General features: G+C 43.0%; 60 protein-coding genes and 9 pseudogenes. 14 read left to right on the forward strand and 55 right to left on the reverse strand.

Going from position 1 to position 57143, the window contains the following annotated elements:
* The first annotated feature begins 375 nt into the window (after positions 1-375).
* Entirely contained in the window at positions 376-1101 is a 726-nt protein-coding gene (gene sigK / locus G4O42_RS12180) for an RNA polymerase sporulation sigma factor SigK (protein ID WP_171006739.1), read from the forward strand.
* 49 nt (positions 1102-1150) lie between these two features.
* Here sigK and G4O42_RS12185 read toward each other — a convergent pair.
* The 7 genes and pseudogenes from G4O42_RS12185 to G4O42_RS12210 all read right to left on the reverse strand — a co-directional run.
* Positions 1151-1348, reverse strand: a pseudogene (locus G4O42_RS12185) (DUF2634 domain-containing protein); the annotation flags it as partial.
* Positions 1349-1448: 100 nt separating this feature from the next.
* Positions 1449-2147, reverse strand: a complete 699-nt coding sequence (locus tag G4O42_RS12190) for an aspartate/glutamate racemase family protein (protein ID WP_032873937.1) — start codon at positions 2145-2147, stop codon at positions 1449-1451.
* Positions 2148-2240: 93 nt separating this feature from the next.
* Positions 2241-2507 carry a DUF2577 family protein gene (locus G4O42_RS12195; protein WP_045555123.1) on the reverse strand — a complete coding sequence of 89 codons (267 nt, stop codon included), beginning with the start codon at positions 2505-2507 and terminating at the stop codon, positions 2241-2243.
* A 60-nt stretch (positions 2508-2567) separates the two neighbouring features.
* Positions 2568-2680: pseudogene (locus G4O42_RS12200) on the reverse strand (recombinase family protein); the annotation flags it as partial.
* Between the two features lie 49 nt (positions 2681-2729).
* A pseudogene (locus G4O42_RS20250) lies at positions 2730-2872 on the reverse strand (class II fumarate hydratase); the annotation flags it as partial.
* Positions 2862-2969, reverse strand: a complete 108-nt coding sequence (locus G4O42_RS12205; RefSeq protein WP_074534277.1) for a winged helix-turn-helix transcriptional regulator — start codon at positions 2967-2969, stop codon at positions 2862-2864. The gene G4O42_RS12205 and the pseudogene G4O42_RS20250, both read right to left, overlap by 11 nt.
* A 3-nt stretch (positions 2970-2972) precedes the next feature.
* The gene (locus G4O42_RS12210; RefSeq protein ID WP_032873933.1) at positions 2973-3824 is read right to left on the reverse strand and encodes an aldo/keto reductase; all 852 of its coding nucleotides are present in this window, start codon (positions 3822-3824) and stop codon (positions 2973-2975) included.
* Positions 3825-3995: 171 nt separating this feature from the next.
* On the opposite strand from G4O42_RS12210, the gene G4O42_RS12215 reads away from it, so the two are divergent.
* Positions 3996-4439, forward strand: coding sequence for a MerR family transcriptional regulator (locus tag G4O42_RS12215; RefSeq protein ID WP_032873931.1), 444 nt, complete (start codon positions 3996-3998; stop codon positions 4437-4439).
* A 197-nt stretch (positions 4440-4636) separates the two neighbouring features.
* Here the strand turns inward: G4O42_RS12215 and G4O42_RS12220 are convergent.
* The 7 genes and pseudogenes from G4O42_RS12220 to G4O42_RS12250 all read right to left on the reverse strand — a co-directional run.
* A pseudogene (locus G4O42_RS12220) lies at positions 4637-4834 on the reverse strand (phage major capsid protein); the annotation flags it as partial.
* A 46-nt stretch (positions 4835-4880) separates the two neighbouring features.
* Positions 4881-5459 carry a BA5345 family protein gene (locus G4O42_RS12225; RefSeq protein WP_032873928.1) on the reverse strand — a complete coding sequence of 193 codons (579 nt, stop codon included), beginning with the start codon at positions 5457-5459 and terminating at the stop codon, positions 4881-4883.
* A 95-nt stretch (positions 5460-5554) separates the two neighbouring features.
* A complete protein-coding gene (locus G4O42_RS12230; protein ID WP_032873926.1) occupies positions 5555-5839 on the reverse strand; it encodes a YjcQ family protein in 285 nt (94 codons plus the stop codon).
* 11 nt (positions 5840-5850) lie between these two features.
* Positions 5851-6333, reverse strand: coding sequence for a hypothetical protein (locus G4O42_RS12235; RefSeq protein ID WP_032873924.1), 483 nt, complete (start codon positions 6331-6333; stop codon positions 5851-5853).
* Between the two features lie 163 nt (positions 6334-6496).
* A pseudogene (locus G4O42_RS12240) lies at positions 6497-6952 on the reverse strand (sigma-70 family RNA polymerase sigma factor).
* A 93-nt stretch (positions 6953-7045) separates the two neighbouring features.
* On the reverse strand, positions 7046-8317 hold the full coding sequence (locus tag G4O42_RS12245; RefSeq protein WP_032873920.1) for a PIN-like domain-containing protein: 1272 nt from the start codon (positions 8315-8317) through the stop codon (positions 7046-7048).
* 102 nt (positions 8318-8419) lie between these two features.
* A pseudogene (locus tag G4O42_RS12250) lies at positions 8420-8590 on the reverse strand (ATP-binding protein); the annotation flags it as partial.
* Here G4O42_RS12250 and G4O42_RS12255 point away from each other — a divergent pair.
* From G4O42_RS12255 to G4O42_RS12270, 4 genes and pseudogenes are all read left to right on the forward strand, one after another.
* Positions 8566-8634: pseudogene (locus tag G4O42_RS12255) on the forward strand (ImmA/IrrE family metallo-endopeptidase); the annotation flags it as partial. The pseudogenes G4O42_RS12250 and G4O42_RS12255 overlap by 25 nt on opposite strands.
* Positions 8635-9032 (forward strand): annotated as a pseudogene (locus G4O42_RS12260) (sigma-70 family RNA polymerase sigma factor); the annotation flags it as partial.
* A 461-nt stretch (positions 9033-9493) separates the two neighbouring features.
* Positions 9494-10336 carry a sialate O-acetylesterase gene (locus G4O42_RS12265; protein ID WP_032873917.1) on the forward strand — a complete coding sequence of 281 codons (843 nt, stop codon included), beginning with the start codon at positions 9494-9496 and terminating at the stop codon, positions 10334-10336.
* Complete coding sequence (locus G4O42_RS12270) at positions 10333-10860, forward strand: PadR family transcriptional regulator (RefSeq protein WP_032873916.1); 528 nt, start codon at positions 10333-10335, stop codon at positions 10858-10860. The genes G4O42_RS12265 and G4O42_RS12270 overlap by 4 nt, the downstream gene beginning before the upstream one ends.
* 285 nt (positions 10861-11145) lie before the next feature.
* Here the strand turns inward: G4O42_RS12270 and psiE are convergent, their stop codons facing one another.
* The 3 genes from psiE to yrkP are packed head-to-tail and all read right to left on the reverse strand — an operon-like array spanning position 11146 to position 13588.
* Positions 11146-11562, reverse strand: a complete 417-nt coding sequence (gene psiE / locus G4O42_RS12275) for a phosphate-starvation-inducible protein PsiE (RefSeq protein WP_012118039.1) — start codon at positions 11560-11562, stop codon at positions 11146-11148.
* Positions 11563-11607: 45 nt separating this feature from the next.
* Positions 11608-12906, reverse strand: a complete 1299-nt coding sequence (gene yrkQ / locus G4O42_RS12280; protein ID WP_032873914.1) for a two-component system sensor histidine kinase YrkQ — start codon at positions 12904-12906, stop codon at positions 11608-11610.
* Positions 12893-13588: a two-component response regulator YrkP gene (gene yrkP / locus G4O42_RS12285; protein WP_015417875.1), complete on the reverse strand. Its 696-nt coding sequence runs from the start codon at positions 13586-13588 to the stop codon at positions 12893-12895. The genes yrkQ and yrkP overlap by 14 nt, the downstream gene beginning before the upstream one ends.
* A 266-nt stretch (positions 13589-13854) precedes the next feature.
* Between yrkP and G4O42_RS12290 the strand changes: the two genes are divergently transcribed.
* The 3 genes and pseudogenes from G4O42_RS12290 (at position 13855) to G4O42_RS12300 (ending at position 16104) form a co-directional block, all read left to right on the forward strand.
* Positions 13855-15072 carry a DUF418 domain-containing protein gene (locus G4O42_RS12290; RefSeq protein WP_032873912.1) on the forward strand — a complete coding sequence of 406 codons (1218 nt, stop codon included), beginning with the start codon at positions 13855-13857 and terminating at the stop codon, positions 15070-15072.
* A pseudogene (locus G4O42_RS12295) lies at positions 14991-15235 on the forward strand (hypothetical protein). The gene G4O42_RS12290 and the pseudogene G4O42_RS12295 overlap by 82 nt, the downstream one beginning before the upstream one ends.
* A 311-nt stretch (positions 15236-15546) precedes the next feature.
* Positions 15547-16104, forward strand: coding sequence for a GNAT family N-acetyltransferase (locus tag G4O42_RS12300; RefSeq protein ID WP_032873910.1), 558 nt, complete (start codon positions 15547-15549; stop codon positions 16102-16104).
* A gap of 468 nt (positions 16105-16572) precedes the next feature.
* On the opposite strand, the gene G4O42_RS12305 is transcribed toward G4O42_RS12300, so the two are convergent.
* From G4O42_RS12305 to G4O42_RS12345, 9 genes are all read right to left on the reverse strand, one after another.
* Complete coding sequence (locus G4O42_RS12305) at positions 16573-17109, reverse strand: ATP-binding protein (protein WP_007612719.1); 537 nt, start codon at positions 17107-17109, stop codon at positions 16573-16575.
* A 197-nt stretch (positions 17110-17306) separates the two neighbouring features.
* Positions 17307-17492: a hypothetical protein gene (locus tag G4O42_RS19990; RefSeq protein ID WP_032874143.1), complete on the reverse strand. Its 186-nt coding sequence runs from the start codon at positions 17490-17492 to the stop codon at positions 17307-17309.
* Positions 17493-17590: 98 nt separating this feature from the next.
* Positions 17591-18967 carry a Tet(L)/Tet(K)/Tet(45) family tetracycline efflux MFS transporter gene (gene tet / locus G4O42_RS12315; RefSeq protein ID WP_032873908.1) on the reverse strand — a complete coding sequence of 459 codons (1377 nt, stop codon included), beginning with the start codon at positions 18965-18967 and terminating at the stop codon, positions 17591-17593.
* Between the two features lie 33 nt (positions 18968-19000).
* The gene (locus tag G4O42_RS20255; protein ID WP_134816631.1) at positions 19001-19063 is read right to left on the reverse strand and encodes a tetracycline resistance efflux system leader peptide; all 63 of its coding nucleotides are present in this window, start codon (positions 19061-19063) and stop codon (positions 19001-19003) included.
* Positions 19064-19176: 113 nt separating this feature from the next.
* Positions 19177-19698: a streptothricin N-acetyltransferase SatA gene (gene satA, locus G4O42_RS12325; protein WP_029326061.1), complete on the reverse strand. Its 522-nt coding sequence runs from the start codon at positions 19696-19698 to the stop codon at positions 19177-19179.
* A 157-nt stretch (positions 19699-19855) separates the two neighbouring features.
* Positions 19856-20356 carry a DinB family protein gene (locus G4O42_RS12330; RefSeq protein WP_003152812.1) on the reverse strand — a complete coding sequence of 167 codons (501 nt, stop codon included), beginning with the start codon at positions 20354-20356 and terminating at the stop codon, positions 19856-19858.
* Between the two features lie 217 nt (positions 20357-20573).
* On the reverse strand, positions 20574-20852 hold the full coding sequence (locus tag G4O42_RS12335) for a DUF2651 family protein (RefSeq protein WP_307773981.1): 279 nt from the start codon (positions 20850-20852) through the stop codon (positions 20574-20576).
* A gap of 231 nt (positions 20853-21083) precedes the next feature.
* On the reverse strand, positions 21084-21887 hold the full coding sequence (locus tag G4O42_RS12340; protein ID WP_032873907.1) for an HAD-IIB family hydrolase: 804 nt from the start codon (positions 21885-21887) through the stop codon (positions 21084-21086).
* 32 nt (positions 21888-21919) lie between these two features.
* A complete protein-coding gene (locus G4O42_RS12345; protein ID WP_032873906.1) occupies positions 21920-22732 on the reverse strand; it encodes a Cof-type HAD-IIB family hydrolase in 813 nt (270 codons plus the stop codon).
* Positions 22733-22968: 236 nt separating this feature from the next.
* On the opposite strand from G4O42_RS12345, the gene G4O42_RS12350 reads away from it, so the two are divergent.
* A complete protein-coding gene (locus tag G4O42_RS12350; protein ID WP_007612737.1) occupies positions 22969-23694 on the forward strand; it encodes a MurR/RpiR family transcriptional regulator in 726 nt (241 codons plus the stop codon).
* Positions 23695-23789: 95 nt separating this feature from the next.
* On the opposite strand, the gene manA is transcribed toward G4O42_RS12350, so the two are convergent.
* From manA to G4O42_RS12380, 6 genes are all read right to left on the reverse strand, one after another.
* Entirely contained in the window at positions 23790-24737 is a 948-nt protein-coding gene (manA, locus tag G4O42_RS12355) for a mannose-6-phosphate isomerase, class I (protein ID WP_032873905.1), read from the reverse strand.
* A gap of 14 nt (positions 24738-24751) precedes the next feature.
* Positions 24752-26710 (reverse strand): fructose-specific PTS transporter subunit EIIC, encoded by a 1959-nt coding sequence (locus G4O42_RS12360; RefSeq protein ID WP_032873904.1) that lies wholly within the window; start codon positions 26708-26710, stop codon positions 24752-24754.
* Positions 26711-26862: 152 nt separating this feature from the next.
* Positions 26863-28815: a mannose transport/utilization transcriptional regulator ManR gene (gene manR, locus G4O42_RS12365; protein ID WP_032873903.1), complete on the reverse strand. Its 1953-nt coding sequence runs from the start codon at positions 28813-28815 to the stop codon at positions 26863-26865.
* 229 nt (positions 28816-29044) lie between these two features.
* On the reverse strand, positions 29045-29962 hold the full coding sequence (locus tag G4O42_RS12370; protein ID WP_032873902.1) for an MBL fold metallo-hydrolase: 918 nt from the start codon (positions 29960-29962) through the stop codon (positions 29045-29047).
* A gap of 46 nt (positions 29963-30008) precedes the next feature.
* Positions 30009-30491 (reverse strand): Cys-tRNA(Pro) deacylase, encoded by a 483-nt coding sequence (gene ybaK, locus G4O42_RS12375; protein ID WP_032873901.1) that lies wholly within the window; start codon positions 30489-30491, stop codon positions 30009-30011.
* Between the two features lie 67 nt (positions 30492-30558).
* Positions 30559-31443: a LysR family transcriptional regulator gene (locus tag G4O42_RS12380; RefSeq protein WP_032873900.1), complete on the reverse strand. Its 885-nt coding sequence runs from the start codon at positions 31441-31443 to the stop codon at positions 30559-30561.
* Between the two features lie 123 nt (positions 31444-31566).
* Here G4O42_RS12380 and G4O42_RS12385 point away from each other — a divergent pair, with 123 nt between their 5' ends.
* Positions 31567-32775, forward strand: coding sequence for an MFS transporter (locus G4O42_RS12385; RefSeq protein WP_032873899.1), 1209 nt, complete (start codon positions 31567-31569; stop codon positions 32773-32775).
* Between the two features lie 149 nt (positions 32776-32924).
* Here G4O42_RS12385 and G4O42_RS12390 read toward each other — a convergent pair whose 3' ends face one another.
* The 7 genes from G4O42_RS12390 to G4O42_RS12420 all read right to left on the reverse strand — a co-directional run bounded on the left by G4O42_RS12390 (position 32925) and on the right by G4O42_RS12420 (position 39895).
* Positions 32925-36086, reverse strand: a complete 3162-nt coding sequence (locus tag G4O42_RS12390) for a bifunctional cytochrome P450/NADPH--P450 reductase (protein ID WP_032873897.1) — start codon at positions 36084-36086, stop codon at positions 32925-32927.
* A 27-nt stretch (positions 36087-36113) separates the two neighbouring features.
* Positions 36114-36680, reverse strand: a complete 567-nt coding sequence (locus G4O42_RS12395) for a TetR/AcrR family transcriptional regulator (RefSeq protein ID WP_003152789.1) — start codon at positions 36678-36680, stop codon at positions 36114-36116.
* Positions 36681-36889: 209 nt separating this feature from the next.
* The gene (locus tag G4O42_RS12400; RefSeq protein ID WP_007408228.1) at positions 36890-37429 is read right to left on the reverse strand and encodes a class I SAM-dependent methyltransferase; all 540 of its coding nucleotides are present in this window, start codon (positions 37427-37429) and stop codon (positions 36890-36892) included.
* Between the two features lie 172 nt (positions 37430-37601).
* The gene (locus G4O42_RS12405; protein ID WP_007408227.1) at positions 37602-37757 is read right to left on the reverse strand and encodes a hypothetical protein; all 156 of its coding nucleotides are present in this window, start codon (positions 37755-37757) and stop codon (positions 37602-37604) included.
* A gap of 172 nt (positions 37758-37929) precedes the next feature.
* Entirely contained in the window at positions 37930-38070 is a 141-nt protein-coding gene (locus tag G4O42_RS12410; protein ID WP_003152787.1) for a YrzI family small protein, read from the reverse strand.
* 389 nt (positions 38071-38459) lie between these two features.
* Complete coding sequence (locus G4O42_RS12415) at positions 38460-39260, reverse strand: formate/nitrite transporter family protein (protein ID WP_007408225.1); 801 nt, start codon at positions 39258-39260, stop codon at positions 38460-38462.
* A gap of 266 nt (positions 39261-39526) precedes the next feature.
* Positions 39527-39895, reverse strand: a complete 369-nt coding sequence (locus G4O42_RS12420; protein WP_007408224.1) for a Na-translocating system protein MpsC family protein — start codon at positions 39893-39895, stop codon at positions 39527-39529.
* Between the two features lie 306 nt (positions 39896-40201).
* Between G4O42_RS12420 and fdhF the strand changes: the two genes are divergently transcribed.
* Positions 40202-43144 carry a formate dehydrogenase subunit alpha gene (gene fdhF / locus G4O42_RS12425; protein WP_087920802.1) on the forward strand — a complete coding sequence of 981 codons (2943 nt, stop codon included), beginning with the start codon at positions 40202-40204 and terminating at the stop codon, positions 43142-43144.
* A gap of 17 nt (positions 43145-43161) precedes the next feature.
* Entirely contained in the window at positions 43162-43653 is a 492-nt protein-coding gene (locus G4O42_RS12430) for a helical membrane plugin domain-containing protein (RefSeq protein ID WP_032873894.1), read from the forward strand.
* Between the two features lie 39 nt (positions 43654-43692).
* Here G4O42_RS12430 and G4O42_RS12435 read toward each other — a convergent pair whose 3' ends face one another.
* The 5 genes from G4O42_RS12435 to G4O42_RS12455 all read right to left on the reverse strand — a co-directional run bounded on the left by G4O42_RS12435 (position 43693) and on the right by G4O42_RS12455 (position 47480).
* Complete coding sequence (locus tag G4O42_RS12435; RefSeq protein ID WP_032873893.1) at positions 43693-43923, reverse strand: YrhC family protein; 231 nt, start codon at positions 43921-43923, stop codon at positions 43693-43695.
* A 72-nt stretch (positions 43924-43995) separates the two neighbouring features.
* Entirely contained in the window at positions 43996-45150 is a 1155-nt protein-coding gene (locus G4O42_RS12440) for a bifunctional cystathionine gamma-lyase/homocysteine desulfhydrase (RefSeq protein ID WP_032873892.1), read from the reverse strand.
* 1 nt (position 45151) lies between these two features.
* Positions 45152-46075 (reverse strand): O-acetylserine dependent cystathionine beta-synthase, encoded by a 924-nt coding sequence (locus G4O42_RS12445; protein ID WP_032873891.1) that lies wholly within the window; start codon positions 46073-46075, stop codon positions 45152-45154.
* A 47-nt stretch (positions 46076-46122) separates the two neighbouring features.
* Complete coding sequence (gene mtnN, locus G4O42_RS12450; protein ID WP_007612774.1) at positions 46123-46818, reverse strand: 5'-methylthioadenosine/S-adenosylhomocysteine nucleosidase; 696 nt, start codon at positions 46816-46818, stop codon at positions 46123-46125.
* 20 nt (positions 46819-46838) lie between these two features.
* Positions 46839-47480 (reverse strand): class I SAM-dependent methyltransferase, encoded by a 642-nt coding sequence (locus G4O42_RS12455; RefSeq protein ID WP_032873890.1) that lies wholly within the window; start codon positions 47478-47480, stop codon positions 46839-46841.
* A gap of 183 nt (positions 47481-47663) precedes the next feature.
* Between G4O42_RS12455 and G4O42_RS12460 the strand changes: the two genes are divergently transcribed.
* Positions 47664-47867: a YrzA family protein gene (locus G4O42_RS12460; RefSeq protein WP_003152771.1), complete on the forward strand. Its 204-nt coding sequence runs from the start codon at positions 47664-47666 to the stop codon at positions 47865-47867.
* 39 nt (positions 47868-47906) lie between these two features.
* Here the strand turns inward: G4O42_RS12460 and G4O42_RS12465 are convergent, their stop codons facing one another.
* From G4O42_RS12465 to G4O42_RS12515, 11 genes are all read right to left on the reverse strand, one after another.
* Positions 47907-48623 carry a YrrS family protein gene (locus G4O42_RS12465; RefSeq protein WP_014418462.1) on the reverse strand — a complete coding sequence of 239 codons (717 nt, stop codon included), beginning with the start codon at positions 48621-48623 and terminating at the stop codon, positions 47907-47909.
* A 63-nt stretch (positions 48624-48686) separates the two neighbouring features.
* A complete protein-coding gene (locus tag G4O42_RS12470; RefSeq protein WP_032873888.1) occupies positions 48687-50441 on the reverse strand; it encodes a peptidoglycan D,D-transpeptidase FtsI family protein in 1755 nt (584 codons plus the stop codon).
* Between the two features lie 52 nt (positions 50442-50493).
* Complete coding sequence (gene greA / locus G4O42_RS12475) at positions 50494-50967, reverse strand: transcription elongation factor GreA (RefSeq protein ID WP_003152766.1); 474 nt, start codon at positions 50965-50967, stop codon at positions 50494-50496.
* A gap of 253 nt (positions 50968-51220) precedes the next feature.
* Positions 51221-51856, reverse strand: coding sequence for a uridine kinase (gene udk, locus G4O42_RS12480; protein ID WP_003152763.1), 636 nt, complete (start codon positions 51854-51856; stop codon positions 51221-51223).
* 6 nt (positions 51857-51862) lie between these two features.
* Positions 51863-53131, reverse strand: coding sequence for a peptidase U32 family protein (locus tag G4O42_RS12485; protein WP_007612788.1), 1269 nt, complete (start codon positions 53129-53131; stop codon positions 51863-51865).
* A gap of 17 nt (positions 53132-53148) precedes the next feature.
* On the reverse strand, positions 53149-54078 hold the full coding sequence (locus G4O42_RS12490; RefSeq protein WP_032873887.1) for a peptidase U32 family protein: 930 nt from the start codon (positions 54076-54078) through the stop codon (positions 53149-53151).
* A gap of 6 nt (positions 54079-54084) precedes the next feature.
* Positions 54085-54738 (reverse strand): O-methyltransferase, encoded by a 654-nt coding sequence (locus G4O42_RS12495; protein ID WP_007612793.1) that lies wholly within the window; start codon positions 54736-54738, stop codon positions 54085-54087.
* Between the two features lie 151 nt (positions 54739-54889).
* Complete coding sequence (gene mltG, locus G4O42_RS12500; RefSeq protein ID WP_032873884.1) at positions 54890-55981, reverse strand: endolytic transglycosylase MltG; 1092 nt, start codon at positions 55979-55981, stop codon at positions 54890-54892.
* A gap of 111 nt (positions 55982-56092) precedes the next feature.
* On the reverse strand, positions 56093-56374 hold the full coding sequence (locus G4O42_RS12505; RefSeq protein WP_003152751.1) for a DUF1292 domain-containing protein: 282 nt from the start codon (positions 56372-56374) through the stop codon (positions 56093-56095).
* A 13-nt stretch (positions 56375-56387) separates the two neighbouring features.
* Positions 56388-56804: a Holliday junction resolvase RuvX gene (gene ruvX / locus G4O42_RS12510; RefSeq protein ID WP_003152750.1), complete on the reverse strand. Its 417-nt coding sequence runs from the start codon at positions 56802-56804 to the stop codon at positions 56388-56390.
* Positions 56805-56812: 8 nt separating this feature from the next.
* Positions 56813-57079 (reverse strand): IreB family regulatory phosphoprotein, encoded by a 267-nt coding sequence (locus G4O42_RS12515; RefSeq protein WP_012118070.1) that lies wholly within the window; start codon positions 57077-57079, stop codon positions 56813-56815.
* Positions 57080-57143: the final 64 nt, after the last annotated feature.

Genomic DNA, 57143 nt, shown 5'->3' on the forward strand with positions numbered 1-57143 from the left:
AATTCGGTTTGGTGCCGGCCTTGCCGGGTACAAAGCTTACTCGGTAACAGGAGTATCCGCCGCATCATCCTCGTGTTGCATGATTCCGATGCGAAGCTAAGAGGTTTGTTTCAACACATCCATTCATACTCCTTCACAGCTCCCGGAGCTCTCTGTCATGAATGATATCTGTCTACTCGTCTCTTCAGCGCTTTTCGTTTATATTGTTTTCACCCTTACTTTTTTTAACAATATACAGGCTCAATCAGCAAAAATCAAGAGGCTGTAAGAAATAAAACCCGATTTTGATTAATTTCCCTGTACAGACACAAACAGCCCTACCGACACATACAGTTACATATAGGCGATTGCCTACATAACTTTGTGGAGGTGAGGATGGTGACAGGTGTTTTTGCAGCGCTCGGGTTTATTGTGAAAGAACTTGTGTTTTTAGTATCATACGTGAAAAATAATGCCTTTCCACAACCGCTCTCAAATAATGAGGAGAAAAAATACTTAGACCTTATGGCTGAAGGAGATGAACACGCCCGCAACATGCTGATCGAACATAATCTTCGTTTAGTCGCCCATATTGTGAAAAAATTCGAAAACACGGGAGAGGACGCAGAAGATCTGATCTCCATCGGTACAATCGGGCTGATTAAAGGAATTGAAAGCTACTCAGCCGGAAAAGGCACGAAGCTTGCCACATATGCCGCACGATGTATTGAAAATGAGATTTTAATGCACCTGCGCGCATTGAAAAAAACAAAAAAAGACGTCTCCCTTCATGATCCGATCGGCCAGGATAAAGAAGGGAATGAAATAAGCCTGATCGATGTCCTCAAGTCGGAAAGCGAAGATGTGATTGACACTATTCAGCTCAACATGGAACTTGAAAAGGTCAAAAAATATATCGACATTTTAGACGACCGCGAAAAAGAAGTCATCGTCGGCCGCTTCGGGCTTGATTTAAAAAAAGAAAAAACGCAGCGCGAGATCGCAAAGGAGCTCGGCATTTCAAGGAGTTACGTGTCGCGGATTGAAAAACGCGCATTGATGAAGATGTTTCATGAGTTTTACCGGGCGGAGAAGGAGAAGCGGAAGAAGAAGGGAAAGTGAGCGAAAAGCCGGATCTGACATCCCGGCTTTTTCTATTTTATCTTTTTCAATCATGACTATAAACAGAATATGCGTAGCGCTCAGTATGAAGGGATAAATATACAAACTGCTTGATCGCTTCAAGGCCTGTGATCATTTCATTTGTGATACGGCCATTTTCAAAATCAATTTTGTAGGTTTGCGAGGTCTCTATAACTTCGCTGTCATCTTCAATATCATCAAATTCAATTTCTGAGGAAAGGGGCATGATAAGATCATTCCTATAACGTTCCTCCATTTATTGATTGAATGAACCATAATAAAAACCGCTCCTAAAGAGCGGTTTTAACATATAGGAAGTAATCATTCTAAGAAGAAATCGAAAGGGATTTATTTACTGCTTTTTGAGCATGGATTAAAGTCGTATCAAATAATGGCACTTTTGAATCCTCTGCCTTTACTAATAGGCCAATTTCAGTGCATCCAAGAATGATTCCTTCTGCTCCTTTATCCACCAAATTATTTATGATCTTCTTATAAATGTTTTTGGAAGACTGTTTAATTTCACCCAGACATAGTTCTTGATAAATAATATTATTTATTAATTCTCTTTCATCATCATCAGGAACAATGACATTAATCGCATGAGACGCAATACGTGATTTATAAAAATCTTGTTCCATCGTATATTTAGTACCTAGCAATCCTACTGAGCGAATGTCTTGTCTAATAATTTGTTCTGCAGTTGCATCGGCAATATGCAAAATAGGTATAGTGATCATTTCTTGGATATATCCAAGAACTTTATGCATAGTATTTGTACATATTACAATAAAATCTGCACCTGCTTTTTCTAATGATCTTGCAACTTGACCTAAAGCTTCACCTGCTTTATCCCAAGCTCCTATGGATTGATAATGTTCAATTTCCTTAAAATCAACACTGTATAAAAGGCATTTTGCCGAGTGAAGCCCTCCTAACTTCTTTTTTATTTCTTCATTGATAATTCGATAATACTCAGCTGAAGATTCCCAACTCATTCCGCCAATAAGACCAATAGTTTTCATAACCCACCTCGGATGAAATTTTCAAAATATTATAGTTATTCTATAGCATAGATTAGGTCTTTACAATTATTTATTTTTTCAGGATTATTATCATTAAATTTTATCGAGAATAAAAAATGATTGTCCGCCTTTTAAGGAGAAAACCATCAAATTCTCACCCATTTTCAGTTCTTCATCTTCTCCAGAGCGCAACCGTTTAGGAATAATAATCAAATCAGCAGGTATTATTAATTTGTCATTTTCATTAAGCCTTATTTCAATAGATGAAACGGAAATCACTTCAGCCGGCATAATATCCACCGGTGACTCACATTCAATAAAGTAAGAATATAGAAAAAGAGATATGACAGTTATGAAAATATCATTTTTCTCATTCGTTACTGCATTTTGGTATCAAATGACTTGACTTATAAGTCCTTAACTTGCGTCCTCTCTCAAACGATTCAACGCCGGGCGCTCTAAAAAGCTCCTCAGAAAATCCTTCACAGGCATACTTCATTCCCTGCTTTCTTTATGCAGACCTCGATCTGGCTGAAAGAAAAACTAGTTACTGATTAGTAACTAGTTTTTATCTTAAAAGATTCAAATATTAGGTTTCAGATTTTCTGGTTTAACCATCTCATCAAATTGTTCTTCCGTTAAAATGTAAGTTGCACGCAGTCTTTTTAGCATTAACCCTTCCTTATGAACAAACTTGGAATTTTCGAATAATTTTCATACCCGATAAGGTTCTAATTCTCTAAGTTTTCGTATCAATATTCTCTGTGTAATCCATGGGATTAACCTTTTAAGTTCATTAAACCTAACTGTTTTATTAGACAAAGCTTACAGATCGAATTTCATGGCGCCTATCGATTTTACAATTTCCGGATCTTGGTGCGACCCGAAAAGACTTTCTCCTTTATCAAGTGTGGAAATTTTTTCAATATCCTCTAAACTTAACTCAAAATCAAAAATGTCAAAGTTTTCGACAATCCGTTCTTTGCGCACCGATTTTGGAATCGTAACGACTTCACGCTGAACAAGCCAACGCAGCACGACCTGGGCGACGGATTTATTGTGTTTTTCCGCAATGGAAGTCAACACGCCGTTGCTGAACATGTTATTGCGTCCTTCAGCGAACGGTGCCCATGACTCGTGTTGAACTCCCTGCTCTTTCATAAAAGCAGCACTTTCTTTTTGCTGGCAGAATGGATGCGTTTCGACTTGATTGACGGCTGGCACGATTTCATTATGCATGATCAGATCCATTAGACGGTCGGGATGGAAGTTGCTGACTCCGATTGCCCTGATTTTTCCTTCGCGATACAGATCCTCCATCGCGCGCCAAGCGCCGTAGTAATCGCCGTATGGTTGGTGAATAAGGTATAAATCAAGATAATCCAGCTGCAGCTTACTCAATGATTTGGAAAAGGCTATCTTGGCGCTTTCATAGCCGGCATCCTGAATCCAGAGCTTGGTCGTAATGAATAGCTCCTCACGCGGTACGCCGCTCCGCTTGATTGCACGTCCGACTGCCTCCTCATTTAGGTAGCCGGAAGCAGTGTCAATCAAGCGATAACCGGCCATCAGTGCTTCATATACCGCGTTTTCACATTCTTGAGCATCGGGGACTTGGTATACACCGAAGCCGATAATTGGCATTTTCACTCCATTGTTTAATGTTACGGTTTGCATTGTAATTCCTCCTATTGTTCAAATGTAGAAACGACAAACGGCACGCATCCCGAAAATCGGGCACTGCAGAATGAATTCCGCTGCGGCTGGTTTGCGTTATAATAAGCTTATTACCTTCGTGTAACACGAAGGCAAGCACTTTTTTAAAAAGTTTTTAAAGGAGGGTTACCCATGCATACAGTCAAAGAAGCAGCGATGATAACCGGACTCACCGAGCATGCGGTGCGCTTTTACACAGATAAAGGCCTGGTGCCGAGCGTACAGCGCAATAAAAACAATATTCGTTTGTTCGACGAAGAATCAATCAACTGGCTGTTTGGTGTCAAATGCCTCAGGCAATCCGGGATGCCGATTGAAGTCATTAAAACGTACGTGAATCTCTGTCTTGAAGGAGATTCGACCATTCCACAACGGTACACACTCATGATGGAGCATAAAGAAGATGCGCTCGCCCAGCTCGAAGAAGCCAAACAGCACATTGCCCATTTGGAACAAAAAACCGCCCTATATCAGGCCATTTTAGAGCACCGCTCTTTTGATACAACCAATCCCGCCAACTGGGAAAAAATACAGCATATGCATAGTGACGTATTTTACTCGCCCACTGTCCGCTAGATGTGAAAGATATTTATGAGCACATCAATGGCTCTTAAACTCCTAAATTGGAATCCATATTGAGTATGCTAAGTTTGATGACATATTATGAGGGATTAAATTTGTTTATACGGCTATAGGGCTGCAAGTCCTTAAATTTTTTCTTAAGATTACTTTCCATTAATCGGAAACTTATAGAAGTCGCATCTGTATGTGACTTCTTGTTCGATGTTGTTTTCAAGTGTGGCATAGGTAATGTTAACTTCAGCAATTACTTCTTTTGTGCTTAAGTTAACTGTGCTAGTTGATGGAACAGACTTTTGATTCTTAGTTAGCGCATCTCTTAAAATCGTTGGCGTGTCTTGAACCATTCGAATAAAAGTTGAAGCTTGAGTAGGATTCATAATCCCGCCGGAAGCAGTTTACAGAGAATATAAAGAGCACCCCGTAGGATGCTAAATCTTATTTTTTAACATTTTGTCTAAAAAAACTTCCTTGAAAATAATTTAAGTTTGCAGAGTAGTATCTGAAACTTGATTCCGAAATAAACAATATTACAAGTTGTATAATTAACATCGGCGGGTAAGAAAAACAGCCATACTTATACAGTGTTGCTATCACTGTAAACAAAACGGCTAAAAAATGACTTACGAATACAGTACCCAAGGCATGAATTTTTGATAGCAGGTATCTATACCTTTCAACGATTCTTTTATCTTCTTCTAAATAATCGTTCTTATTGTTATCTTTCCAATTGTCAGGTATCGGAAAATTTTCAACCCGCTTAATTGCATTATCAAAAATCCGATTTTTATTAAATATCCAATTCGCTACAAAGTATAAATGATGAATTATATAGCCCACTACCATGCCAAATATACTCAGAGAAATGAAAACCCCTATTAATTTCCCGTGCTCAGAAAACTTTATATGAGCTGATATATAGTCAGCTTCAGTAAGTGCAAAATAGGCTCCTATCCAGAAAATTAACATCCATCCTGATATGCCCCACCTTATTAAATACTTTGTTTCAAAACTCATATAATCTCCTCCCACCTTATTATCGGTGTAAGAAAAGGACAAAGTATAATTTGCAGAATTTGTCTAACAAAAAAGCACCCCTAAGGGTGCAGATGTTATTTAATCCAATCTTTAATCTCTTTAATGGTCTTATACGCCTTCGACCATGTTCCATTTTCTTCCAAGTAGTTTTCACCTTTCTCTGTCAACTCAGGTCCTAATTTGAATAATTGGGGCCTATTATCTGAATAATGAACCCCAATTATATACCCTTCGCGTTTCAAAAAGTTCACAGCATCATTAAATTGGTCTTCAGTAACTCCAATATCGTTTTCTGACAAAGGGGTATGGCCTTCAAAAATCTCTTTTAAGATTGCATACCTTAATTTATCCTTATTCATAATTTCTCCTTTCAGCCTTTAGATCTGTCTTTCTCTTTTCTCTCTTTGATTTGTTTAAATGTTTCCAAAATTGAAATCGCTTGATTTCTATATTTTCTTTCTACTGCAATTATCCAAACAATAGCAGCAATTGTACCAGCAGCGAAAGCTAAAGCTCCCCAATGTTTTTCATAAAAATTAAAGAACATAGTGAGATACGCTGCCAATAAAGGGATAAATGCAGGCACATATTTTGAATGATCATGTACAATATCTATATGAGAAAATCTTGATATCGCAAATTCTAAACATTCAATATCTAACTCATATACAAGAGATTGAAAGTCCTTGTAATGACTCTTACTTTGACCTACCTTGAGTTTTTCAAAAAAGAAAGCGAGTAGCTCCTTTTTGGAATAAGTATAAATAACATTCTCCAGTTCTTCTAAATCCTTCTTATTATTCTTTCTATTATCGTTCTTTTTGTTCTTATTCATTTTACAAATCACCCCCATTTTTAATATCGGAAATTAATTGTTATGATTAACCATTTGCAAAATTTGTCGAACGAAACTGTTGAATAAGCACGCAATACTGTTGCTGTTTTATCACCCATTCACTATGTAAAAATTTAGTGATGACGCAGGAATAATTCGCCGCGCCGACCTGCCTCCCATTTTACACCACAGATTTTTTCAGATTCAACAAACCTCAAAATGGAAATCTTGGCATAATTGGCTGGATCAACTCGTCTTTCATTTTGCGTACAGTTTCCCGTGAAATGCCAAGGTGAAGACCTATTGCGCGGTAGCTCATACCCTCCATCTTGCAATTATAAATGACTTTATGTTGCTCTCCTTTGATCTTTTCTGCCCCCAACTCAACTGCATATACTCGTTCCTCATAGTACTTAAGACGTTTAAAAAGACGTTCCTCTCTCATATCCATTTGCCGCAATTCATCCTGACTCTTTCCAAGACTCCCTTTCGGCATAGCTGCCTCTAATCCATATTTAGCAATACCCCAATTTTTCATAGGAATTGTTGAACCGTAAAGTACTCTTTGCAACCGTTGAACCTCTTTCACCATCCAGTGATAGCTATTGATTAGATTTTCAATGTCTTTTTGCTTCATGAGTAGTCCTCCTATATAATCAAATTAAAAACGGACACCAAACAAACAGCGTAAATGCTGTAAGTTCAGTGTCCGCAGGCTTTCCGTCTAGGACTATTCCAAAATTTCCACTTGGCAATCATTAAGTTTCATATTGAAATACGTTAAAGTTAAATTTTTAAAGTATTCACTCTTACCAACTATCCATGTATCGTCCAAATACACTTTGATAGCTAGCTTACTCTCAAAGCTATAGTTAACAGATTTAGCAGATGGAATGTTTGAGTCAATTATGCGGCAACTAAACTCTTCACCAAAAGGGAAACCCTCAGTTAAATCGGTTAAAAATGAATCTGATAAGTATTTATTATGGTGAAGTAATATTATGTATTCAAATGTGTGCTCGCCATAATAAAATTGATTTAATTGGCTCAACGTACTCATATAATTCGTTCCATCCCTAACAAATAAAGGATAATCCCCACTTTCCTTGCTAACCTCTTTTACCTCAGTAATCGTGTTATCAGAGAAATTTTCACTGTAAACTTTACCGGCCTGTTTCATGAAAACTTCCGGTTTAAACATATAAAACTCTTGATTAGTTTTATTTGAAAATTCATTTAATAGCTCACTTCGCGGGCCAATTGTTTTTCCTTTTGAGTAATACCACCAATCTTCTTTATCATCATCCGTTATAAAAATAATATTTGTTTGTTTTTCTTTTGCAAAATCCATAATTTGTTGCCACAGAATGTAATCCCCATATTTCTCTAATATGATTTCGCCATTGTAAAATTTAGCTCCCTTTTTAGATGCATCCTTATATCCTGGTGGAATTTCTAGCTTATATCTTTGCTCCGCCTCTTTTGATAATTCGTCAAGCCTCTTTTTTTCGTATGGCTTTCCTACTTTATCTTCAAATATATCAGTGATTTCAGCTTTAATGTGATCATTTCTAAGTAACTTTGGATGGTCTTCTTTTTCCTGTTTTATCTCAGAAATTAAAGTATTAATCGATTCTTTAACTTGATCTATTATTGAGTCAATACTTAAAGTTACATGTTTTTTTCTGTATGTAGATAACTCTTTTTTTAGACTAGTCTCTATCTCAATTGACTTTTTACTTAAAATTGATTCAATTTTTTCATAAGATGTTTGTTGATCTAGAATTACATTTGTTCTATTTAAATGAAACTCTAAAGCTATTTGATGAGGTAGCCAAAGACGCTCTTGTGATTTTTTTAATAATGAGAGCAGCTTTTTTGAAGTTTCCTTCGAATATCTATAAAGGTTTAATAAAACATTTGCATCTAAAATAACTACTGAGTTTATCCATATATCAGAGCTCTTATTATCAAAATAAAACTCTTTGAATATTGATTTCATTTAAAACCCCTCAATCCATAATATTTCTTACTACCAAAATTATAATTGATTATACAGAGATTTACTATTGGATAATTTGCACCTTAAAATCAGGCCTATTGATTCACTAGCTTTGTCCGGCGTACAAACCTTACCTAAAAGAAAATCATCTTCCACTACCATATCGTCTGGAACCATAAGGTCTAACTGTTCATCTAAATGCCATGAAGTGTCCTTATGGACCCGATAAACGACAATTCCACGGTCCTTACAGGAAACTGACTCAACATTTATTTAATCAAACAGTTACGGGAAATCTATGCACCCCCCCTTTTGTAATTAATAATGAGATTTTAATGCATCTGCTCGCATTGAAAAAAACGAAAAAAGACGTCTCCCTTCATGATCCGATCGGCCAGGATAAAGAAGGGAATGAAATAAGCCTGATCGATGTCTTCAAGTCGGAAAGCGAGGATGTGATCGACACCATTCAGCTCAACATGGAACTTGAAAAGGTCAAAAAATATATCGATATTTTAGACGACCGCGAAAAGGAAGTCATCGTCGGCCGCTTCGGGCTTGATTTAAAAAAAGAAAAAACGCAGCGCGAGATCGCAAAGGAGCTCGGCATTTCAAGGAGTTATGTGTCGCGGATTGAAAAACGCGCATTGATGAAGATGTTTCATGAGTTTTACCGGGCGTAAAAAAGGAGAAGCGGAAGAAGAAGGGAAAGTGAGCGAAAAGCCGGATCATTTTTCTGCATTTTAGGACATTCCTCTTCAAGTATAACTTCAGGATTTAAAAGTAAAACATAACAAATGAATAGAATTGGTACAATTGTTAACCTTTTCAATAATTTTTTATTGATATTTAACCCCTTCAACACAGCCCTCCCTTTTTAACAATCCATTTCATTTGGGCTCACCCCCATCCTTGAATGTATTTTCTATGAAAAATGATTTTGAACCTCATAGGAACCCTTACATGACAAGGTTTTAGTTGTTTTTCATTGTTTATCAAGATCTAAAGCAAAAGAACTTGCTATTTCTCAAATACATCCACCAAATTTTCAATGTTAATTTGCTTTTCATACATACTAATAATAAAAGTAAAACCTTATTAAAACTTTACAAGACAAGCTGAATCGACTATAGTCTAATTAGACTAAAATATTGATGTAAAGAAGTGAAAAATTAAATGATAAAGTCTTTTTTAATGTTGGGGCAGTCGAATATGGCGGGCCGTGGATTTTTGAATGAAGTAGACCCTATCTATAATGAAAAAATAAAAATGCTGCGCAATGGACAGTGGCAGATGATGACAGAGCCGATTAATTACGACCGTCCGGTTTCCGGCGTTGGCTTGGCGGCATCTTTTGCAGATGCTTGGTCGAAAGCTTATCCCGATGAAGAAATTGGCTTGATCCCGTGTGCGGAAGGCGGCAGTTCATTGAATGACTGGCATCCGGAAGGCATCCTTTTTCAGCATGCTTTGTCCGAAGCCCGCTTCGCCCTCCAATCCAGTCAAATTTGCGGAATCCTTTGGCACCAAGGTGAGAGTGACAGTTATCGTTCGCTGCATGAAACTTATTACGAGAAATTAACTCTTATCATCGAGACGCTAAGAAACGAGTTGAAACTTGATGAGGTACCGTTGATTATTGGAGGGCTTGGTGACTTTCTTGAGAAGACTGGTTTTGGACAGCACGCGACTGAATTTCGACAAGTTAATGAACAATTGCTGCGTTTTGCTAATGAACAACAGAATTGTTATTTTGTTACTGCGGCAGGTTTGACTGCGAATCCTGATGGCATTCATTTAGACGCAGTTTCACAACGCAAATTCGGTTACCGCTATTTCGAGGCTTTTTCGAAAAAGCACCATATCCTGAAACCCATTTCGGGAGAGGAGCAATCACTGAAAGTGAATGGTGACTATTCTAAAACAGAACAGATTTACCTTCATAGTATGGATTTGGCTTCGGGTAAAATCACGTACGCGGAATTTGAGGCGCGGATGGCGAAGGTGATGAAACCGTGATTCCCTTACTTATCCTTGGCTTGCTCATCCAAAACCCCGGAGCTCACGGCTATGAAATTCTGGCCTTAATGGAAAAACGTCATTACAAATACATTGTTAACTTCACGAAAGGTTCATTTTATTACAATCTGCAGCAACTTGAAGAAAAGTGTTTGATTGAACAGATTCAGCAGAAACCCTCAACCAGCGGGCGTGAAATCCGTAACTTTAACGTCACAGATTCGGGAAGGGCAGAATTTGAAAAATTAATGATCAAATACGGCACCAAATCGGAATATGTGAACCTTCAATTTTATGGGGCGTTACTCTTTGCTGATGAATTCGACAAAAGTAAATTACTGGATCTGATCCAATCACAAATCGATCAGACTAAAACTCGAATCGAGCTCCTTGATGAATACCTGTCCACCACTCAAGAAATTCCCGGCACAATCAATTACTTTCGCCGTATGAACGAAAATTCCCGTTCACATCACTTGGTTAATTTAGAGTGGTTCGAGAAATTGAAAGCAGAAATAGAGTGAACTATTGCATAATAAAAAATGCAATGTTACATATATAAGAATATTAGTTACCTACATATAAAACCTGTGTCGCAGATATCTAGTAACACCATTGATACAGGTTTTATACTCCTTCTTTAATTAAACCAGTAATAGAGTTGTCAACACTTGCCCCAAACAAGAGCAAGTGAATCTGCTGCGTGTTCTTCTTTTTCAATCCGTATGAATAACCACTTTACACCTATTCAGTATTCAAGTAAGTCATAGGACATTTCAGTGGCGTATCGGTATAAAGTGAACTAATTATTAATGTTCAACAACAGAATTTCGTCTATTGACAATAAAGAATGCACAAATCATTGCAAGAATGGCCATCGCCCACCAGAACGTTGAGATCGCCTGATCATGATCGATGATTATCAAACGAATGACAGCCGTGATGCCAATATAAATAAAGTAGCGAAGCGGGAAATGAAAGTCTGATTTGAAGTATTTGATAATCAAAGCAATGAACTCAAAATACATGAAGAATATAAGCAGTTCCCCAAGCATCTCATAATAGCTGTCCACTTTGTTGAACAGTGACTTGTATACGAATTGAACAATGTACCATGTCTCGCTGATCAGAAGTCCGCTTAAGGCTATCGCCAGGAAGAACAGACAGACATTGAGAAGCGCTTGTAACAGGTAAGGCGCCTTTTTAAAATTGTTGGAAAATCTCATCTTGTTGTCTCCTATTTCAATATTTTCGTCGTTTTGATTCGCAGCCTACATCTTTCTGTTCCAAAATCGCAGCACGATGCAGTACTTGGAATTCTTTTGTATACTGTGAAACTGCCCCTGCATGCGGGACATCATTCGCGCAATGCTTCTTTCACCGAGTCCGTTGCTTTCCGGCGTTACATCCGCAAGTTTAATCGTATTGCTGATATGAATCTCAAATATTTCTTGATCCGATACAAACGTGATGCTGATTTCTTCTTCCGGATCTGCGTATTTAAATAAGTTTGACATCACATTATCAAATACACGACCAAGCTCCTCCAAATTCACGTTAATATAGGTTTCCGGCAGCTCGCCTGAAATATGGACCCGGAAATGCTCCTGATGAAGGATAGCAATCTGATCTGATATTAGATCGTAGATCACTTCTTTCACTGCAACGGTCTCCAGGTCGGCCCCATGTTCCTTATTCAGCAGGAAATACGCAAACAGATTGTCAGACAAGTTTTTTAATTGCAGTGCTTTACCATAAGCATTGGCTACATAACGATCTTTGCTGGCACCCGCTTTGCCTCCTTCTTTTTTGGCAAACTCCAGATTCATGATCAGCGACGTCAGCGGTGTGCGCATATCGTGCGACATTTCGGTAACCAGGCTGCGGCTCTCTGCTTGCAATTCCTCGATCGCTTTAAGTTTGTCCAAGAAAGCTTTCCGCAGATCCTCAATGCTCTTTGCAATCATCGCTAATTCATCATGCCCTTTTATCGTCATCTCGTAGTCCAGCTGGCCCCCTTCAAGAATATGAATCTCTTGGTGAAGCGTTTTAAGGTAGCGAAGACTTTGGCGAATGCCCAAGAGAACAATGATTAAAAAGATGAGGGTTGCACCGAGCAAATCCAATGTAAAGGCCAGATCATAATATCGGGATGAGTAGAAACCGTCGATAATGACTCGTCCTTCACCATCGCTGAACTTGACAGGATGTGAATGATTTTGAGCATACTGAGTCAGCTTTTCTTTTCCATAATCGGATTCGGAATAAACGGAATCATATTGCAACTCCTGATCCTTGAATATGGTGAGGTTAATGTAATTTTCTTTTTTGACCCACTCGCCAAACGCTTTTCTATCCGATGTAGACAACCCATTTTCTGAAACGTACTGACTGAATTTTTGAATGTATCTCGCTGACTCCTTGTGATAATACTCATCCGAACTCAGATATCCCTCGATCAGATCATCTGTAATCTTTTGCAGCGTCAGAAAGATCACACCGCTCACAATCGCAGCAACCATGATCAGCAAAGCCAGTTTTTTGGTTAGCGTGAATTTACGATGTGCCAAATCGATATCCTCTTCCCCATTCAGTTTTTATATAAACCGGACGTGCCGGATCATCCTCAATTTTGGAGCGCAGTTTCCGAATATGCACCATCACTGTATTGTTAGAACAGTAAAAGTAAGGCTGTCCCCACACACTCTCATATATATTTTGAGCAGAAAATATTTTGTTGCGTTTGCTCATCAGCAGTTTCAGGATACGATATTCCAGATCTGACAGCTTGATTTGCTGCTCCTCTTTCCAGACCTCATTAAATTCTTCGCTCACTCTCAGTTTGCCCCCGATAAGAAATGTTTCTTCCTGTTCCTTCTTTTCCTGATAGATTGTATATCTGCGTAATTGGGCAATCACTCTAGCGTGAAGTTCCTCTTCCGAGAAGGGTTTAGTCATATAATCATCGCCGCCGGCGAGTAATCCCTCAGTTTTATCGAGTGTACTCGATCTGGCCGTCAGAAACAGAATTGGGACGTTAGAGGTTTCCCTGATGTGCTGACAGGTTTCGATTCCCGAAATGCCTGGCATCATAATATCCAAAATAACCAAATCAAGTGAGTCATTCACAAGTTGCAATGCTCGCTTTCCATCCTTGGCTCTTAGCACCTCGTAGCCTGCTCGCATAAGGGATTCCTCCAAAAGATCACCAATATCATGATCATCCTCTACGACTAATATTCGATGGGTCATGCCTCTTTCACCTCATGATTCTTGATGTTATTTCTCGTGTGACCTTACTATATATCATTCATAAGTAACACGTACGTTATAAGATACTACGTAAATCTTAACAGTTTATGAAAGCTGATGTCCGCCACAATTTTGTCACATTTTAAAAAAAATGATGAACCTTCATAAATTGTTAAGATTCTGTCTTTATATTTATCCATTGTAAGGCTCGAGTTTTTCAGATCCGCACTGCATATTGCAATGGTAAATGGGAAAGGAGTATTGATATGATTGTACAAAAAGAAGAACGCGGGCAACCAGTGAGTCTGCGGGAACGGGTTCATTTTCTGGACATCGTACGTGGGTTTGCCTTGCTTGGCATTATTATTGTCAACTATTTTCTGATCGTAGATTCAGTAAAGGGATTCGAAATGGCCTCCGGTGACCTCCTGCACAATCTGGTTTCCTGGTTTGCCGAAGGGAAATTCGTTACATTATTCTCCTTCTTGTTCGGAGTTGGGTTTATGATCTTTATGGATCGAGCCGCGCAGAAGGTAGATAGTCCCAACAAGCTGTTTGCCCGTAGGTTATCTATCCTGTTGGGATTTGGCATTTTGCACATCACATTTGTTTGGGTCGGTGACATATTGACCTTTTACGCCGTAAGCGGCTTCCTGTTACTCGCCTTCTATCAACGCACGGCCAAAACGGTGCTTAGATGGATTATCGCACTTATCGTGTTTCAATTCCTGACTCCTGTTTTCACAATGTTGTACAATGTCATCAATACTGCAGGGTCAAAAAACCCGAATTTTTCAGAGTTTACTTTGTTTAGCCACACAAGCCTTACCTACATGGAATCCATCAGCACTCGGTGGACAGATATGGTCACGATGGCGGCTGGCTCTTTCTCTATGATCTATTCCATGTTTCTCATGTTTCTGCTGGGCGTGTACTTTGTTAAGATGGAATTTTTCAAAGACATGGAAGCAAAAAAGTTCATATGGAAGCGTATCTGGATCATCAGCACAATCGCTTTTCTAATAACACAAAGCAGTATATTACTAGACATGTTTAATCTTTCTGAGAATATGCTGTGGAAGGACATTTCCTCTGTCATGGGTCAAAATGGCGGCTTAACCGGAAGTATGTTTTATATGAGCACTTTTGCAATGCTGTTTCTGTACGTTCCTCAGCTGCGAGGCCCTATGATGATCTTCACCAAAGTCGGACGGATGTCATTGACCTGTTATCTGCTTCACTCTATCATTGGAACAGTTTTGTTCCTCAGGTACGGATTCGGGCTTGCGGATCATATTCAATCCGCCGGCACGTTCATGTTCAGTCTGGCCGTGTACTTCGTGCTTATGAGCTTTAGTACATTGTGGTTGAAACGATTTAAGTACGGTCCGATGGAATTGATATGGCGCAAGCTGACGTACGGCAAAGTAAACGGAAGTCCCAAAGCGACTCCGCTGCATTCGGAAAAATCAATTCCGAAATAACCCCTTTGCACAGATTGCATGACTTCAAATTAGTTGTTGAGAAGTGGGCATTAAACGGACAGATTTGATATATATACTAGTTATTTTTATATCTATTAGGCTTCTTTGGGCTAATAAATTCACCGGAGTTTACTCAATGTGCATTGCTCATGATCGAATTTGAATCTTTTACGCATGTTCATAGGCAAAGGCGCCACATTCGACTATTTTTGCAACTTTTCGCAGGTAAAGTTTGAGAATGATTGCAAATCCCGCGTACCACACTTAATACGGCAGTGAACGATAGTAAATAAGGGTTACATGCAGCTTATTTTCCAAGAAAACAAAGAAAAAGACATCATACAAAAAGACAGGAGAAAGCTTTTGAAGTATTTTAACGCCAAATTTACCGCGGAAGAAAAAGCGGCAGAGCAGGTGGAATGTTTTACTGAACGACTGAACTCGTTATTTCAGCAACTGAAGGAGTGAGCAATCATGAAAACAAAAAAGGAACCAAAAGTTATTCTGGAACCAGCAAAGGAATCTGATCTGCCAGAATTCCAAAAAAAATTACAAGAAGCCTTTGCGATCGCCGTGATTGAAACGTTCGGTGATTGCGAAGATGGACCGATTCCATCGGACAATGATGTTCAGGAGTCTTTCGACGCTCCCGGAGCAGTCGTATATCATATTTTTCGGGATGGTGAGAAGGTAGGTGGTGCAGTAGTACGTATCAACAGCGAAACACATCATAATTCGCTAGATTTATTCTATGTATCTCCAGAACATCACAGCCAGGGGATTGGTCTTTCTGCTTGGAAAGCCATAGAAGCACAGTATCCGGATACTGTGCTTTGGGAAACCGTGACACCTTATTTTGAAAAGCGAAATATCAACTTCTATGTGAATAAGTGCGGATTCCATATCGTAGAGTTCTACAATGAACATCACTCTGATCCGCATATGCATCGCAATGGACGCGAAGATGACAAGCCCCTGCCGGATGATGATGACTTTTTCAGATTTGTAAAGATTATGAAAAAAAAGGACTAAACAATTGAACACTGCGATATGCCGCAGAAAGTTGCCGGTAACTTTTTTAAAGATATTTGTTTGGATCGAAAAAATTCTAAGTTAACCAATAATTCCCTATGTTTACAGAGTTGATTAATAAACGATACGAGGGATAAACGGATAAAGCCTTCCCCTTCTTTTTGAGGAGAAAGTATTAAAGGCGGAAAGCCCTTCTCGTTATGAGAGGGCTTTAATTCGGTCTGAAAATGAAATGGAGAATAAAAATAAACAAAGAAATAATTAATTAAGTGATGAACGATTTATACGAATTTTAGAGAAATACTCCAACGGAGAACTTAACGAAGAACAAATCACTTCTCTATTGTGGGATGCTGCCGAAAATAAATCACTTCACAACAGAGAAACTGAAAGCGGTATAAAAAAACAGCTCCGTTAAAATGGCCGGAACTGCCTTTGAATTTTGGATTTTGCAGTTATCTCCATCCGTTAGTTTGAATTCAGATAATCCAAGACACGGTCAACTCTTTCATTTACTGAGTAATCTCCTTCAATTTTTAACAACGGACAAGATAAATCTGCCATCCAATGTTCGTGTAAAGCTTTGCTTCTAACTTCCATTCCGGCATTATCATATAAAGAAGCCCACTCTAAAAATGTTTTTGATTGTTCATATTTACTGCCGCCGGCTAACACTTCGTTTCCATAACGCTGAAATTCCCTCTGCCTTAATCTCTCAAGCCGTATATCTTGCGGAATCCATAAGAAGATGACAAGGTCAAAATAACTTTTTAGATCATCGCCCCAGCCGCACACTGCGCCAGAAAGAATCCATTTCTCATTTATTGTAAAGTCTTTTTCAAGCAGCTTTCTTCTTTCAGGAATTTCTCTTTTCTTAGTGAATTTATCTGTCCAATAGTAATCATCAGTATCAAGATGCGTATGAGGCAAATGCTTTGATAATGCAACACCCAATGTTGAAGTTCCGACTCCGGAGGCTCCCAGTATGTGAATATTTTTTTTCATAGTTCCCTCTCCTTATAAAGCAACGAAACTCCCTGTCCGCTGCACAAGGTTCTTACTATTATTTTAATATAAATCCCCAAAAACCTTTACTTTGCCAAGGGAATCCAAATGCGTGTTAAAACCATACTGCTTACGAACTTCATGGTCATTTTCAAACAGAATAATTAACTTTCTCTCCGGGTTATTTTAATATCCTCTTACACTTTCTCAAAAGTCTCGATTGGCAGTGAAAACTTGGTTGTTTTCTCGTTACGATAATTGATCATGATCTCAATTTGATTATTTTTTTGTTCAAACTCAATAAGTGCATTCTCCCATTTATCTCTGATTGAAATGATACAATTTCCATTTTTCTTTTCCTTTTTCTTATAAATGTAATTCACTTTAACTCCCTTTTCATTGATCGCCAAAAGGTTTCGGAATAAGGAAGCTCCTCAAAAAAAGGATCAAAACTTCTATCAAGTTTGATCCTTTTCCCTTTTTAGTCATTTCTTTGCGAACGTTTATAGACATTCACGGTTACCAGCCAGCTCATAACAACGATTCCTGCAAAAAGAATGAGCATATTACTGTACAAATAAGCGGAATGATCAGCGTTAACAGGCAGCAGCCTTTGATCCAGCAAGCGGATCGATAATAAACCGCCTGCAATCGAAATACCCGTTCCCTCTGATAAAAAGCTCGTAAAATTAAGCAGACTCATTCCGGCGCCGGCTTCCTTTTGTTTCAAACTGCCAGACACAATTGTAGATATAACCGTTTTTGTGAAGGAGAGCCCCCCAAAAACAAAAACAATTATAACGGTCATGAGCCAAGGTGTCGCATCTATAAAAAAGGCAGCGATTAAAAAGCTGGAAGACATCAATACAATCCCGATGGTGAGCACATATAAAGAACCTTTCCGATCAACAAGCAATCCTCCAATGTAACCGAAGATGATGACGCTCATCGTCCCGGGGAACATAATCCCGCTTCCAATTGCCGCAGTACTTAAATGGTGAACATCTTTCATCATATAAGGAACCATAGACACAAATCCTGCAGCAGTGCCGAATATCAGGCCTCCGCAAAAGACGCCCATCATAAACAGGACATTTTTCCCCAGTGCAGGGTCAACAAAGGGATCTTGAGTTTTCCTAATATGTTTCACAAATATCAGGAAAGCTAGAATACTGATGGTCAGAAAAGACATTCTATATGACGTTGTAAACAGCAGAAAAAATACGATGCCTGCAGACATTAATATAATCCCCGCCATATCAAAGCGTCCGCTGATTCTTTCTTCCTTTTCAAGCAGTTTTATCAGGAATGGAACGGTGATAACTGTTGCTGTTGGAATAAGCAGCAAATATGACCAGTGAATATAATGAGCGATCATTCCGCCAATAGCTGGTCCGACACCTTCCCCCATTGCCACCAGAGACCCGATCAGACCAAATGCTTTACCCCTGTTTTCTTTCGGAATATAGCGTACGACTGCAACCATTACAAGTGCCGGGAATGCGGCAGCACCAGCCCCTTGAATAAATCGGGCCAGAATGAGTAAAGGAAAGAAAGAGTGTCCGACAAATCCAATGATTGATCCGAAGCCATTGACCATAATCCCAAACAGGAGCAGCTTTTTGATGCCCAGTTGATCCGATAACTTCCCATACAGAGCAGTTCCGATGGAAAAGGTGAGCATAAAGGCCGTGTTCACCCAGTTTGCACTCGCTGGCAGTTTATGAAAGTCGTTGGCGATATCAGGTAACGAGACGTTCAAAACCATTTCATTTAATACGCTGAAAAATGACAGAACACAAAGCCAAATGAACACTTGGTTGTGCCGTAAAGTTGATTGTGAATAAGGCGTATTCACAATTTCCCCTCCATTAATGAGGGCAGACGCAGTTTATAGGGCCATTGATACGCTTCCCTCTTTTAATTGTACCCTGTTCATTTTTTTGCACTTCATACTTAACTCCCCCTGCATTGGTTGATATACCTTATTATAAATCCTCAAGCCGATGTTTTGAATACTTTGCGACACACACTCGCTAAATGACGAAACATCAAATACTGTTATCTTTAAAATTTACAGTACCAAAAAACCGCAATTTCATTTGCTGTTGAAAAATTGGAATAAAGCATTGTATCGACCGCTCCTATGACAAAGTTATTTTTGGCATAAAAATGACAAGCTGAAACATTAATATCTTGTGTTTCAAGCATAAGACCGCATAAATGATTCTCCTTTGCCCACTCAATCGCTTTATGTAATAAAGCCGTCCCGACACCATTTTTTCTATAATCTTTTGCAACGGCAATGTCTTCAATCAGTGCGTATCCATTCCAATTAGAACGAAGCTTACTCCGGCCGACACAGTCGTTCTCTGCGTAATAAAAAAAGACAGCTTTATCCTCTTCTTCAATATAACTGACATCAATGTCTTCATCGTCATATTTTTTGACATAAGGTTCAGCAAATTTCTCCTCTGTATATGTCCAAACATTGTCCTCAAATGAAGGGATTATTCTCCCTGAAACAACGAAAGGTTCGTTTGGTTTATTGAAGTCTTTCATATTGAATCGAGTCATTTTAGTTATCATCATAATCACCTTTCTGCATTTATTGACCTTAATTTACATCTTTTGAACTGTTGATTCGTCTGCATGTCATGGATACCGGTTTAATAACTCTAAAAAACAAAAAAGATACCAACATCGATTGGTATCATCTATTCATTCGAGCCCTTACATCAACATCCTATTTCGGAGCTTCCAAACCGAATGTTGTCCATTCCTCTTTTGCCGGACCATAAATACCCGGAACAGGTAAACCTGCTTGTCTCATAAGGACAGTCATTTGTCCTCGATGATGGTTTTGATGTTGAATTAAAAACATCAAAAGTGAACCATTCGGCAATTGCTGACCAATAAAGTTGACACATTCTTGAAGTGTATCGTCAGTCCATTGCGTTTTTAACGCCTGTACAAATGCATTACTGGCTTGATGATAACTCTCAGCAATAAACCGCGCCGATGCAGGAACAGGATAATCTTCAGCCGGAGCGTGAAACGTTAAATCTGTGTTTGAGGTAATGATGTGAATGGCCGCGACAGTATGCCATGCAATACGGCCTAAAGTCCAATGTTGTGAAGTGATTTCTTGTTTAAGTGATTCATCAGTCAGATGATTCAGCAGTTTCTGTGTCGCATCGGCTTCGAACTCCCAAGATTTCAAAAAATGGTCTAAGGTTTGAAACATAAAAATCCTCCTTATCCTTTTTTGTTTTTCTATGTATCTACAGTTCAATTATAGTGCTCCGCTTAGTTAAAAAAGAACAAAACGATAGACAGACATTTTTAACAGAAAGCCCGATCTGACAACAACAGACAAAATATAAGAACATAACGGATAACTCTATCCTTCTTTTTCTTCAATCGACAAAAAAAAGATAGCTGTTCAAACAGGATTCTTCTGTCTAATATTTTCGCTTTGCAAAAGTCCATATCGTCTTAGTGATTGAACCGGAGACAAAACAGCTCCCCGTCATCATAGCCACCCAAATGAAAAATGTCGGTTCGGCACCTATTACAATAAACATAAATATCAAGGACAAAATGAAGACAATAACAACCATCATCCATACTTTTTTAAAGATGAAATACCCTAATATCCCTAACAGAAAAGAAGCTGCCGGAAGAAAAATAAGAATGATATACGCGGGACTCAACAGCGGGCTAATACAAACACCTCCCAATTTATTTAAAAACGAGGAAGTTCCTGCTTTTTGTCTGATATGAAATGATTTTTTTCATCTTGATATTATGCCGTTTCATTCATTTTATACATATTATACCAATACAATCGAGTCAAATATAGATATTTATTCATTTTTAACATATTTTAGGGAAATCAAGAGTGAATTAAAGTCTGAGGATAGCCCGCTTTTTCTTTCCCTAGTAAGTCCTGCCGCATTGGCTTTAGCCCATCATTGTTTTTGCAGCGCTAATATTCTCATAATCGTGTGCATGACGCTGCTTTCCTCATTTGATTTGATGACAAAGTGCGCCGCATCTTTTATTTCGTCAATGGCATTCTTAACCGCAAAGCTGTAGGATGCCGCTTCCATCAATTCTTTGTCATTGCGGCCGTCACCGAACGCCATTGTTTCATCAGCCGAAACCCCTAATAATCGCTGCAGTTCTTGTACTGTTGTTCCTTTATGTATTCCGATATTTGATATGTCCATCCAGGTATCCTCTGATGCTACGATATATAATTGGTGAAAAAATTCATGCAGCTTTTCTCTCGTTTCCGGACAGTTGGCGTCGGGATCATGAACCGTAATCTTGATAAAATCGTCTTTTATCTCAGTAAAATCAGTTATTCTCGTTACATGTGCATAAGAGGCATTTACATATTTCATCTCACTTTCAGACAGATTTTCTTTTACGATCGCGCCATTTTTTGTGCATGCGATAATGCTATGCCCGCAGCTGATTTTTTCTAAAGCGCCTATAATTGACAGTCCCGCTTCATTGCTGATCAAAGATTCATATACGAATTTGCCGTTCTTTTTTATACGTGTGGCACTGTCTCCTAAAATCCAAAAATCTTTCGCATCTTCTCCGAATAAAGCTTCCACCCTTTCACACTGCTTCCCGGTGCAGATGGCGAAAGCGACATGCTGTTCCTCCATTACTCGTTTTGTCTTTTCAAATAACGTTCTGTCAAAATCGCCTTGATTATTTAAAAATGTGCCGTCTAAATCCGTAATCACTAATTTAATCATCGTTCAGCACCTCCGCAGTTAAAACGTCTTTTTCAGACAAAGGGTTTTTCACATTTGAGAATGGAATCAATCGCATTTAAGACCCCTTCTTCATTGTTTGATTGCGTGATATGCGTGGCAGCCTGTTTAATGCTTTCCTGCGCATTATCCATAGCGACTCCGTATTTCACGGCAGACACCATCTCCAAATCATTGCCGCTGTCTCCGAAGGCCGCGCATTCTTCATCATTTATCCCCCATTGTTTCTGGAGAAGCTTAATCCCGCTTGCTTTATGAAGCCCCGGTATGATCAGATCTATGTCACCGTGCCCGCTTGATACAGGCGTGACGAAAGACCCGATGGCGTCTTTTAAATGCCTCAGAAGTGCGGAACAATGTTCGGCGGGAAAGCTGATGGAAAATTTCAAAATGTCATCATCGATGTTTTCAAAATGCGGCACCCTTTTTAACACATAATAATACTTACTGGCATGCAGATATTCATCTTCACTGGCATTTTCATGAATATACGCGCTTTTTTTTCCGCAGACAATGACGTTTTTCACCTCATACTGCTCTAAAGCACGGATCACTGCTTTTATAGTGTCTTCAGACATGTTACCCGCGAATAATTCTTCTCCGGCATTCACGACGAAAGCGCCATTCTCGGAAACGAAAGCGATTTCACTTTCGATCTCTGGAAAAAAGGATGTAAGCTGCGCATACTGGTTTCCGCTTGCTACGGCAAATTTAATTCCCCGCGCTTTTAATTCACGATACTGATTCATAAAACGCTCTTTGTTGTATGCCATTTCATCATCCAAAAACGTTCCGTCCATATCAACCGCTATCAGTTTGATACTCATATTGTCCTCCTTTTTTCGGCCGCTTTTGTCAGAGACCCTTAAAGAGATCATGCATAAAGCGTATGAACGAATTATATCCGCAGTTGTTTTGCGCCGTAAATCATTGGCTGACGTCTTGTTTTGAATGACACAAAAAGTGATTTGTCACATAAATATAACACTATGTTTCTTTTAAAAATGATATGTTACGATTAGATGTACATTCACCATTCTCATAAAAAGGAGAATCCCCCTGCATGTTCACACACGAAATGATTGCTTCATTTAACGAGCTTGAAACTTCTTTATACAACTACATCTCCCAAAACAGCGAGAAAGTCGTCTATATGCGAATCCGTGAATTGGCAAATGAAACCCATGTATCTACGGCTTCTATTTTACGTTTCTGCAAAAAAATAAACTGTGAAGGGTTTTCGGAGTTTAAGGTGAAGCTGAAAATGTATACGGAGGCAAATAAAAAAACGATTTTAAAGAGTCCCCATCATTCCGTTGCCGAGTTTTTTGAAAGAACAGTAAGCGGAGGGATGGAAGAAAAGCTGAAGGAAGCAGCAGCCCTTGCGGCCGATGCAGAAAGCGTCATTTTTATCGGAGTGGGAAGTTCAGGAATTCTCGCCGAATACGGAGCCAGATATTTTTCGTGCTTAGGAAAACTTTCAATGTATATTAAAGATCCTTACTTTCCGGCCCATTCCCATTTCCGTCATAACAGCATCACGATCGCATTATCGGTTTCAGGTGAAGGAGATTCTACGGTGACTCATCTGAATCAGCTGAAACAAGAAGGCAGCCGGGTCATCAGTATTACAAATCATAAACATTCAACCATTGCCAAAATGTCCGATGTGAATATTTCATATTACGTGACGGAAGAATGGGTTGAAAATGCGAATGTCACCACCCAAATCCCCGCTATGTACATACTTGAATCGATGGCTCGGGAGATATACAAATTGAGAGAATAAATTCAGGAACGAAAACACTGATACGCTGGAAATTTCGGTATTTTTGCAAAAGTGATGAGAAACCCTTCTCTGATGCAAGAGAAGGGTTTTGAGGATCACAGATGAGACACAATACAATTTGCATGGCCTGCCAGTTTATATTCTCCCAAACCGGAAGGCAGGAGAATATGATCTCCTTTTCTAAATGGATATTCATGCCCGCCTGCAATCATTATTCCATCTCCTTCGATCACGCTGACAAGAAGGAAAGGATGATGCTGGAATAGATTTGCTTCACCTTTCACAACCCACTTTTCGACTGAAAAATAAGGACATTCTATTAAAACAGCTGCCAGCAGATCATCTGTTTGTTTATAGTGAATGGTCGGCCGTTCACGGACAGATGGAACGTCTATCACGTCTATACCTTTTTCCAGATGGAGCTCGCGCATCCTGCCGTCCGCATCTTTTCTTCCGTAATCATACAATCTGTAAGTCGTATCTGAATTTTGCTGCGTCTCTAAAATAAGTGTGCCCTTTCCAATCGCGTGAACGGTGCCGCTTGGAACATAGAAGAAATCTCCCGGCTTTACCTTAACTCTGTTCAGGAGCCCGTCCCATTCTCCGCGCTCAATCATGGATATCAGTTCTTCTTTTGTTGTTGCGTTGTGGCCGAAAATGATCTCCGCCTCTTTTGCACAATCAATGATATACCAGCATTCGGTTTTTCCAAGTTCCCCGTTTTCATGCATTTTGGCAAAGTCATCATTCGGATGCACCTGGACGGAAAGGTCTTGGTCCGCGTCCAAAATTTTTGTAAGAAGAGGAAAACGGCTTCCTTCAAGGTTTCCGAATAAATCTCTGTGATGCTCCCACAATTCACCGAGCGTACATCCTTTATACATGCCGTTTCGAACTGTGCTCTGTCCATTTTGATGAGCGGCGAAGGCCCAGCACTCCCCTGTCCGCTCGGACGGAATATTATAGTGAAAATTACGCAGGGCGGCGCCTCCCCAAATTCTTTCTTTGAAAACCGGATTGAAAAATATCGGTTCAGTAGACATGATCATCCCCCGCTTTATTCGATTTCTTCCAGAAGCTCATACGCCTCTTCTTTTGTCTGCACGGCGAGCAGCCTTTCCCGATAGCTGTCATCCATCAGTTTTCGGGATAACATCTGCAATATTTTCAGATGCTGATTTCCGCCGCTTTCCTTCGGTACGGCAATCATAAAAATCAGTTTTGCATCAGAACCATCAAGGCTGTTCCAGTCAACACCCGAACGTCTTATTCCGAATGCGACACCCGGCGTTTTGACGGCTTCAGACTTTCCGTGCGGAATGGCGATATTCATACCTATCGCCGTGGTTCCCTGCTGTTCCCGGCTCAAAATGGCCTGCTTAAATCCGCTGTCAGACAGCAGCATACCTTTACGGGACATTTTCTCGATCATTTCATCGATAATGTCATCCCTCGTTTCGCCGGATAAATGCGGTTCAATCAAGTCTGTACTGATAATGTCAGTCAGTTTTTTGATTTCGGTCATCCCGGCTTTTCGGCTGTCAGCCTGAGATGGTTCCTTTGTTTCTTTTGCCGCTGCAGCTTCATTTGGTTCGGCAGACGGCAGCACCTCGCCGGGCGCGGGGGATTTCGCCATATCTTTCTTCAGTACATTAACCAACAGAGCGGTGACAAGAGAGCCTGCTGTTACAGCGATAAAAAACATCAGTACATGATCTACTGCTCCAAGTACAGCAACGATGGGGCCGCCGTGTGCCACTCTGTCCCCCACATGTCCGATCATCGCTATCACCGAGCCGGTCATAGAACCCGCCATAATACTCGGGATCACTCGAAGGGGGTCTTGGGCCGCAAATGGAATGGCTCCTTCCGTGATACCGAAAAGGCCCATCGTAAATGATGCTTTTCCCATTTCTCTTTCTGCGGCGGCGAATTTTCTTTTTCCTAAAAACGTCGCAATCCCAAGCCCTATCGGCGGTATACAAATGGAAACGGCAATCGGGCCCATAATTTCATAATTTCCTTCTCCGATCATTGCCGATCCGAAAAGAAAGGCCACCTTGTTTACGGGTCCTCCCATATCAAAGGAGATCATCGCTCCTAAAATCAATGCCAGAAGAATTGAGCTCGAACCTTTCATTCCCGCAAGCCACACCGTTAATGATGCGAAAATATGAGCGACGGGGGCGCCGATCAGAAATACAAACGCCAAACCGACGATCAGTGAGGCAAACACCGGAATAATAATGATCGGCATAATCGGCTGTATTGCTTTAGGAACTTTACATTTTTTGATTCCAAGCGCCGCATATCCCGCCAAAAATCCCGCAATGATTCCTCCAAGGAATCCTGCGCCGCTTGCACCGTCGTAAAAGCTGCCGGATGCCGCAATATATCCGCCGATCATTCCGGGGACAAGACCCGGCTTATCAGCGATGCTGAACGCGATGTACCCGGCTAAAATCGGGATCATGAATGAAAAAGAAGCACTGCCGATCTGTTCAATCGTTTTCCAAAAAGACTCGTCCGGAATGACTAAGCCCTTTGGTGTTTTTTCTCCTCCAAGCGTCAATGCAACCGCTATCAATAATCCGCCGACGACAATGAAAGGAACCATAAAAGAAACGCCGTTCATTAAATGACGGTAAATCGGGTTTTGTTTTTTGCCCTGCTGACTTGCGGATTCAGCTTTTGAAGCAGATTGATAGACCGGCACTTCACCGCTAAGCGCTTTTTGAATTAATTCTTCCGGTTTGCGGATGCCTTCCTGAACCCCGACGGCCAACAGCTTTTTTCCCGCGAATCGGTCTTTGTTCACCGAACGGTCCGCCGCGATAATGATTGCGTCTGCTTCCCGGATTTCCTCTTCGGTCAGCCTATTTTCCACCCCGATTCCGCCCTGGGTTTCCACTTTGATCTCAACGCCTAATCTGCCGGCTGCTTTTTGTAAATTTTCAGCAGCCATATACGTATGGGCAATGCCGTTCGGACATGATGTAATCGCTAACAGTTTCATATAAATCCTCCTTTGCAGTCTGAATTTCAAGATCTTGTCTCAACTTTATACTGAAATCAGCCTGTGATAAGCGCGTTTTTTTACCATAAGTTCCGGAAATAACGGCATTTTTCCCTATAAACAGAAAAAAAGCAGGGAGCCATTCCCTGCTTTTAATAGTTTAAATACGATAAAAACGTCATTACATTTTTTTCTTCCGTCAGTTTTTGAATAAATGCCGGCTGCTCGCTAAGATAGGAAAGCTCACTGAATAATTGCTTTACCTTGTTTTGATCTTCATGTTTGACGGCAAGCATAAAAACGAGCGACACCTTTTCCGTCCCCCACTCAATCGGCTCTTTTAAGGTGGCGATTGCAATGGCTGATTGTTTGATATATTTAGAGTTCGCGTGAGGGATAGCAATACCCGCCCCGATATTTGTCGCCGACATTTTTTCTCTCATTACTGCATGAATGCCATACTCTTTTTCTACATAGCCTTTTTCATACAAAGCCTGCGCCAGCTTTTCAATGACCTGATAACGGTGCTCTGTCTCTTGCTGTAAAAAAACGAGAAACGGAGTCGTGTCGTTCAGCATTTTAAACGTTTTTTGCTCCCGGCGGTGTGATGTATCAAGCTGTTGCATAAATGCGCTGAGCTTCTTTTCATCAGCAGACTCCAAAAGCGGTGATACGACAATATGAGGGATCGTTACATTTCCAAGCCCTATCGTAGAAATGACGAAATCTATATCTTTATGCTTTTTGATATACTCTGTCAGCTCCGCTTTTGCGATACAGTCTTTTACCGTAATGTGATGAAATTTGCGTTCAATTTTAGTCCGCAGCAATTGCGACATGCCAATGCCCATATGGCAGACGATGATCGTTCTTTTAGGGTTATGACTGCTTCGGCGCAGCCGTTCGATCGCTGCCTGAAAATGCAGCGTCAAATATGCCGCCTCTTCTTCAGGAATACAGAGATCAAATGTTTGATTGATGTCTTCTAAAACGTCAATGATAAGATGAAACAAATAAGGGTACATTTTTTTGATGTCGTGAAGCATGGGGTTTGAAACAGAGAGATCATAGCTCAGCCGCTTCAACACCGGATCGAGATGAATGTTCAATCCATTGATCAGTTCCTGGTCTTTATGAAAATCCAGCTTTTGCAGTTCTGAAACACGATTGATCAAATGCCTGACGACTTTGGAAAGCTCAGAATCTTCAAGATCAAGCTTCTTTTCTTGCTGCGATGGATAGCGGACTTTCCCGCCTATTATATGTAAAGTTAAATAGACGGCTTCTTCCTCAGGAAACCGTATGGCAAATACCGGCTCAAGCCGTTTTAAACAAGCCAGTGTCCATTCATATTCTTTCTTCTTTTTTACCGCGTCCAGCTGTCTTGCAGAAATGGCGACCGGCTGTTTCATTTTGATACGGCGGATCGTCAGCAATGTATGCAGCAGCAAACTTTCAAATGTTTCATCCGTAAAATAGATAGAATGGTTTTTTTGTAATAACTTGATTTCTTTTCTCACAAAGTCCGCTTCATGACTTAAAAACTTACTTTTTATAAATTGGCTTGTAAATTCCGCATTATCAATCAAATCTGAAATTCGCGCCAATGCTTTTCTTTTGTTTTTTTCGTCTCCTTCAATCTTTAAGCCGAGCCGCTGTTTAGAAACCAGCGTGAGATCAAATCGCTTCAGCCACTCTTCAACCGCACTTACATCCTTTTTAATGGAAGCTCTGTTTACAAAATGCTGTGCGGCAATTTCTTTTGCGGAAACGGGCTTTGAATTCATTAATAAATCATAAGCGATGTGAAGTATTCTTTCTTCATCGGTCTTGTGCCTGCATGTAAAGTGCTCATTATAAATTTGCCGGCTTAACCGTGACCTTTCCTGTTCAGATATATGTAAATAGACGCCTAATCCCGGTTTGCGGATCAGCTGAGCTTGAGCATGTTCATTCAGGAAATCTTCAATCGTTTTCAAATCATTCCTGATCGTTTTTTCAGAACAGCGGACCCTGTCTGCGAAATCTTGCACAACTAAGTAGTCATCAGGTTCAGATAACAACAGATACAAAATCTTTTTCTGCCTTGAATTCATGTATTTCATCTGTTTTTCTATCCTTCCTGTCCGTTTCTGCTGGAGCAATTGTGATAGGTTAAATATACTGCGCATACGAAACCGCTTTCATTTTATAGTGAAACAAAAGAGTAAAAAGTTTTGTTTTTTACCGCAGGTTCCGGAAAAATCATGTTTTATACAGAGGCTGTTCACCTTTGATTGACAGCAAAACACCAACCGTTTTTAAACGATTGGTGTCGGCAGCGAAAACCTGCTGTTACAGCCAAAATGTTTCGCCAATCGCTAATGATTTCAGGTTTTCAGGAGGTAATGCAAGCCGGTCCCACTCGCCGTGCAGTCTGCTTAATGCTTCCGGTCCTGTATCATCAGCAAGCCGGAATGCCCCGTAATGCATGGGAATGAAGCTGTCAGCCTTCAGCTCCAAAAACGCTTTCACGGCGTCTTCCGGATTGATATGTGACACTTGCATAAACCATTCCGGTTCGTATGCCCCGATCGGCAACAGGGCCGCCTTAATACGAAACCTCTCTCCGATTTCTTTAAAGCCTTCAAAATAGCCTGTATCTCCTGCAAAATAGATGGACTCGCCGTTTTCGCTTTCTATGACCCAGCCTCCCCAATGAGAGGTATCGGTATCCCAAAGCGTTCTCCGTGTCCAATGCTGGGCCGGAACAAATGATATATTGACCCCCCGCATCTCAAAACGATCCCACCAATTCATTTCATGAACGTTTTTGCGGCCTTTTTTGTTGAACAGCTTTTTCAATCCCGCAGGCACGTAAAAATCCGGGTTTCCTCTCAGTTTTTTTATACTCGGAAAATCAAGATGATCATAATGCCCGTGTGAAATGAGCACGGCATCAATGTCAGGCAGTTCGCTCAATTCATATCCCGGCTCTGTCAGCCGTTTTTGAAAACCCATCCGCCGCGCCCATACAGGGTCGGTCATTATGTTAAGCCCCTGTATTTGGATCAGAAATGAAGAATGGCCGATCCATGTTATGGCGGTTTCCGTCCGATTGACGGCAACATCACGGACATCCCTAGTGACCGCTTTCGGAATGTTCTCGCTTAAGTCTTTACTTTTCTCTCTTCGTTCTTTCATCCATTTCCACATGTCCCTGAATCCATGTTCATTCTTCACGCCATTCAAGTTTTCATATCTTTTTTTCATTATCATTCTCCCTTGACACGTGTATTCCATTAGATTCATCGGACATTTATACAATGTCTGTAAATACCGCCCCGCTTGCTTCGGCTAAATCTTGAGGCGCTACTTTCAGCTGCATTCCGATTTTCCCCGCACTGACAATCATAAACTCCAGTGTTTCAGCGGATCTATCAATAAAAGTCGGAAACCTTTTTTTCATTCCGATCGGAGAGCAGCCGCCGCGCATATAGCCGGTTACTCCCAAAAGGTCCTTCATGGCAATCATTTCTATTTTCTTCTCACCTGCCGCCTTCGCAGCCTTTTTCAGATTCAGTTCTTTTGCAACGGGAACGACAAAGACGTAATAACGATCAGTTCCTGCAGATGCCACTAAGGTTTTATAAACATATTCGGCAGAGTATCCGATTTTTTGTGAAACGGAAAGACCGTCTGCGGGCTGTCCACCTTCTGTTTTGTAACCTAATAGCTCATAGGGAATGTTTTGCTGCTCAATGATACGGACAGCATTTGTTTTCACTGTTTTTTTCGCCATGGTTTTCCTCCGTTTTCTGTATTTCTTTCTGCTTTATTTTCAACTTCGATTTTAATAAAATGACCGCTCAGTTGCGTGCTTTGTAATACTCAAGTGCAAACTGTTTAAAACGCTCAGCAGCGGGAGAAAGAGCATGGTTTTTCAGCTGGGCTAACGCTATGGTGCGTTCGCATTGGTAATCTGCCACCGGAAGAAAAACGACCGGAAAGTATGAATGCTCCGCGGTTTTCGGCAGCACTGCAGCCCCCAGACCCGCGGCGGTCAGTCCTAATATGGTTGACACTTCCTCTCCTTCAAATGCGAGATGCGGGTGTATATTCAAATCCCGGCACATCAGATCAAACATATACCTCAGCCCGTATCCCGGTTTAAAACCCACAAAATCCTCGTCCTGCATCTCTTTCATTTGAATGCTTTTATTTCCTGCAAGCGGGTGGTTCTCAGGTAGCACCGCATAAAGAGGCTCTTTCTCCAGCACTGTCCATTGTAAAAGCTCGCTGGGAAGCGGCGGGGAGCTGAGACAGATATCCGCATCTCCCGTTTCCACCATTTTGCGAAGCGTTTCATTTGCGCCTTGATAAAGCCGGAAGGTCACGTTTGGGTATAGCTTTTTAAATTCGGCAATCAGCTGAGGCATTAAGCGCAGCCCGAGCGTATGAAGAAATGATACAGATATTTCGCCGTGCTCCAGGCTCATATTCTTTTTCACTTGTTCAACGCCTTCATTTAGAGCTCGTCTCGCTTGTTTTGCTTTTATTAAGAACTGCTCTCCGTGCCTTGTCAGCCGGACGGCTTTTGTCTCTCTGTAAAATAACAGCGCGCCTAATTCTTCTTCAAGCCTGATAATCGATCGGCTTAATGCCGGCTGAGAAATCATTCTTTCTTTTGCCGCATTTGTGAAATGCTGATGAGCTGCCGCCGCAATGAAGTTGTCAATTTGATGAAGCTCCATTTTCTCCTTCTCCCCTTTCTCATAACCTACACGCATTAATTCTATAGTTATTATAAATTAGACACATTGAAATGAAAAGCGTACGATACATATATAACCAACAGTGAGAAAAGAGGGACATTCATGACGTTTATTCAGCCTCATACAAAGGCTTACAGAAAGGCCAGCTTGGCTCTGTTTATCAGCGGCTTTGTGACATTCGCCACGCTTTACACGACACAGCCGCTTATGCCTTTGTTTTCGGAAGAGTTTCATATTTCCGCTGCGGCTGCCAGCTTAACTTTATCCATCTCAACAGCCGTTTTGGCATTTTCATTATTGGCCGCCGCTTCGTTGTCTGACGGATTCGGCAGAAAAAAATTAATGGTGCTGTCGTTAACAGCTACTTCTGTTTTAGGGTTATTAACAGCGTTCAGTCCGGCTTTTCCGGCGCTTTTGGCGATGAGGGGTCTGCTCGGTATTTTCCTGGCAGGCGTTCCGGCTGTCGCTATGACATATGTAGGCGAGGAGTTTGATCCGCAGGGACTCGGGAAAATGATGGGCCTGTATATCAGCGGCACAAGCATCGGGGGAATGAGCGGCAGGCTGTTAACGGGGCTTCTGACCGATGTATTCGGCTGGCGGCCCGCGCTTGCCATCATCGGCATTCTTTCTATTGTATTAAGCTATTTGTTTTGGCGTTTTCTTCCGGCTCCGCGCCATTCGTCTGAGCGGCATGCGGGCGTAAAAGCGGCATGTAAGGAATACGGAGCGGTTCTGCACCGCAAACGGCTGCTTTTGTTAATATCTCTGGGATTTATATTAATGGGGAGTTTTGTGACATTATATAATTATATCGGCTTTCATTTAATGGCGGCTCCTTACCATTTGTCGCAGACTGTGATCGGTTTTATTTTTATTGTCTATCTCGCGGGAACGTTCAGCTCGGTCTATATGGGGAAAAAAGCAGATCTTTTCGGAAGCGCGAAAATGATTAAGATTGCGATTTTTGTTATGCTTGCCGGCGCAGCGGTGACACTTTTGCCCCAGCTTGCGCTTAAAATCGCGGGGATTGCCGTCTTTACCTTCGGCTTTTTCGGCGCGCATTCGATCGCAAGCGCCTGGGTCGGCCGCGCAGCCGGTGATCATCGCGCGCAAGCCTCTTCATTATATCTGCTTGCATACTATATCGGTTCAAGTGTGGCCGGGTCTTGCGGCGGTTTCTTTTGGACGCATTTTCATTGGATCGGTATCATTTCATTTATTTCGGTTTTGCTATTGCTGTCTTATCCGGTTTTATTTCTGGCGGAATTCAGAAAAAAGGGACATAGCCGCCTGCATGTAAATCAATAAAAACATTAAAGATTTGTGCCTTTTGTCCGATACTAAAGATAAGGCCGGCACGATACTCCCTATAACTATTCCTTTTGATTCAGTAGATTTCAAATATCGTGCCGGCTTTCTTCAATTAAAAAACATTCTTCAGTTGTCTCACTCTTCTGTTACATACCTGCCCAAACATCTTTCGCATATCTTCCTTCCGCCTGCAGCTGTTCAAGCCACTCCAAGGAAACTTTTGAATCAGTGTTATGCACCTTTTCATACGCCTGAAGCAGTACATTTTCTACGGCCGGAGCCATTTTGCTTCCGTCACCGCATATATAGAGATGGCCGCCTTGGTCAAGAAGAGCAATAATTTGTTCAGCCTCGCGAAGCAGAACATCCTGTACATATACTTTACAGTCCTGATCTAATCTGGAATACGCTCGGTGCACGGTGACAAGGCCGTTTTTCTCCGCATGGTCGAATTCATCTTTGTACAGATCGTCTTGTTCAGGATGCCGGCAGCCGAAGTATAAATGAGCTTCGCCCAGGATGTTACCGGACATTTTTTCGGCAGCGCGCGCCTGGATAAATCCCCTGAACGGCGCAATTCCTGTGCCTGCTCCGACCATAATGAGAGGCGTTTTCGGATTTTCAGGCAATGCGAAACCCGACTGCGGCGAGCGAATGAAACAGACGGCAGAATCGCCATTCTGTAATCCGGCTAAATAGTTCGAAGCCACGCCCCGGTATTCCCCACGGCCGCTCCATGCCGGAGCCGTCACAACGCCGACCGTGATACTGAGCTCCCCGCTGGCTGCCTTCGGTGAGCTTGAGATTGAATAATAGCGCGCCTTTAAGGACGGCAGAAGTTCTAAAAAGCGCTCAAACGGCAGTTCACAAGCCGGATAATCTTCCAGCAGGTCCAGCATGGTCATTCGTTTTTTCAGCACGTTTTCTTTATATGCCGTATCATCAGAATAAAGATGCTCCAATTCTTTTTGGTGCGGCGGGCACACGGTATGTGCGGCAAGTTCGCGAAGCTGGGCTCTCGTTGCCGGCTCCTGCAGCTCTACATAGGACGCCAAAAGCTCCGGCGCATTAACCGGCCGGTCCATCGGCAGATGAGGCAGCTGCCGGCCCTTGATCTTAAAGTGCTGGTTCGGATCAAGACCGAATCGGCGAATAACACGGCTGATCAGTTCCCCGCTGTTTTGCGGAAGCACCCCGAGATGATCTCCTTCCTGATACGTTTCTGTTTCGGGGAGACGCAGCTCAATATGCCGGACTGAGCGCTTGCTGCTTTCGGTATGAAGCTCTTTGTTCGTGATGACCTCCGCCTCAAATGCTTTGTACGTTTTGGCAATCGGCGTCTCGGCTGCTTCACTTACGTATTCGATTGATAACTGTGATTTGTTTGTCTGTTTTGGAGCGGCCTCTATATGAAAAGCCTTCATGATGTCCTTCCAGAATGAGTCTTCCCAGGCTTCCTGACTGTACTCAAAATCATCGGCATTGTCGCCCTCCCCGATAGAGGTCAGCCGTTTTGCCCCTTTTTCTTCAAGCACTTTGTCTATCAGGCGGGGGATCCTCTGGTAAGTGGCGGCCCAGTTGCGGTCTCCGCAGCCGAAAACGGCGTAAGAAACACCCTTTAATTCCTGATCTTCAAGGGTTTCCATCCATTTCACAAAACCCGCCGCATTATCAGGCGGCGCCCCGTTATAAGAAGCCGTAACAATAACGACCGCGCCTTTTACAGGCAGTTTCCCGGCATAATCATCGAGCGGGCCGGTTTCAGTTGAAAATCCTTTGCTTCTTCCGATATCAGCCAGCTCTTCCGCGATTCCTTCCGCAGTTCCTAAATTTGATCCGTAAAGAATGAGAAGCGGCGTTCCGTGGGACGGGATTTCTTTCGTTTCTTCTTTGTGACCGCTTCCTTCAGCTTTATGGTTTTGTACGGGCTGATGATTGGACACGTCCTTGTTTTTCACACGGATTTTAAAATCACCGGGCTTAATGGTTAGAGCTTCTTTAATCGTAAGCTCATAATCGGTATGATCAATCAGTTCAAAGTGTTTCAGGACAAGGCCGAGCACCATTGTCGCTTCCTGAAGGGCAAACTGCATCCCGATGCATGCTCGCTGTCCGTTTCCGAACGGCTTATATGCATCAGCCGGAATGGCCGCGGGATCACTGAACCTTTCCGGACGGAATAACTCGGCATCTTCTCCCCACGCGCTTTTATCCCGATGCAGCTGCGGAGTCAGAATCGTCACCGGCTGTCCCTTCGCAATCGGATATTTCCCGCCGAGAACCGTATCTTCCTTCGCGTACAGAGAAAATGCCGGGGCAGTCGGATACAGCCGCAAAGTCTCGTTTAACACCATGCGGATATATGTCAGCTGCTGAATCTGCTTATATTCAGGGGTCTCTCCCGTCAGCACCCGCTCGGCTTCCTGAACGGCTTTTTTCAATTTATCTTTATTTTTCAGCAGGCAGTATATCGCAAAAGAAAGCAGCCCGCTTGTGGTTTCATGCCCAGCGATCAAAAAGGTAATGATTTGATAACGGATATTTTCATCATCCAGCCTTTCCCCCGTTACAGGGTCTTTCGCTTCAAGCATCAATGCTAAAAGGTCAGACAGATTCTCATCCGGATTTTCCCTCCGCTCAGCGATGATCCGGTCTACAAGCGAATTCATCTCTTCAATATCCTGCTGGAACTGATGTCGCGTTTTGATCATCAGCTTGTCCTGCAGGCTGTGTCTCTGCGATTGGCGCATTGCCTCCTGCAGGGCACGAAGCATACTTGTGATAAAAGGATGCTGTGTGTCGCGGTAAAAGCTGTTAAAGCGGTAATGAAATCCGCACAGGCCGATTGTATCCAGCGTCAGGCGCGTCATATCTTCGGCAACGTCAATTTCTTCATTCGGATTTAATCTGCTCCACTTCTGCACGAGCTGCATGGCAATATCCAGCATCATTGAATGATAGCCTTTCATCGCCTTCTGGCTGAAGCTCGGCAATAAAATCCGATGCGCTTTCTGCCAGTTCTTTTCGTGAGTCCAGCTCGTAAATAGTCCGTCACCGCCAAACTCGCGGACTTTCAGCAGGGCTTTGCTGAGATTTTTGTCAAATCGCTTTTCATCACAGACTTCTGCCGCGAGCTCGCGGCCTGATACAAAGACCCCGACAGAGCTCGGAAATTCAAAACGAAAGATCGGGCCGTATTCTTCGGCAATTTTCCAAAGCGATTGTGACAGTTTTTCTTTTTCCAAGTGAGGGAGATTTTTCAGAGGCCCGTATGTTTTCGGCTGCGGTATAGCGCTTAGCTGTTTCATATCGATCTTCCTTCCTTCGGCGTATAATTAATGAGTTCTGATGGCATCCCAAGAACATTGTTCCAACTCTTTCAGAAACGGTTTAGTTATTTCGACGCTTCCCGTCCGGATAAGCTGATAGAGTTTGAGATATGCCCCGAGCAGCAGCGCCATCAGCACATTGGACGGCAGATTGCGGAGCACGCCTTCAGACTTGCCGCGCTGAAAAAAGACGTCAAGCATCTGTGTTATTTCATCAAGAAGCTTACGGCTCGTTTCATTCAGAAAGTAGGCGTCCTTATTCGTTTCAAGAAAAAACAATGCATACTCACTTTCCTTCGTAAAATCAATCAGACAATAAAACAGGTGATGAAACCCTTCTCTTACAGATATCCCCTGAAAGTCCGTTTTGACTTTTTTCATAAAACGCTGCGCACTTTCCTGATACAGTACGTTCACAAGTGTCTCTTTACTGTCAAAGTAACGGTAAATTGTGCCGGTTCCGACATCGGCCTGAGCGGCGATCATCGGAATCGTCGTGGCGTCAAATCCTCTATCTGTAAACAAAGTAAGCGACGCTTTCATAATGAGTTCAACCTTGTTTGAAGCTGTCATTTCATCCCCCTTTCTAAATGCGGAATGAATATTCATTCCGTTTGTTCAAAATATTTAAAATGTACGGTCATCTGATTACCATTGTATAAGAAAAAAACTTTTTTTAATATAAAATATATGTGAAGTAACCAAAAATAAGGAAATATGCCCAATTTCACAAAAAGAGCTGCAGTGACTTAAGCAGCTCTTTTTATTTCCCAAGAAATATTCTATTTAATGGCAGTAATAAAATGGAATGAATCTCTGCTGACAACTGAAATGTCTCTGAAATGCTGATCATAGAGCACCTCAATCACATCCTTCTCACTCATCCGCGAAGGTTTCAAAACCATATAGAAACACCCGTCAATTTGAAGAACGCGGTACACTTCTTTACATGCTGTCCGGTAATCGCTGACTGTTTCAGCAGTATGTAATGAGAAGACTTTATGAAAACTGCGGTCGCGGAACGGTATGCTTTCCGGCCTCCCCTGCTGAATGTTTCCGAGCCCGGCTTTTATAACCGAACGGTTTGCGCGCTGTGTTTTCCGTATTTTACGTTTCGATGTTTCTATGCTTTTAAGACTGCCCTTTTCAAGCTGTCCGATGATTTGTTTAAACATTGAGCCGTTTCCGGTCCCGATTTCCAGAATGCGGTCGTATTCCTGTATGTCCATCAAGATTTGCTGAATGACTGACTCTGCCGGTTCTGATGCAGCAAAGTATTTCGCGCGCATTCGTTTTAATGCTGAAGATGTATGTTGCAACATTGTATAACACCCGCTTTTCCATTCCTGTGATTTATTATTCAGAAATAATATTACCTCGTATTAGTATGAGGTACTAACTAGACGCACTTCTCTTTATGAACGTTTCGATTTATTTGAAATTTATATTTGTTTTCATAAAAAAAAGACGGAAAACGTAGGTTTTCCGCCTGCTCTAGTACCAATAATACGGTGCTATATATCTTGTCTGCCGGGAAAGCGCCGCCATTCTCTGCCGGCGGTACGGGTTGCCGTAGCCGTGTTTAAATGAATGGGGCATTGACGCATACCCGTGCCCGATGGATGGAATTCTGTTCTGACCGCCTTGCATGTTATCACCCGCTTACCAATTTTTCTTTCTTTACCATGGTATGCAGGCCGTCTGCGACGTGACAGCAACATCCTCGCTAAACCTGGTCCTTCTCCATTGTGTAATGATTCAGCAGTTCAATTCTGAACATGATGATCTCCTCCTTCTCCTCCGTTTTGGCCCTTCGTGTCCGTTAGTTCATATAAAAATGTTTCAGCTGGCGTTCTTTCGCTTCATTATAAAACTCTTCGACCTGCTGTTCTCGTTCATACTCTTCCGCACTTTTAAAACGCTTTGAAATGGTCAGTGTTAAAAAGAAAAGATTAATGGTCATTATCGCTCACCCCCTTTCAATATCCGCACAAGCGAAAATAACCCGCAGCAAAGTTCATATGCGCTGCGGGCAGACTAAATCCGCAGACAAAAGAAGACGGTGCTTCTTTCCCTGCGGGGAGCTGCGAATGTCCTGATACTCCGAAATTAACGTGCTTGACGGGCAGAGGTTAAGGAAGGACACGAACTCTTCCACAGGCTGAATCGGTTCAATTGTAGATTTTGATTGCCGTTTAACGTCGTCATGTGATTCAACCTCCCTTTGCTTTTTTCTTACTTTGTAAGTATATCCATCAGCTTCCATTTTGTAAACATTTTTTTCAAGATTTGGACGGAAAATGTGCTGGCATTCCGCTTCAATTGTCCGTGTTTTCCGGCATCTTTATTACCTCAGGAAACTCTTTTCATCCCTTGCTTTTTCTGATCTTTTTTTGAATATGCAATAAAATAAATAAGACCGACAAACACTGCCCCGCCGATGACATTCCCAATAAAAGCCGGAATGAGATTGCCAATCAGATCACCCCACGAAAAAGAACCTGCAAAAATCGCAGCCGGGATGATAAACATATTGGCTACAACGTGCTGAAAACCAATTGCGACAAACGCCATAATCGGAAACCATATACCCGCGATTTTTCCGGCTCCGTCTTCTGCGCCGAAAGAAAGCCAGACGGCCAAACAGACAAGCCAGTTACAGCCGATCGCCGAAACAATGACTTTTCCAAACGGCATATCCAATTTGCCTTGTGCGACCGCAATCGTTTTTTCCAAATACGGTCCTGTTTCGGTTAATCCGACAACATGTCCGAAAAAGTAAGCGACAAACAGTGCGCCGACAAGATTCATCAACGTCACGATCACCCAATTTTTCACTAATGCACCGGCGGATATTCTTCTGGAAAACAGCGCCATGGATACCGACATCATATTTCCCGTAATCAGCTCCGCGCCGGCAAGAACGACGAGCACCAATCCGATAGGAAACACGGACGCCCCGATTAAACTCGACAGGCTTCCCCATTCTTTCGGAAGGTCGCCGATGACACGGATATCAAGCAAATAACCGAGTGCGATAAACGCTCCTCCCAAAAATCCTAATACAATCAGTGCTGAAAGCGGTGAATGCACCTTTTTTACCCCTGATTCGACCGCAAGCTCCGCTATTTCGTCCGGTTTACGAAAAGCCATAATAACCCCTCCATTTATCATTTCAGCCCGCAGTTTCCAAAGACACCTAACAAAAAAGGCAGCATTCAACTAACCCGTCTGAAAAAACGGGGTTTGAATGCTGCCTAACTTGTATGCATACCCATACAACAATATCAAGCAGAATGAAAATATGCGGTATAGAATATGTACAGATCATGCACACATTCCATAAAAAATCGTCCTTAGGCCACTGCTGGCAGTTCATATCATATCAAATGTGACAATTTCGTGTCAATTGAATATTGTCAGCTTTTGATTTCTTCTTTATGCTCTTCAATTGAGCGGTCAAAGACAAACACCGATACGGCAATATTTTCCTCTATTTTAATATCTGAAAACAGATGCACCAGCTTTGCTCCGATGAGCTCTTCCATTCCGTCAGGCGTTTGTTTTGAATACAGCTCCTGAATTAAGCTGGTTCGCGCCGCATGAACCATTTCTCTTCCTTCAGGCGTGCGTGCGATAAACTGCTCACTTGCGCTTAGATTGCCGTAAAGTGTAGATACCGCCATGTTATCCACAAAAACGGTGTGAATTCGTTCAGGCCCCTTTCCAAATAATTCTTTGCGCAATTTCCGGATAATATCGTTAAATTCATGAATTTTTTTAGACATATTGTCCCCTCCGATTTTAGCCTATGAAAGACATTCCCGGTTCCCCTTTGTGACATTTCACTTGGTTAAAGTTTTCCTTTCGTATTGTATTATAATAAATATCACCTTATAATAAAAGCAGTGAAGATGGATTTGTAATAGGAAACGTGTTATGAGTCTATCGTTTTATACAAATAGGATTGGTCTGTTAGTAAGACTTGCTAGTGAACTATTCCGCCATGCGTATTTATACCGTTCTCCGGACAGGAGGCCGGTATCTATGTGCATGGCTTTTTTTCGAGTTTACAAGATGGAGGGGAATTGGAAGTGACAGACGTTCAGTCTATCCGTGTCAAAATTGACGGCACGGAGTATGAAGCACCAGAGGGGTCTAAGATTTTAGATATTTTAAACCAAAACGGAATTGAGATTCCGCAAATATGCCATGTACCGGAAGTGGATCCGATTCAAACATGTGACACCTGTATTGTTGAAGTAAACGGGAAATTGCAGCGCTCTTGTTCCACGGCTGCAGAAAACGGGATGTCCATCTCGCTTACGTCGGGAAGGGTAAAAGAGGCTCAGACAGAGGCCATGGACCGCCTGCTCGAGAATCACCTGCTTTACTGTACGGTATGCGATAACAACAACGGCAACTGCACACTGCATAATACAGCGGAAATGATGGGAATTGAGCATCAGAAATATCCGTATACGCCGAAAGATGATTCAAAGTGCGCGGTTGATATGTCTCACCCGTTTTACCGCTATGATCCGAACCAATGCATCGCCTGCGGCCAATGTGTGGAAGTGTGTCAAAACCTTCAGGTGAATGAGACCCTTTCAATTGATTGGGAGCGCGACCGCCCGCGGGTCATTTGGGATGAAGGCGTCGCCATTAATGAATCTTCCTGCGTCAGCTGCGGCCAGTGTGTCACTGTCTGTCCTTGTAACGCACTGATGGAAAAATCAATGCTCGGCCAAGCCGGATTTATGACAGGAATAAAAGAAGATGTCATGGAACCGATGATTGATTTAGTAAAAAATGTTGAACCCGACTATACAAGCATCTTCGCCGTGTCTGAAGTGGAAGCGGCTATGCGCGATAAACGGACGAAAAAAACAAAAACAGTCTGCACGTTCTGCGGCGTCGGATGCTCTTTTGAAGTATGGACAAAAGGCCGTGACATCCTTAAAATTCAGCCTGTTTCCGATGCTCCGGTTAACGCGATTTCCACTTGTGTGAAAGGGAAATTCGGCTGGGACTTCGTGAATTCGGAAGAACGGATTACAAAACCGCTTATCCGGAAAAACGGCGCATTTGTTGAATCGTCATGGGAAGAAGCTCTTGATCTTGTCGCTTCAAGACTCGGTTCGATCAAGGCCGAACACGGAAATGGTTCTGTCGGCTTTATTTCTTCTTCTAAAATTACGAATGAAGACAACTATGTCATCCAAAAATTAGCGCGCCAAGTATTTGAAACCAACAACGTGGATAACTGCTCACGCTACTGCCAGTCACCGGCAACGGACGGCTTATTCCGCACCGTCGGTATGGGCGGAGACGCCGGCACAATTAAAGATATCGCAAAAGCGGGCCTCGTGCTCATCGTCGGCGCCAATCCGGCGGAAGGACATCCGGTTCTGGCCACACGCGTGAAACGCGCCCATAAACTGCACGGCCAAAAACTGATTGTTGCCGATCTGCGCAGAAATGAAATGGCTGAACGGTCCGACCTCTTTATCAGCCCGAAACAAGGGACTGACCAGGTCTGGCTCATGGCAGTAACGAAATATATGATTGACCAAGGCTGGCACGATCAAGCGTTTATTGATGAAAATGTCAACTACTTTGATGATTATAAAGAAACGCTGGAAAAATACACATTGGAATATGCGGAGCGCATCACCGGACTTTCTCAGGATACGATCATCCGTATTGCCGAAATGATTCGTGATGCTGACGGCACTTGTGTTCTTTGGGGCATGGGCGTAACCCAGAATACAGGCGGCTCTGATACATCAGCGGCGATTTCCAACCTGCTGCTTGCCACAGGAAACTACCGCCGTCCGGGCGCCGGAGCCTATCCGCTGCGGGGACATAACAACGTTCAAGGCGCTTGCGATATGGGAACTCTTCCAGGCTGGCTTCCGGGGTATCAGCATATTACCGATGATGCGGCACGCGCTAAATTCGAAAAAGCTTACGGTGTTGAAATTGACGGCAAGCCGGGTCTTGATAATATCGAAATGCTCCATGCGATTGAAGAAGGAAACATGAAAGCCATGTATCTTGTCGGTGAAGATATGGCGCTCGTCGATTCAAACGCCAACCATGTTCATGACATTTTATCCAGCCTTGATTTCTTTGTTGTGCAGGATATTTTCCTTTCAAGAACGGCGCAATACGCGGATGTCATCCTGCCTGCGGTTCCATCTCTTGAAAAAGACGGAACATTTACAAACACAGAGCGGCGTGTGCAAAGATTGTATCAGGCGCTTCCGACACTCGGCGATGCAAAACCCGACTGGTGGATTATTCAGGAAGTCGCCAATCGTTTAGGCGCTGATTGGAATTACACGCATCCTAGCGACATTTTCTCAGAAATGGCGAGCCTTTCTCCGCTGTTCGGAAAAGCAAGCTACGACGTCCTTAGCGGTTGGAACAGCTTCCTGTGGGGAAGCTTTACGGGAGAAAGCACTCCGCTTCTTTATGAAGACGGCTTTAACTTCCCGGACAAAAAAGCCCGTTTTGCGCTGAGCGATTGGGTGGAGCCTGCTGTATTCCCTGAAGAATATGACCTGCATATTAACAACGGACGGATGCTTGAACATTTCCACGAAGGAAACATGACAAACAAGTCAAAAGGCATTCAGTCTAAAGTTCCGGATGTATTTGTTGAAGTATCGCCGGAGCTCGCGGCTGAACGCGGAATTTGCGACGGGACAATGATCCGGCTCGTCTCTCCTTTTGGAGCGGTTAAATTGAACGCGCTTGTGACAGACCGTGTCCGCGCAAATGAGCTTTATCTGCCGATGAACTCTACAGATAAAGATTCTGCGATTAATTTCCTGACCGGGCCTGCGTATGATTCACGGACACATACACCTGCCTATAAGCAGACAAAAGTCCGCATGGAAGTGCTCGGTTCCTGTGATACTCCGCCGCTTCCGAAAACGAATCCGCGGAACAAAAAACGTCATCCGCAAAACGGTGTGGAAGCTCAGCGAAAATGGAACCGTCCGGGCTATGTGCACTTAACTGATTAAGGAAAGGAGGAAACATTATGGCAAGCCCAATTACTGAAATTCAAAAAGAAACGAAAACAGAGGAACAGCTGAAAGCTGAAAAACTGGAAGAGCTGAAGACGCTTCTCGCAGAAAATGAAGAAGCCGTCGCGAAAACGATGTCCATCATGGCAGAGCTGAATAGCTTGGGCATTTTTGATGCCGCCGGCTATATGCTCCAGGCAAAAGAGGAGATTGCCAAAATTGCACTCGAACAGATTTCCCGGGAACCTGTCACCAATCTCCTGAATACGATGATGGCCGCGGGAGGCGCGCTGTCAAAAGCTGATCCCGAATTTATGGGCAGACTTTTAGAAAGCGCCATGGCCGGGACGGATCAGGCGCAAAGATTTTTAAAAGAGGACAGGAAAGTCAGTATGTTTGAACTGATGAAAGCCGTCGGTGATCCTGATATTAACCGCGCGCTCGGCTTCGGGCTGCAGTTTTTAAAAGGAATGGGAAAAGAATTACGCGAAACCCCGTCTGAATAAGAAACGAAAAAGCCATTGTCAAAAGACAATGGCTTTTTTTTATTCTTCGGCCTCTTCCAGCCTCTTTTTATAAATAAGTGAACGGTCAACGCAGAAATAAGCGCCCGCTAAAAATACACAATCCGTTACAAACATCAGCATTTTCTGGCCCGCAGTCAGCCCTTGTCCGGGAAGAACCGCGCCGATATAAATGAAGGTGCTGACTGCAAGCAGAATAAATGCGTAATGCTTAAAATCTTCTAGTAGTGATTTCAGTCTTTTCTTCTCCATATAAGGTCACCTGCCAGTTTTATAGTCTACCAACATTATAATACAAGCTGACAGCCGACAGAGAATGTAAATCTATCCATTCTTTATAAAAGTGAAATCAAGCGCCTGTTTCACATCCGCCGTTAAATCCTCAGTATCCTCAATACCGACTGAGATCCGCACGAGCCCGTCGGTAATGCCAAGCGCAAGCCGGCGGTCGCGCGGGATCGAAGCGTGCGTCATTCTGGACGGCACGGAGATTAAGCTTTCAACCGCTCCTAAACTTTCCGCGATCGTAAACAGGTTCAATTTTTCTAAAAACGCGTCGACGCGTTCGCTGCTGCCGACATCAAAGGAAATCATTCCGCCGAAACCGGAGCTTTGCGCTTTTGTCAGCTCATGGCCCGGATGTTTCGCTGATCCCGGATAGTAGAGCGTTTGAACGGCATCATGCGCTTCAAGCAGCTCGGCGATTTTCCCGGCGCTGTGATTGATAGCATCCATTCTGAGTCCCAGTGTTTTAATGCCTCTCATTAAGAGCCATGAATCCTGCGGTCCTAAAACGCCGCCTGTTGAGTTTTGCACGTAATGAAGCTTTTCACCGAGCTCTTTATCAGCCGTGACGACTAAGCCGCCGACGACATCGCTGTGGCCGCCGAGATATTTTGTCGCGCTGTGCAGCACGATGTCCGCCCCGAAGCTGAGCGGCTGCTGGAAATACGGCGTGTAAAACGTATTATCGACGATAAGCAATACGCCCGCTTCTTTTGCTATGTCAGACATCAGTTTGAGGTCAGTCACTTTCAATAGCGGGTTTGTCGGTGTTTCGATATAAATGGCTTTCGTATTCGGACGGATGGCTTTTTGGACTTTTTCTTTGCTGCTCGTATCGACAAAGTCCGCTTCAATGCCGAAGCGGTTCAGCACGCCTGTCATCACGCGGTAAGTGCCGCCGTATACATCATCCGTCAAAATAACATGATCGCCGCTGTCAAACAGCATCATGACGGCAGTAATCGCAGCCATGCCTGAGCCGAACGCATATCCTGCCGCACCGCCTTCAAGCTCCGCAATTAAGCTTTCAAGCGCCGTCCGCGTCGGATTGGCCGTTCTTGAATATTCATAACCCGTGTGCTCGCCCGCTTTCGGCTGCCGGTACGTGCTTACTTGATAAATCGGTACGGAAACCGCTCCTGTTTTTTCATCTCCCGTAATTCCTCCGTGCACCATCAGCGTTTTTTTCTTCATCTTACTGACCTCCTTGAAAAATGTTTTTGCTTATATATCGATCGCTGCCGTCAGGGAAAATAGTGACGATATTTGATCCGGCGGGCGCTTTTTTCGCTTCTTCAAGCGCTGCATAAAGAGCCGCCCCTGAAGAGCTTCCGATTAAGAGGCCTTCTTTCTCGGCCGCTTCTCTGACAAGCGAAAACGCCGTATCGTCTTCCACCGTGTAAATGGCGTCAAAATGGTTCTCATCCATATAATCCGGGATAAACTCCATGCCGATGCCTTCCGTTTTATGGGCATGCGGCTCTCCGCCATTCAGGATCGAGCCTTCCGGTTCAACGATCACCGTTTTGACGGCAGGATTTTTCTCTTTTAAATAAGCTGCCGTACCGGCAAAAGTGCCGCCGGAACCAGCTCCTGCGACAAAAGCGTGGATATCCCCGCCGAGCGCGTTCCATATTTCGGGCCCGATCGTTTTATAGTAAGTCAATGGATTTACTCGGTTTTTAAATTGCAGAACGGCATAAGAATTATTAATCTCTCTCTCCAGTTCAACCGCTTTTCGAATGGCTCCCTGCATGCCTTCTTCTCTCGGCGTATGCACGATGTCCGCCCCGAGAGCTTTCATAATTTGCTGCTTTTCTCTGCTGAAATGCTCCGGGACGCAAAAAACGGCGCGAAGCTGATGCTTTCTGGCGCACAGAGCGAGTCCGATCCCGGTGTTTCCGGCAGTCGCCTCAATGATAACGCCGCCCGGTTTCACCTTTCCAGTGCGAAGCGCATCTTCAATGAGCATCCCGCCCAGCCTGTCTTTAATGCTTCCGCCCGGATTCATCATCTCAAGCTTAGCATAAACCGCTGTTCCCTCCGGTATATCAAAATGCTTGAGACGGAGCAGCGGTGTATTTCCGATCAGTTCTGTAATATCTGTTATCACGTTCAAGATATGTCCTCCTCCTGGAAAAGCGGAGGAGAACGAGAATCCCCCGCTTAGTGAATTCGTTTGATGACATTCAGGACAAGCTCAGTTGAATGAACGGCAGCCTGTTCTAAAAATTTATCAAATGAAACGTCAGATTCTTTTCCGGCAATATCAGATAAAGCTCTGATGACAACAAAAGGCGTTTTGAACTGGTGGCACACCTGTGCGACAGCCGCAGCTTCCATCTCAACCGCGTACAAATCCGCAAATTTGGCGCGTACGTCTTCAACCCGCTTCGGATCATTCATAAAAGAATCACCCGTAGCGATTGTGCCTTTGGCGACTTGAATGCCGTTCAGTTCAGAAACCGCTTCCTCAGTAATGCTGATCAGCTTTTCATCAGCTTTGTATGCTGCCGGAAGACCCGGCACCTGTCCGTATTCATAGTCAAACGCCGTCACATCCACGTCATGATGGCGGACATCTGTTGAGATGACGACGTCGCCTACATTCAATGTATGATGAAAACCGCCTGCTGAGCCTGTGTTAATCACATAATCAGGTTTGAAACGGTCAAGCAGAAGCGTCGTGCTGATCGCCGCGTTGACTTTCCCGATACCTGATTTCAGCAAGATGACTTCGATGCCTTCATAGCTGCCAGTTGTAAACTCACAGTGAGCGATCATCTCTTGTTTTGCGTCTTTCAGTTTGCTTCTTAAAATCGTAACTTCCTCTTCCATTGCTCCGATGACTGCCAGTTTCATTTATACACAATCCCTTCGATTTACCGTTTAATCGCCTCCATTATCCAGACAAAGTCATTTTGCTGCGTAAACCGCGCGGCAAATCCCTCTTCTGAAAAGATGTTTTTCATTGTCGCGAGTGTCGGATAATGTTCCGTCTTTAAATCGTCCGCTAATTGATGATAGCCGTTTCGGCTTGCTTTTTGAATGGCTTCATCATAAGCTTCATGATCTTTAAAGACAGTATCGGCAAACACTATTTTATCATGCTTCTGAAGGATTGCGCCATACTGCTTTACAGCCGTTCGCTTTTCTTCATCGGTTAAATGATGAAAGGCGTACGAGCTGACGATGGTATCTATTTGAAAAGGCGGAGCGGGAAACTCCAGAAAATCTCCGTCACTGAACACGGCTTTGTCAGAAAGCTTGTCAGCCGCCAGTTTTCTCATTGACGGAGACGGTTCTACACCAAACACCTTTTTGTTCGCGGCGGCTAATTTCGCCGTTAAATTCCCCGTTCCCGGTCCGAACTCTAAAACGTTTGAACCTGAAAGTGCGACAATGCTGTCAAGAATGTTGTCATATCCTTTAAAAACAGCAGCATATTGTTTGTCAGCCCCGTGCACTGTGGCGTCATAAGTCGCTGCCCAATCTTCAAATAAAGGAATAAATTCACGGCCCATATTTTTCACTCTCCATATTTTATAATTCCTATGAGTATAGTATGGATTAATCGTGGAACAGTTCCTATCCTATCACAAAAAAGAATGGAAGGGTACTAAAATACTCTGGGATTATTGCGCAATTACGGCAGAAAGGCTTATACTTTCATTGACTCAGAAGTAAAATCAGGAGGATCTGTACTGATGAATTTTCAATTGGATTTAATCAAAGATAAAGTAGAATTTTTCGAAGCGGCATCTTTGCAGGAGCTTGAAAAGAAAATAAACGTTCAGATTGAAAACAACCAGGCGATTATGCTTCGCGTCCGTTCCGTATCCCATCAGGTGACGGCCGTTGACGGCAGAATCCTTTACAGCGCGTCGGTGCATTTTTCAGCTGACGTATGACAGAAAAAAGCAGCTGAATAATCAGCTGCTTTTTTGCGGTTATTTTAAGGTTTCTACTTTTGTCGGCTTCCAGCCTTTTTTGTCTTTCCAAGTGATGGTGACCTGATACTTTTTGCCGTTCGTTTTGTCTAAAACTTTACCCTTCGCATCTTGCGGACTTCCATTGTTTCCGAGCCACAGCACTGTCATGTGATCTTTTGACACGCCGGTTGCGTAAGAGATGGCGTCAAGCATTTCGGCCCAGTCTTCAGAGCTTGAGTCATACGTCGCCGCATGTTCTCCCGTCTGCTTTGTGCCGACCGCTTTCCATTTTGGGTTAACAATTGTTTTCTCGACATCGCTTGATGAGCCGCCCTCTGTTATTTTTGCGCCTTTAAAAGGATCGCTTGAATCAGAGTCTTTTTTGCTGCTGTCATCACTTTTCGATGAATCATCGTCTTTTTTGCTGTCAGAGTCTGAAGATGAATCAGATGTGTCCTTATCTTGTTTATCTTTTTTGTCATCGTCTGATGCCGTATCTTTTTTGCTGTCTTTTATGTCTTCATCCGATGTCTGCTTCGTCTTGCCTGATGCAGGTGTTTCCTGCTTCTGGCTCGTGTCCGCTTTTTCGCTCACGTCGCCCGACGGACTGTTGATGAAGAGGCTGACGGCAACGACGACAATAAGAATAGATACGATAGCAATTAAAATGTTAAGCACCATATTTGCTTTTCTGCGCTTATCACGGTTTTCAAAACGAGATTGTTTATTGCTCAATCATTCTGCACTCCTTTATCCCTCTTGCTCAGCATATATTTTAACATGGGCTGAGCGGTTGTTCTATGTCTGATTTATTTCATTTTCATGTACCTTTTTAACAATATCATAAAACACTGTATTTGTCAGAGCCTTATCCCCCGGCGTGTCCATGTGCAGCACCACGAGAGCGTATTTCGGCTTGTCCGCGGGAAAGTATCCCGCAAACCATTTGTGGTAAAGCGTCTGTTTTTCTTTTGTGAACATTCCCGTCTGGGCCGTTCCCGATTTGCCTGCTATCTCATACGGCAGATCCTGAAACCTTCGGCCGGTTCCTTTCGGTGAGGTGACGACTTCTCTGAGAATTTTTTGAAGCTGCTGCGCCGTATATTTGTCGATGTTTTCCCCTTTTAACGGCTGATCTTTGAATGACGCCATCGTCGTTTTGTTTTTGTATTCAATTTTGTCCGCGATTTTGACTTGTTTTTTTTCACCGCCGCGCGCGATCGCCGCCATCATATTGGCGACTTCAAGAGGCGTGACTTTCACGTTTTTTTGCCCGATCGCCGTCTGTGCGACGGCTTTTTTTACGGTTTTGTCTTTGTCATCTCCCCAAATGACCCCGCTTTTTTCATTATACAGCTGCCTGAATCCGTCTTCCCGGTACAGCTTGCCTTCCCAGCCCGCCCGCTGGGTGAGACCGAGTTTTTCTGCCATGTTTTCAATAACGGAATCATCTTTTTTGATCAATTTTTCCGCAAGACTTGTAAACGTATAATTGCAGCTTTGGGCAAAGCTTTCTCCAAAACTGAGCGTGCCTTTGTCATCCCCCGGCTCTCCGTACAGGTTGAGATTGCAGTTAAAGGATGTGCCCGGCTTCACTTCGTTTTGTTCTATTGCGGCTGCGGCGATCACCGTTTTAAATACTGATCCCGGATAAATCGGCGTCAGCATGTAATTTTGCAGTGTCTGCTGCTTTGACATGTCGGCGTCAGGCTTTGATACCATTCCGAGCACACTGCTTTTTTCAATGTCTAAAAGGACGGCTCCCCCCTTTTTTAACCCGCGGTCTTTCAATACATCTTCCATTGCTTTTTGAATATTGCGGTCGATGGAGGTTTTGACTTGCAGCGGATAAAACGCGTTTGCTTCAGCCGTATATTTGACGTCCATTCCGAATAAAGGGTTTCCCCTTCCGTCGACATGATACAAAAGTTTTGTGTCCTGATCCGCAAGTAAAAACTCATCAAACGTCCGCTCCATCCCGCTTGTCCCGATTTTTGCCGTGATCGGCAGTTCCTTCCTGCCGGGGTATTTCTTTTTCAAAAGCTCAGGGTCCTGGTTTGTCGCGCCAAACAAATGAGCGGCTATGTTTGTTTCTTTGCTGTCTTTCATATATACGCCGTAAATGCCGGGATATTTCAAAGAATTGATATTTGACACGGATTGTTTCGTCAAATGTTTTATTTTTCTGCTGTTCAGGATCACCGGTTTTTTTGCTTCCGTGAGCAGCTGCCTGAGCTCCCCCTGTTTCATTCCGAGAATGTCTGATACCCGGTCAACCGGCCAATCCTGCGTCACGAGAAAGGGAAACAGTATGACGGCAGGCTGCTTTTTTCCGGTCAGTTCTTTGCCGTTCCGATCAAGAAAAGAGCCGCGTCCGTCTGAAATAAGGACTTCTTCCGTCCGCTGCTTGACGCTCTCCTGAATCAGATTAATATTGGATTTTGAAAAAGATTCTGTGAAAAACAGCTGAATTTCAGCCAGCCTCGCAAGCAGAAAGAAAAACACGAGCAGAAAACAAATCACGGCCGCTTTCAGCCTTTTTGATACGATCATAAAAAACACCTCATCCACATTTTGGACGAGGTGTTTCATTGTTAAACGGATCTTATGAAATTTTCACAATTTTCACGAGCATTTCTCCGCCCGGCGTCTGAACTGTCACTTCTTCGTCCACTTTTCTGCCGAGCAGGCTTTTGGCGATTGGCGAGTCGTTTGAAATTTTCCCTTCAAACGGATCAGCTTCAGCGCTTCCGACAATCGTGTAAGATTCTTCTTCACCGTCCGGCAATTCGATGAATGATACGGTTTTTCCCAAACCGACTACATTTGAACCGCCGTCGTCCTCGATGATCTTCGCATTGCGGATCATGTTTTCAAGCGTCGTGATGCGCCCTTCCACAAATGCCTGTTCTTCTTTTGCGGAATCATACTCAGAGTTCTCTGACAGATCTCCGAAGCTTCTTGCGATTTTAATGCGTTCTACTACTTCTTTACGTTTAACCGTTTTCAATTGCTCTAATTCTTGTTCAAGTTTTTGTTTTCCTTCGTGAGTCATCGGAAAAACTTTTTCTTGTGCCATGTTCCTTCACTCCTTGGTGGTTGTCCCTCAACAATAACGTGTGATTATGTATGAGAGCATAAACGAAAAAATCAAGAATGAGAACACAGGGCAGTCCTCGTTCTTCTCTCCCATATAGGTACTGTTTATCTTAAACTGAATATGTGTTTTCTGCAAATGTTTCGGTTTATAAACAGGGAAAGAAGGGAACTGTCTCATTCCCTTCCAGCCTATACATAATATGGTCTGAGTTATTTATGTCTATGCTATGGTATTACAAAATTGCATTTTGTTCAAGGATCGTTTGAATCTTCGTGACCATCAGATCAATCGCGACGTGGTTTTGCCCGCCTTCCGGAATAATGATGTCCGCGTAGCGTTTCGTCGGTTCAACAAACTGATTGTGCATCGGTCTGACGACGGACACATACTGCTCAATGACAGAATCGATTGAACGGCCTCTTTCGTTAATATCTCTCATAATCCGTCTGATGATACGGAGATCCGCGTCCGTGTCAACATAAAGTTTCATATCCATGAGGTCGCGAAGCCTTTTATCTTCGAGAACGAGAATGCCTTCCAGAATAATGACATCCTTCGGCTCAACCGGAATGGTTTCCTCAGATCGCGTATGCAGTTTATAATCATAAATCGGCTTTTCTATCGGCCGGTAATTCAAAAGCTCTTGAATATGCTCGATTAAATAGTCATTATCAAATGCGAGCGGGTGATCATAGTTTGTGTTCAGCCTTTCTTCAAACGGAAGATGGCTTTGGTCTTTATAATAAAGGTCTTGCTGGATCATTAAAATCGAGTGTCCTTTAAACTGCTCATAGATGGAACGGGTGACGCTTGTTTTTCCTGATCCGGAACCTCCTGCGATGCCTATAACTACAGGACTCTTACCCATTGGTGATTACTTCCCCTTTCTCATCATGTTGCTCGGATAAATCTTTTTGTCTACTTTAAATGTAACGATTTGCAGGGGATGGCGGGCAGCATCAAGCTCGTTTCCGTCTTCGTCCCAAATAGTGCCGATTGTGAATGTGAAATTGTCGATTTCAGGACCGAAAAATTCCACTTCGTCACCTTGTTTAAAGAAATTGCGCTGCTGGAGCGTCACCATTTGAGTTTCCTCGTTATACGCGAGCACGAGACCGGCAAAATCAAATGTTGTTTTCTTTCCGTGTTCACCGAACATCTGCTCTTCATACCCGGGCGTGCCTTCAAAGAAAGCAGGCGCGGTATCCCGGTTTGCACATTTGTCCAGCTCATCCAGCCATTCTTTTTGAATGACAAAGTTTTCAGGATCAGCGCAGTATGCGTCGATGACTTTGCGATACACGCTGACAACCGTCGCAACGTAATGAATCGATTTCATCCGGCCTTCAATTTTCAGGCTGTCGATGCCCATCTCGATCATTTGCGGAATGGATTCAATCAATTTTAAATCTTTCGGGCTCATCGCAAACGGAGCGTCTTCTTCGCCATAGAGCGCGACCGCGTTTGCACCGTCTGTCTGATACAGGTCATAATCCCAGCGGCAGGACTGACAGCAGCCGCCGCGGTTGGAATCCCGGGCTGTCATGTGATTGCTCAGCACGCATCGGCCTGAATAAGCAATACACATAGCGCCGTGGATAAAGGTTTCAATTTCAATATCCACTTTTTCCTTCATTTCTTTAATTTCCAGTCCGCTCGTTTCACGGGCAAGCACCACGCGGTCAAGCCCTTCTTCTTTCCAGAACTGCACCGCTTTCCAGTTGGAAAGGGACTGCTGTGTACTGAGGTGAATTTCTACGTCCGGGGCCACTCTCCGGCATGTTTCAATAATCAGCGGATCAGCGACGATAATTCCGGCAACTTTTGCGTCTCCCAACGCTTTTAAGTATTCTTCCAGACCGTCCATATTTTCATTATGGGCGAAAATGTTTGTTGTCACATATATTTTCGCCCCGTATTTTTTGGCAAATTCTACGCCCTCTGCGATTTCTTCTATTGAGAAGTTATCCGCATTTGAGCGGAGTCCGTATTCCTGTCCTCCGATAAAAACCGCGTCCGCTCCGTAATGAACGGCAATTTTTAATTTTTCAAGGTTTCCTGCCGGAGCAAGGAGTTCAGGTTTTTTCGTAATGACGCGTTTTCCGTTTACGACTTTGGAAATGGTTTGATTTACGGCTGTCATCCGTTGCACCCTCCTTTTTAATAGACCGTTTCTTTAAAGAAGAATCCTGTGTCGATGCTTCTGTTCACAGGCTGAATGCTTTCAATCCGCTCTATCCAGCTCTCTTTTTTCTCTTTGTATGTCTCTCGGCTTTCGAAGCACAAATCGATTGCTTCTCTGTACATGCGGGTCACTTCAGTTAAGTATTCAGAAGACTTCAAAACTCCGTCGATTTTGAAAGAATCGATGCCGGCGTCCATCAGGTCCTCTAATTCATCAATCATGCACACATCGTTCGGGCTCATGATGTGCGTGCCGTTTTCATCTTCAAAAATCGGGTATTTATTGCCCCGTTCCTTGTCATGCAGAAACATCCCCGCTTCTTTTTTCTTCTGTTCGATGTCCATGACTTTACCCTGGTATTCGAAGTAATGGCCCACTAAAGAACGCTTCGATTGGAACATGCAAGTCATGCCGTGGATTTGAATTTCAATTTCCACTTCAGCGTTTTCTTTTATGTCAATGATGCTGTCCATATTTAATTCCTTAGCCAGCACTGCCCGCCGTGCGCCTTTGCGTCCCCAGTAATTGCAGGAATAGTAGTTGGTTCCCGTTGTTTCCGTGCTCCAGTGCAGTTTAAGCTCGGGAGCCGCTTCACGCGCCGCCATTAAAACGGCCGGATCACCGAAAACAGCCGCATCAACGCCGGCCTCCTGCAAAAAGGCAAGATAGCCGTTCAGCTCGTCCACTTTTTCGTTGTGAAAAATAGCATTGACGGCGGCATACACTTTCGCGCCTTCCTGATGAGCTGTCTTTACGGCTTCTTTTATATCTTCTCTTGAAAATTCACCGGCCAGTCTCAGGCCGTATCTCTGTTCTCCGACTAACAGGGCCGTTGCGCCCGCTTGAATGAGCGGAAGAATATCCTGTACAGAAGTCGGAGTCACCAAAAGTTCAGGTTTTTTCATGATCCTTCACCTCTTCTTTTTACTGATGGCGATGCCGTCTCCGACCGGCAGTATGACCGTTTGATAGTCAGGCCGGTCCATCAGCCATTGGTTATATTGATCAATTTTTTCAACAAGCTTCCGTCTTCTTTTCGGCTCAATGTCCGAGTGATTTTGTGCCACCAGCCCTTTAAACAGAACATTGTCCGTAAAAATGACTCCATCCGGCGCAAGCATCGGTTCATAGAGCTCAAAAAAGTTCGTGTACTGGCCTTTGGCCGCGTCGATAAAAATGGCATCATAAGGAGCCGTGACACGGACAGACTCAGAAAGTTCCAGCGCATCCCCGTGCATTACGTGAATCCGGTTTTCCATTTCAAAGTCTTTTATATTGTTCACAGCTTCTTCATAGCGTTTGTCGTCCCGTTCAATCGTGTAAATATTCGCATCCGGAAGCTCAAGCGCCATCCGTATGGCGGAATATCCGATTGCCGCGCCGATTTCCAAAATGTTTTTCGCCTGTTGAATCGACAGCATTTGAAGCAGCACTTCAATGCCCGCTTCTTCCATAATCGGAACATGGTGCTCTTTTGCATAGGCTTCAAGCTTTTTCACTTTATCAGGCCGAGGCTTCAGCATCGCGTTTATATACTCGTTTATTTGTTCATACCGATCATTCACGGCAAACAGCCTCCGTTCTAAAAAGGAGTGCCCCTGACGAATCCGCGGGGACACTCTCTTAAGACACTTCTTTATCCATAAGTAAACAACCCGATATATTTTATCATAAAACCTTTCAGAATGGAATAAAAGGAGAGCTTTTGCCCTCCTTTTATTCGCTGTCTTTTTTGGAAATATACTTTTCCTTCGCTTTATTATGGTCTTTTAATGTTTTGGTGAAAACGACCTCGCCGTTTGATTTTGCAAGGAAATAAAGATAATCCGTTTTGTCAGGGCGGAGAGCCGCTTCCCATGATGAATCACCGGCATTTGCAATTGGTCCCGGCGGCAGCCCCTTATGTTTATACGTATTAAACGGGGAATCAATTTTCAGGTCTTTGTAGTAGACCCGGCTTTTATGCTTACCGGCCGCATATAATACCGTCGGGTCAGTCTGCAGCGGCATTTTTTCTTCGAGCCTATTGTAAAAAACGCTGGCGATTTTGTGACGGTCGGCTTTAGCGGTGGCTTCTTCTTCAATAAGCGATGCCATCGTCAGCGCGTTATGGACGGAAAGTTTCTTTTTTTCCAGTTCAGATTTATACGTTTCGATACGGGTGTTTGTTTCCTGAACCATTGCCGTCAAAATCGTGTCAAGCGATGCATCCGGATCATTAAACGGATATGTGGCCGGATACAGATAGCCTTCGAGCGGATGCTTGAGCTTCTTGTTTGAAAGCGCGTCCGTTATCGTATCAGGAAACTGTTTTTTCAGTTTGCCGATGAATGTTTTGTCATCCAGTTTCGCCATGATCTCTTCTTTTGAATATGATGTTTCTTTTGCGATCGCATCCGCAATCTGTGTAAGCTGTTTTCCTTCAGGAACGGAGATCTGAAAGGCATATCCCGTTGATCCCGCGGTCAGTTTTTTGATAATCGCATCCGCATCCATTCCTTTATTCAGGTGGTAAAATCCCGCCTGAAACCCGGAAGCGCCTTTATACTTCACATACAGCTGAAATGCTTTTTTGCTTTTGATGACATGCTGATCCTCAAGAATTTCAGCGATTGCCGAAACGGAAGAACCGCTCGGAATATTAATATTGACTGCCGTTTTGCTGCCTTTGTCAACCGGGGACAGCAGAGATTTTCCATAGAAAAAAGCACCGCAAATGATGATAAGCAGAGCGATCACGGAGGACAGTATTATCGTCGTTTTTTTGTTTTTACGCGGAAATGAATTTTTAGTCTGATTGATATTCATACAAGTATTTTCCTCCCAACAGCTCTTATACTACATGATTCATGTGCATTCGGCAATTTATTACAAAAAAAAAGCCGAAGCGCATATGAGCTCCGGCTTTTTCCGTTCATTTTATTCTTCGTCTTCTTCCGCTAAAAACGTATTCAGCGTTTCTTCGATCATTTCCCACTCTTCATCGGTTTCAATCGGCATCAGTTCGCCGTCTTCACCGTTTTCGTTCGGTTCGAAACTTGAAGCGTGAATTTCGATTTCATCATCGTCTTGAGCATCAATCGGATAATAAAGTACGTAAGATTTGTTGAATGTGTCGTTTTCAAATGTGAACAGTACTTCGCAAAGCTGTTCGTTGCCTTGATCATCGACAATTGTAATGTGTTTTTCGCCGTGTTCCATTTCTTTTCACCTCTTAGTTTAAACTGTCCAGATATCCTTGAAGTATCATGACAGCCGCCATTTTATCAATGACTTTTTTTCGTTTTTGCCTGCTGACGTCAGCCGCGATCAGCATTTTTTCAGCCGCCATCGTCGTCAGACGCTCGTCCCATAGCACAACAGGGACATTGTACGCTGTTTCAAGCAGTTTCGCAAATGTTTGGCTGGCTTCGCCTCTCGGACCGATCGTCCCGTTCATGTTTTTCGGAAAACCGAGCACGATCTTCTCTACATTATAGTCTTTCATCAGCTCGGATAAACGGTCCAGACCGTAATCTCCTTCAGCCTCGTTTATTTTTATCGTCTCAATGCCCTGAGCGGTCCAGCCCATTTCATCGCTTAAAGCTACGCCGAGTGTTTTCGTTCCAAGATCAAGTCCCAATATTCTCATGAATGTATTTACGCCTCTTTATGCTGTTCTAGATAGGATTTTACCAATTCCTCGATTAATTCGTCACGTTCCAGTTTGCGAATTAAGTTCCGGGCGTCGCGATGCCTAGGAATGTATGCAGGATCTCCAGACAGCAAGTATCCGACAATCTGGTTGATAGGATTGTACCCCTTTTCCTGAAGCGCATCATATACCGTATTCAGCACTTCTTCGACGTTTGTTTCAGCAGAATCATCGGAGAAATTAAATTTCATCGTTTTATCAAACGAGCTCACCGTTTTGCACCTCTTTCCCAAATTCGCAGGCAAAGTTCAGCCTGAGGTCCTCATCTTATCATCA

The organism is Bacillus sp. LUNF1 (genome assembly GCF_011008975.1).
Classification (GTDB): domain Bacteria; phylum Bacillota; class Bacilli; order Bacillales; family Bacillaceae; genus Bacillus; species Bacillus velezensis.

Bases quoted from the DNA above. Each gene is read 5' to 3' on its own strand.
- G4O42_RS12405 (WP_007408227.1), bottom strand. From the start codon at position 37,757: ATGCAAGGCGGTCAGAACAGAATTCCATCCATCGGGCACGGGTATGCG.
- G4O42_RS12485 (WP_007612788.1), bottom strand. From the start codon at position 53,131: ATGACAGCCGTAAATCAAACCATTTCCAAAGTCGTAAACGGAAAACGC.
- ybaK (WP_032873901.1), bottom strand. From the start codon at position 30,491: ATGGCGAAAAAAACAGTGAAAACAAATGCTGTCCGTATCATTGAGCAG.
- G4O42_RS12380 (WP_032873900.1), bottom strand. From the start codon at position 31,443: ATGGAGCTTCATCAAATTGACAACTTCATTGCGGCGGCAGCTCATCAG.
- G4O42_RS12330 (WP_003152812.1), bottom strand. From the start codon at position 20,356: ATGTTTCAAACCTTAGACCATTTTTTGAAATCTTGGGAGTTCGAAGCC.
- G4O42_RS12245 (WP_032873920.1), bottom strand. From the start codon at position 8,317: ATGAAATCAATATTCAAAGAGTTTTATTTTGATAATAAGAGCTCTGAT.
- G4O42_RS12340 (WP_032873907.1), bottom strand. From the start codon at position 21,887: ATGATTAAATTAGTGATTACGGATTTAGACGGCACATTTTTAAATAAT.
- G4O42_RS12420 (WP_007408224.1), bottom strand. From the start codon at position 39,895: ATGTCTAAAAAAATTCATGAATTTAACGATATTATCCGGAAATTGCGC.
- G4O42_RS12400 (WP_007408228.1), bottom strand. From the start codon at position 37,429: ATGTTGCAACATACATCTTCAGCATTAAAACGAATGCGCGCGAAATAC.
- G4O42_RS12385 (WP_032873899.1), top strand. From the start codon at position 31,567: ATGACGTTTATTCAGCCTCATACAAAGGCTTACAGAAAGGCCAGCTTG.
- udk (WP_003152763.1), bottom strand. From the start codon at position 51,856: ATGGGTAAGAGTCCTGTAGTTATAGGCATCGCAGGAGGTTCCGGATCA.
- G4O42_RS12460 (WP_003152771.1), top strand. From the start codon at position 47,664: ATGAATTTTCAATTGGATTTAATCAAAGATAAAGTAGAATTTTTCGAA.
- G4O42_RS12305 (WP_007612719.1), bottom strand. From the start codon at position 17,109: ATGAAAAAAAATATTCACATACTGGGAGCCTCCGGAGTCGGAACTTCA.
- mltG (WP_032873884.1), bottom strand. From the start codon at position 55,981: ATGAATATCAATCAGACTAAAAATTCATTTCCGCGTAAAAACAAAAAA.
- satA (WP_029326061.1), bottom strand. From the start codon at position 19,698: ATGATAACTAAAATGACTCGATTCAATATGAAAGACTTCAATAAACCA.
- G4O42_RS12440 (WP_032873892.1), bottom strand. From the start codon at position 45,150: ATGAAGAAAAAAACGCTGATGGTGCACGGAGGAATTACGGGAGATGAA.
- greA (WP_003152766.1), bottom strand. From the start codon at position 50,967: ATGGCACAAGAAAAAGTTTTTCCGATGACTCACGAAGGAAAACAAAAA.
- G4O42_RS12300 (WP_032873910.1), top strand. From the start codon at position 15,547: ATGAAAACAAAAAAGGAACCAAAAGTTATTCTGGAACCAGCAAAGGAA.
- mtnN (WP_007612774.1), bottom strand. From the start codon at position 46,818: ATGAAACTGGCAGTCATCGGAGCAATGGAAGAGGAAGTTACGATTTTA.
- G4O42_RS12225 (WP_032873928.1), bottom strand. From the start codon at position 5,459: ATGAGTTTTGAAACAAAGTATTTAATAAGGTGGGGCATATCAGGATGG.
- manR (WP_032873903.1), bottom strand. From the start codon at position 28,815: ATGAAATACATGAATTCAAGGCAGAAAAAGATTTTGTATCTGTTGTTA.
- ruvX (WP_003152750.1), bottom strand. From the start codon at position 56,804: ATGAGAATATTGGGACTTGATCTTGGAACGAAAACACTCGGCGTAGCT.
- G4O42_RS12430 (WP_032873894.1), top strand. From the start codon at position 43,162: ATGGCAAGCCCAATTACTGAAATTCAAAAAGAAACGAAAACAGAGGAA.
- G4O42_RS12455 (WP_032873890.1), bottom strand. From the start codon at position 47,480: ATGGGCCGTGAATTTATTCCTTTATTTGAAGATTGGGCAGCGACTTAT.
- G4O42_RS12360 (WP_032873904.1), bottom strand. From the start codon at position 26,710: ATGAAACTGTTAGCGATTACATCATGTCCGAACGGCATTGCCCATACG.
- G4O42_RS12215 (WP_032873931.1), top strand. From the start codon at position 3,996: ATGCATACAGTCAAAGAAGCAGCGATGATAACCGGACTCACCGAGCAT.
- G4O42_RS12410 (WP_003152787.1), bottom strand. From the start codon at position 38,070: ATGACCATTAATCTTTTCTTTTTAACACTGACCATTTCAAAGCGTTTT.
- G4O42_RS12370 (WP_032873902.1), bottom strand. From the start codon at position 29,962: ATGAAAAAAAGATATGAAAACTTGAATGGCGTGAAGAATGAACATGGA.
- G4O42_RS12415 (WP_007408225.1), bottom strand. From the start codon at position 39,260: ATGGCTTTTCGTAAACCGGACGAAATAGCGGAGCTTGCGGTCGAATCA.
- G4O42_RS12435 (WP_032873893.1), bottom strand. From the start codon at position 43,923: ATGGAGAAGAAAAGACTGAAATCACTACTAGAAGATTTTAAGCATTAC.
- psiE (WP_012118039.1), bottom strand. From the start codon at position 11,562: ATGAGATTTTCCAACAATTTTAAAAAGGCGCCTTACCTGTTACAAGCG.
- G4O42_RS12505 (WP_003152751.1), bottom strand. From the start codon at position 56,374: ATGGAACACGGCGAAAAACACATTACAATTGTCGATGATCAAGGCAAC.
- G4O42_RS12390 (WP_032873897.1), bottom strand. From the start codon at position 36,086: ATGAAACAGCTAAGCGCTATACCGCAGCCGAAAACATACGGGCCTCTG.
- sigK (WP_171006739.1), top strand. From the start codon at position 376: ATGGTGACAGGTGTTTTTGCAGCGCTCGGGTTTATTGTGAAAGAACTT.
- G4O42_RS12230 (WP_032873926.1), bottom strand. From the start codon at position 5,839: ATGAATAAGGATAAATTAAGGTATGCAATCTTAAAAGAGATTTTTGAA.
- yrkP (WP_015417875.1), bottom strand. From the start codon at position 13,588: ATGACCCATCGAATATTAGTCGTAGAGGATGATCATGATATTGGTGAT.
- G4O42_RS12290 (WP_032873912.1), top strand. From the start codon at position 13,855: ATGATTGTACAAAAAGAAGAACGCGGGCAACCAGTGAGTCTGCGGGAA.
- G4O42_RS12395 (WP_003152789.1), bottom strand. From the start codon at position 36,680: ATGACAGCTTCAAACAAGGTTGAACTCATTATGAAAGCGTCGCTTACT.
- G4O42_RS12235 (WP_032873924.1), bottom strand. From the start codon at position 6,333: ATGGGGGTGATTTGTAAAATGAATAAGAACAAAAAGAACGATAATAGA.
- G4O42_RS12210 (WP_032873933.1), bottom strand. From the start codon at position 3,824: ATGCAAACCGTAACATTAAACAATGGAGTGAAAATGCCAATTATCGGC.
- G4O42_RS12470 (WP_032873888.1), bottom strand. From the start codon at position 50,441: ATGATCGTATCAAAAAGGCTGAAAGCGGCCGTGATTTGTTTTCTGCTC.
- G4O42_RS12190 (WP_032873937.1), bottom strand. From the start codon at position 2,147: ATGAAAACTATTGGTCTTATTGGCGGAATGAGTTGGGAATCTTCAGCT.
- G4O42_RS12345 (WP_032873906.1), bottom strand. From the start codon at position 22,732: ATGAGTATCAAACTGATAGCGGTTGATATGGACGGAACGTTTTTGGAT.
- manA (WP_032873905.1), bottom strand. From the start codon at position 24,737: ATGTCTACTGAACCGATATTTTTCAATCCGGTTTTCAAAGAAAGAATT.
- G4O42_RS12265 (WP_032873917.1), top strand. From the start codon at position 9,494: ATGATAAAGTCTTTTTTAATGTTGGGGCAGTCGAATATGGCGGGCCGT.
- G4O42_RS12490 (WP_032873887.1), bottom strand. From the start codon at position 54,078: ATGAAAAAACCTGAACTTTTGGTGACTCCGACTTCTGTACAGGATATT.
- G4O42_RS12350 (WP_007612737.1), top strand. From the start codon at position 22,969: ATGTTCACACACGAAATGATTGCTTCATTTAACGAGCTTGAAACTTCT.